The organism is Micromonospora sp. NPDC049204 (genome assembly GCF_040647935.1).
Taxonomy (GTDB): Bacteria; Actinomycetota; Actinomycetes; order Mycobacteriales; family Micromonosporaceae; genus Micromonospora.
On record NZ_JBEZDC010000012.1, the window covers coordinates 57344 to 113792 of the forward strand.

Sequence of the window (56449 nt, forward strand, 5' to 3'; positions counted from 1 at the left end):
CCGGGGCGGCGGCCGGGGCCTGTGTGGGCTTCCTCTGGTGGAACACGTCCCCGGCGCGGATCTTCATGGGCGACACCGGGGCGTTGGGGCTGGGCGGTCTGATCGCCGGCATGGCGATGTCGACCCGCACCATCCTGCTGCTGCCGATCATCGGTGGGCTCTTCGTGATCATCACGATGTCCGTGGTGATCCAGATCATCTCTTTCAAGACCACGGGTAAACGGGTGTTCCGGATGTCACCGCTACAGCACCACTTCGAACTGGCCGGCTGGAGTGAGGTCAACATCGTGGTGCGCTTCTGGATCATCGCCGGCATCGGCGTGGCCATCGCCCTGGGCCTGTTCTACAGCGAGTTCCTCGCCAACATGACCTGATCTCCACCCCGTTCGAGCGGGTCACCGTCCGAGTAGTCGATCGTGCGTAGCCGAGGCGGCGGGGTGTGCGGCATGCGCGGGTGCCGCCCCCCGGATCCGACACGCCCGGTGTGTCGTTGTGGGCCGCTCGGGCGCGCCCAGCGGTGATGATGTCGGGGTGGGGGAGGATTCAGGCACCGACGACAGGACAGCCGGCCGCCCGCGGCGGTCACCCGGCGCGGCGCGAACCGCGGAGGCCGTCGCGCAGCCGGACGACACGCGCGGCCCGGAACCGCCCGCGACACCGCGCACGGCGCAGCCGGCGCAGCCCGTGCCGCTGCGCGGGCTGGACGCGGCCGGCGGGCTCGCCGCGCTGCGCGGCCTGCTGGACCGGCCGCTGGCCTCCTACTACCTGCTGTTGTCCAGCGCCGGCCTGCTGCTGCTGATCGGGCTGACCATGGTCTTCTCGGCGACCAGCGTGAAGGACTACGCCCAGGACGGCAACGCCTCAGCCTCGGTGACCAAGCAGGCGATCTTCGCGGTGATCGGCATCGGGGTGTTCTGGGCCTGCCAGCGCCTGCCCGCCAGCACCTACCGGTCGCTGGGCCGGCCGCTGCTGTTCACCGCGATCGGGCTGCTGCTGGTGCTCAACCTGCTGCTCGCCTATGCGCGCCTGACCCAACAGGACTCCGCTCGGATCGGCCCGATCGAGGCGCGGCTGCTCTGGCTGTTCATCGGCGGGATCCAGGTGCAACCCTCCGAGCTGGCCAAGATCGCGTTGGTGCTCTGGGGGGCGCACGTGATCGCCCGCAAGGGCGCCGCGCTGGGCTGGTGGCGGGAGTTGGCCACCCCGCTCTTCCCGGTGATGGGCCTGCTCTTCGTGCTGGTCGGCTACAACGACGTGGGCACCATGCTCTGCCTGCTGGCCCTGGTGGTCGGTCTGCTCTGGGCCGCCGGTGTACGGATGCGCGTCTTCGGCGCCCTGACCGTGGTCGGTCTGCTCGGTGTCGGCCTGCTCATCGCGGTGGCCTCACTGGGCGCCGGCTCCGGCGAGAAGGGCGCGGACAACTACCGCCTGGCGCGACTGACGCTCTTCCTCAACCCACCGCCGCCGGACAAGTGCGGAGACCCGTGTTACCAGGTCTACCAGGGTCGGCTGGCCATCGAGCACGGCGGCTGGTTCGGTGTCGGGCTGGGCAAGGGCAGTCTGAAGTGGGACTGGCTGCCCGAGGCACACAACGACTTCATCTTCGCGATCATCGCCGAGGAACTGGGCGTGATCGGGTGCGTCGTCATCCTCAGCCTGTTCGCGGTCCTCGCGTACACCGGGTTGCGGATCGCCCGGCGGGTCGACGATCCGTTCCGCCGGCTCGCCGCCGCCGCCGTGACCACCTGGCTGGTCAGCCAGGCGGTGATCAACATCGGTGGGGTGGTCGGGCTGCTGCCGATCACCGGCCTGCCGCTGCCGTTCATCTCCGACGGCGGAAGCGCCCTGGTGGTGACGTTGGCCGGCATCGGCATGCTGGCCTCCTTCGCCCGCGCCGAACCCGATGCGGCCAGAGCCCTGCATGCCCGTCCGCCGGCCCGGTGGGTCCGACTACTCTGGGCCCCGTTGCCGCCGCTTCCCGGCCGGCGTCGCCGACCGGCGACGCCGCCCGCTGGCCGAGGGTCCGTGCCCCGGTCCCGCGAGCGGCGCCATGACGACCAGGCCGCACCGCGCGGGGTCCGACAGGACCGCACCCGCGGCGGTACGGCGAGCGAGAGGAGACGCTGATGGGTCCGCTGCGTTCGGTGGTGCTCGCGGGAGGTGGCACCGGGGGGCACATCTACCCGCTGCTCGCCTTCGCCGACTGCCTGCGCCGACACGACCCGGGCGTCCGGATCACCTGCCTCGGCACACCCAAGGGCATGGAGAACGACCTGATTCCGCCGCAGGGCTACGACCTGCGGCAGATCCCGGCGTACCAACTGCCCCGGTCGGTCAACATGAACCTGGTCCGTACCCCGGGCCGGATGTGGACCGCGGCCCGCGCCGCGGGCAAGGTGATCGACGAGGTCAAGGCCGACGTGGTCGTCGGCTTCGGCGGGTACGTCTCGGTGCCGGCCTACCTCGCCGCCTGGCGCAGGGAACTGCCCATGGTGATCCACGAGGTGAACGTGCCACCGGGCGTGGCCAACCGCCTGGGCATGAAGTTCACCAAGAACATCGCCGTCGGCTTCCCGCACCAGCCGAGCCAGGCCGAGTCGCTGCGCGACGCCACGATCGTGGGGGTGCCGCTGCGCCGCACCATCGCCGGGCTGGACCGGTACGCGCTGCGCAACGCCGCCCGCGCCCACTTCGGGCTCCGCCCGGACCTGCCGGTGCTCTTCGTCTCCGGCGGCTCGTCGGGCGCCCGCTCGATCAACCTGGCGGTCTCCGGGGCGGCCAAGGAGTTGGCCCGCAACGGCGTGCAGGTGCTGCACGTGATGGGCGCGCGCAACGAGCCGGTGCCGATCCCCACCGATCTGCCGGTGCCGTACGTGACGTTGCCCTACCTGTCCGAGATGGAGCTGGGCTACGCCGCCGCCGACCTGATGCTGGCCCGGGGCGGGGCGATGACCGTCGCCGAGGTGGCCGCGATCGGGCAGCCCACGATCTACGTGCCGTACCCGCACAGCAACCAGGAGCAGCGGCGCAACGCGTTGCCCGTGGTGGAGGCCGGCGGTGGGCTGCTCGTCGACGACGCGGAGCTCACCCCGGACTGGCTGGAGCGCACCGTCATCCCGCTCATCCGCGACCCGCAGCGGCTGGCCGCGATGGGCGCGGCCGCGGCGGCGTACGGGCGGCGGGACGGTGACGAGGCACTGCGCTCCTTCGTCCTCGCGGCGGTGGCCCGATGACCGCGCAGTTCACCCCGGCCGGCACGCTCACCGCGGAGGACCTGGGGGCCGTCCACCTGATCGGGGTGGGTGGGGTCGGCATGCTCGGCGTGGCCCGGCTGCTGCTCACCCGGGGCATCCGGGTCTCCGGCAGCGACCTGCGGGAGTGGCCCTCGCTGGAGGGGCTGCGGGCGCTCGGCGGCACCATCCACCTCAGCCACGAGGCGAGCAACCTCGACGGTGTGGACACCGTCGTCTACTCGTCGGCCATTCCGCAGGACCACCTGGAGCTGGTCGAAGCGCGTCGGCGCGGCCTGCGGGTGCTGCACCGCTCGGAGGCCCTCGCCGCGGCGATGACCGGACGTCGGGCGGTGGCGGTGGCCGGCACACACGGCAAGACCACCACCACCTCGATGGTGACCATGGTGCTCCAGCAGGCGGGTGTGGACCCGTCCTTCGTGATCGGCGGGGAGATCTCCGAGGTCGGCTCGGGCGCCCACCACGGCACCGGCGAGCACTTCGTGGTCGAGGCCGACGAGAGTGACCGCTCGTTCCTCATCTACCGCCCGTACGTCTCGATCATCACCAACGTCGAGGCCGACCACCTGAACACCTACGGCGACTACGCGACGCTGGAGGCGGCGTTCGTGGAGTTCGCCCGCCTGACCGACCCGGACGGGTTCATCATCACCTGCGCCGACGACCCGGGCGGCCGGCGGCTGGCCGAGAGCCTGCGCGCCGAGGGGCGGCGGGTGTTCACCTACGGCGAGGCCGCCGACGCCGACCTGCGGTTGACCGACATCGTCTCCTCCGCGCGCGGGGTGCGCTACCTGGCCGCGATCGACGGCCGGTCGCTCGGCGAGTTCCGTCTGCCGGTGCCGGGGCGGCACATGGGTCTGAACAGCGCCGCCGCGGTGCTGGCCGCGTACCTGCTGGAGTTGCCGCTGGAGGCGGCCGAGGCCGCGCTCGCGGTCTTCCCCGGCGTGCGGCGGCGCTTCGAGCGCAAGGGTGTCGCGGACGGCGTGCTGGTCTACGACGAGTACGCCTACCACCCGACCTCGATGACGCTCGCCATGCAGACGCTGCGCGAGGTGGCCGGGGACGGCCGGTTGATCGTCGTCTTCCAGCCGTACCGGCTGTACCGCACCCGCGACAACCAGGCGGAGATCGCCGACGCGCTGGCCATCGCCGACGAGGTGGTGCTGCTGGAGGTCTTCGGGCCGGGCGAGCTGCGGCAGCCCGGCGAGGGTTCGGCGGCGCTGATCGCGGCCGTGGACCTGCCCGCCGACCGCAAGGTCTTCGTGGAGTCGTGGGAGCAGGCCCCGGTCGAGGTGGCCCGTCGCGCGCGTACCGGGGACGTGGTGGTCACCATGGGCGCCCCGCCGATCTCGCTGATGGGTGACGAGTTGCTGGTGGCCCTGGGTGAGCGTACGGCCGGCCCGGCGCCGACCGCGACCGTCGACCCGGCGGCCACGTCCCCGGCGATCGCTGACGCGGTGCCGGGTGGGACCACTGCCGGCGGCGACGGAGCGGCTCTCGGTGGCACCGCCGCGCCCGGCGGCGCGGCGCCCCTGGCCGGATGAGTCCCGGCCCGGCCCGGGGGCGGACCAGCGCCGCCGACGGTGGCGCCCCGCGTCGTGGTCCGGCGCGGCGGTGGCAGTTGGTCCGGGCGGGGCGCGACGCGGTACCGCCCTCGACGCGCCGGTTCATGGCTCGTGCCCGGCAGCGTCGGATGCGCGCGGCGCTGCCGTGGGCGGTGACGGCCGGGGTGCTCGCGCTGGCCGGGCTGGTCGCCTGGACGGTGCTCGGCACCGGGCTGTTCGGGGTCCGGGAGGTGCGGGTGGAGGGCGCCGGCCTGGTCACCCCGGTGCAGGTGCACGAGGCGGTCGGGGTGCCGGACGGGGTGCCGCTGGCCCGGGTGGACCTGGCCGCCGCCGCCCGCCGGGTCGGTGCGCTGCCGGCGGTGGAGCGGGCCAGGGTCTCCCGGGACTGGCCCGGCGCGCTCGTGGTGCGGGTGACCGAGCGGACTCCGGTGGCGGCGGTGCCGCAGGGGGCGGCGTTCGCCCTGATCGACCGGAGTGGGGTGGCGTTCCGGACGGTGGACCGGCGTCCGGCCGATCTGCCGCAGGTGACGGTGGGCCGTCCGGCCGCCGACGACCCGGGCACCCGGGCCGCGCTGGAGGTCCTCTCCGCCCTGACCCCGCAGCTCCGCGCGGAGTTGGTGGACCTGCGGGTGGAGGGGTTGGCGCGGATCAGCCTGCGGTTGCGGGGGGACCGGACGGTGGTCTGGGGCGACGCGACCCGGGGCACGGACAAGGCGACGGTGGCCACCGCCCTGCTGGACGAGGACGCCGCCCGGATCGACGTGAGCGCTCCCGATGTGGTGACCTTTCGCTGACCGGTGAGCGCCCGCGGAGGTGACCCGTCGCGCTCGGCTCGGCGACACGCCGGTCGGGTCCTTGGCTCCTGGCGCGGTGGCGCTTACGTTGCCCGGAAGAGGAACAGTGGTTGACATAACTGTAAGCCTCTAGTAGAGGGTGAGGGTTCACCTCTGAGCCTCGCTGGTGACAGCTGTCGTCGGCCGCTGGTCTGGCCACGCCGTAACCGGTCGGCCGAAGCCAATCTCGAAGGAAAGGACCGGAGATGACACCTCCGCACAACTACCTGGCGGTCATCAAGGTCGTCGGCATCGGGGGCGGCGGGGTCAACGCCGTCAACCGGATGATCGAGGTTGGGCTCAAGGGCGTCGAGTTCATCGCGATCAACACGGATGCCCAGGCACTGCTGATGAGTGACGCCGACGTCAAGCTCGACGTGGGCCGGGAGTTGACCCGCGGCCTGGGCGCCGGCGCCAACCCCGACGTCGGCAAGAACGCCGCCGAGGACCACCGCGACGAGATCGAGGAGGTGCTCAAGGGCGCCGACATGGTCTTCGTGACCTGCGGTGAGGGCGGTGGCACCGGCACCGGCGGCGCGCCCGTGGTGGCCAACATCGCCCGCAAGCTCGGCGCGCTGACCATCGGCGTGGTGACCCGGCCGTTCTCCTTCGAGGGCAAGCGCCGCCAGGTGCAGGCCGAGACGGGAATAGACGAGCTGCGTAACCAGTGCGACACGCTGATCGTGATCCCGAACGACCGGCTGCTGGCCCTGGGTGACCGCAACATCAGCATGATGGACGCGTTCCGGACGGCGGACCAGGTGCTGCTCTCCGGTGTGCAGGGCATCACCGACCTGATCACCACCCCGGGTCTGATCAACCTGGACTTCGCCGACGTCAAGAGCGTGATGAGCGGCGCCGGCAGCGCGTTGATGGGCATCGGCAGCGCCCGTGGGGAGAACCGCGCGGTCGAGGCGGCCGAGGCGGCCATCTCCAGCCCACTGCTGGAGCAGAGCATGGACGGTGCGCGGGGCGTGCTGCTCTCCATCGCCGGTGGTTCCGACCTGGGTCTGTTCGAGATCAACGACGCGGCCCAGCTGGTCACCGACGCGGCCCACCCGGACGCCAACATCATCTTCGGCGCGGTCATCGACGACGCGCTCGGCGACGAGGTGCGGGTGACTGTCATCGCGGCGGGCTTCGACGGCGGCACTCCCGCGTACAAGGCGGCCGAGCCGACCCGCAAGACCAACACCAACCAGCCGGCGCCGCAGAGCACCCCGGTGCCGGCGCCGGTCAGCAACCCGACACCGGCCCAGTCGCCGCGGCGCGTGCTCTTCGACGACGTCGACGTCCCCGACTTCCTCAAGAACGGGTCCTGAGCACCGCCGATGACCGACAGCTCAGCCACGGTACGACCGGACCGGCACGCCGAACTGGCGGCCGGCCTGGCCCACATCAGGTCCCGCATCGCCGACGCCTGCGCGCAGGCCGGTCGGGACCGTGCCGAGGTCACGATGATCGCCGTGACGAAGACCTACCCGGCCAGCGACGTGGTGGCGCTGGCCGGGCTCGGGGTGACCGACGTGGGGGAGAACCGCGACCAGGAGGCGGCCGCCAAGGCCGCCGAGGTGGCCGCGGCCGGGGTACGTCCCCGCTGGCACTTCATCGGTCAGCTGCAACGCAACAAGGCCCGCTCGGTGGTCCGCTACGCCGACGCGGTGCACTCCGTCGACAGTGTCCGGCTGGCCCGGGCGTTGGCCACCGCGACCGCCGACCGGCAGACGCCGCTCGACGCCCTGATCCAGGTGAGCATCGACGGCGACGCGGCCCGGGGCGGGGCCCTGCCCGACTCGGCGGATCCTGGCTCCGGACTGGAGCCGGTGGCCGAGGCGATCGCCGACGCCCCAGGGCTGCGTCTGGTCGGGCTGATGGCGGTCGCTCCGCTGGGGTGGGAGCCGGAACGGGCGTTCGCCCGGCTCGCGGAGGTTACCGACGCGTTTCGGGCTGTCCATCCGGGAGCCACCGCGCTGTCCGCGGGAATGAGCGGAGATTTCGAAATCGCGATCCGATACGGCGCGACACATGTCCGCGTCGGTAGCGCGTTGCTCGGAATGCGTCCCACGCTGCGGTAGCCTGACCGCGAGACAAGCAAATTACATCAGTGTTGTTTCAGGGGCGGCGTCTCCTGTCGGGGGTCGTGCGCGCGACGCGAATCGCGCGCTGGGGGGATTGCGGTTCCGGTCCGATGGGCATGGTTGTCCACTCGCGACGGGCGACATGGCACGGGGGCGCGTGCCGCACGGCGGACGGAAGGGCGCGGGATGGGTGCACTGCGCAAGGCGGGGGTCTGGCTCGGTCTGGTCGAAGAAGACGACGAGCGGGCCTACGACGACGGTGGCTACGACAAGGGTGGCTACCGTGACTCGCGGTACCGGCAGAGCCGGTACGCCGAGGAGTTCGCCGACGAGGACGAGGACGACACCGAGGAGCCGCCGGCTCCCCGGCCGCGCGCCACTGAGCGGGGTCGACTCTCCGAGCGGACGAGCGGGCGGTTGAGTGAGTCCGAGCGTGGTGACGGCGAGCGCGCGGAACGGGCCGAGCGGTCCAGCGTGCGGTCGATCACCCGGTCGTCGGCGGGCGAGACGTCCGGCGCGCTGACGTACCACACCCGGGACAATCTGGCCCTCGCGCCGCAGGTCACGTCGCGGGAGCGGGCGCTGCCCGAGGAGGAGCAGCGGTACCAGATCACCACGCTGCACCCGACCACCTACCGGGAGGCGCGCACCATCGGTGAGCACTTCCGCGACGGCGTTCCGGTGATCATCAATCTCACCGAAATGGATGAGGCGGATGCCCGCCGTCTGGTTGACTTTGCGGCCGGGCTGGCGTTCGGCCTGCGCGGTACGATCGAGCGCGTGACCAATCGGGTGTTCCTGCTCTCACCGGCTAACGTCCAGGTCACCGCTGAGGACAAGGCCAAGATCGCTGAGGGCGGCTTTTTCAGTTTGAGTTGACCCCCGCCCGACCCGAGGGACGTCGCTGACCGTGTTGTCGATCTTACTGCAAGTGTTGTACCTGATCCTTTATGTCTTCCTGCTTCTTCTTCTGTCCCGGTTCGTGTTGAGCGCCGTCCTGCAGTACGGCCGGCGCTGGCAACCGGGCCGCGGCGCATCGGCAGGATTGGAATCCGTGTGGAGCGTCACTGATCCCCCTCTCAACGCGTTGAGGCGTGTGATCCCTCCGCTGCGAATTGGTACCGTGAGCATCGACCTGGCCTCCCTTGTGCTCCTGGTTATCCTGTTCGTGCTGATGGAGTTCGTGTTAGGGCCGTCGATCAGGGCATCTGCCTGATGACCGACGCGCTTTCGCGGCCGCAACTGACCCGAGGAGTTTCGATGCCGCTGACCCCGGCCGACGTCCACAACGTCGCCTTCAAAAAGCCGCCGATCGGCAAGCGGGGGTATGACGAGGAGGAGGTCGACGCCTTCCTGGACGAGGTCGAGCGCGAGCTCGCCCGTCTCATCGAGGAAAACAACGAGCTGCGCGCCCAGGTGGAGCGCGGCGGCCGTGGCGGTGCCCCCGCAGGCCCCGGCGGCGACGCCCGACTGGCGGCGGAGCTCAACGACGTCAAGGCCCAACTGGACCGGGTGCAGCGCGACAAGTCGGCGGCCGAGCAGGCTGCCCGCGCGATGCAGGCCGAGCTGGAGCAGGTCCGCGCGACCGGCGGCCCGGCCGGCGGCGTCACCGGTGACGGTGAGCAGCAGGCCCTGCGCGTGCTGATGATGGCCCAGCGCACCGCCGACGACCACGTGTCCGACGCGCGCCGCGAAGCCGACCAGCTGCTGTCCGAGGCCCGTGGCAAGGCCGAGGAGGTGACCCGCGAGGCTCGCGCGAAGGCCGACGCCCTGGAGCGGGACGCCCGCCAGCGGCACCAGGAGGCCATGGGCGGCCTGGACGCCAAGCGCACGGCCCTGCAGAAGCACATCGAGGAGCTCAAGCAGTTCGAGCGCGAGTACCGCACCCGGCTCAAGGCGTACCTGGAGAGCCAGCTGCGTGACCTCGACGGTCGTGGCCAGGGCCTGGAGGCCGAGATGACCCGCTCCGAGGCAGGCCGGGTCGCCGGCGGCAACGGGCTGGCCGCTGCGGGTCTCGCCGGTTCGTACGGCAGCGGGCGTTCCGGCGCCCTCGAAGCCGGACGCTGAGCGCCGGCCGGCGATCGTTCTCCGCCAATGGTGACGGTCGCCGGCCCTGTCTGGACGGTACGACGCGGCGGGGGTGAGCCGTGATAGTCGCAAGTCTCCTGCTCATCCTCGTCGCGGTGGTGCTCCTGGTGCTCGGCCTGGCCGGTGGCTCCAGCATCATGTTGATCATCTCTATCGCGGCCAGTCTGCTGGCCGCCGTGGCGTTGGTGGTGGGTGCCCGTCAGGCAGCCGCCAACCGCGCCACGGCGGATCCCGGTCGGACCGGCCGGCGGCAACCCGACGCACCCCGTACGGCCAGCCAGGCCACGCCGGGTGTCGCGTACGGGCCGCCGCTGGTCGGCCCGGAAGTGCCGGTCCAGCATGTGCCCACGACGGTTGGTACCGGCGGCACCGGGTGGCGGCAACCACCCGCGCCGCCGGTCGACCACGAGGCACCCGCCGACGCGCCGCTCGACGACGTGCCCCCGTTCGACGGGCGGGTCGACGACGCGCCGGGCTTCGACGGGCGGGTCGACGACGCGCCGGGCTTCGACCCGCGGGCCGACGACGCGCCCCCGTTCGGAGCGTGGCCCCCGTTCGGGCCGCCGGCCGACCACACGTCCTCGCCGGTCCGCCCGGTCAGCCCGGCGACGTCGACCGACGACGATCTCCGCCATGGCGCCCCGACCACCGACGAGCCCGGCGAGCAACTGATCACCCCCGCCGAGGCGGCCCGGGTGGCGCGGCTTGCCGACGACGTCGAGGTGGTGGACGGCCACCCCCGCTACCACCTCGCCAGTTGCCCGCATCTCGTCGGCCGGGTGCCCGAGACGCTGCCGGTCGCCGAGGCCGCCGAGCTCGGTTTCACCCCGTGCGCCGACTGCGCGCCAGCCACCGCCCTGCTCGCCGACGCCCGGCCGATCTGAAGCGGCCCCGGTGCCCGCGCAGGACACGCTCACCGTGGCGGTACGCGTGAAACCCGGCGCCTCGTCCGCCCGGGTGGGCGGCTGCTTCGACGGCCCGCACGGTCCCGCCCTCGTGATCGCGGTGCACGAGCCGGCCGTCGACGGTCGGGCAACCGAGGCGGCTCGCCGGGCACTGGCCGCTGCTCTGGGTGTCCGGCGGTCCGAGGTCGCCCTGCGCGCCGGCGCGGCCAGTCGGGACAAGCTCTTCCTCGTCGATCGGCCCAGCCCGGACCTGTCCGAGGTGCTGTGCCGACTGCGCGACGGATCCGCCGAGTGAGGAACGCCCAGGCCGGGCAGCCGTGACGCCCGGGTTTGATATCGCGCTGCTGCTGGGAGCGGCCGTGCTGCTGGTCGCCGTCGGCGCGGTGCGACTCTCCACCCGGCTGGGTGTGCCAAGCCTGCTGGTCTACCTGGCGCTGGGCGTGGCGATCGGTGAGAGTGGTCTGGGCATCCGCTTCGACGACGTCGAGTTGACCCGTACCCTCGGCTTCTGCGCACTGATCGTGATCATCGCGGAGGGCGGTCTGACCGCCCGGTGGTCCACGCTGCGACCGGTGCTCGGGCTGGCGTCCGCGCTCTCCACGGTCGGCGTGATCGTGAGCATCGTGGTGGTCGGCGTCGCCGTGCACCTGCTGCTGGGGCTGGACTGGCGCTTGGCGCTGCTCTACGGCGCGGTGCTGTCGTCCACCGACGCGGCGGCCGTCTTCGCCACCCTGCGCCGGCTGCGGTTGCCGCCCCGCCTGGTGGCGACGCTGGAGGCCGAGTCGGGCATGAACGACGCCCCGGTGGTGCTGCTGGTGGTGCTGCTGTCGCACCAGGGCTGGTCGCACCCGTGGTGGTACGAGGTCCTGCTGGTCTGTTACGAGCTGGGCGCCGGCGCGGCGGTGGGCGTGGGCGCGGGCATCGCCGGCACCTGGGCGCTGCGGCGGGCCGCGCTGCCCTCGGCCGGGCTCTACCCGATCGCCGCGGTGGGCATCACCGTGCTGGCGTACGCGGCGGGGGCGGTGCTGCACGCCTCGGGGTTCCTCGCCGTCTACGTGGCCGGGGTGCTGCTGGGCAATGCCCGGCTGTCCCACCGGCAGGCGATCCTCGGCTTCGCGGACGGGCTGGCGTGGCTCGCCCAGATCGGGTTGTTCGTGCTGCTCGGGTTGCTGGCCTCGCCGGGCCGGCTGGACGCGGCGGTGGTGCCGGCGGTGGTCGCGGGGCTGGCCCTGGTGCTGCTGGCCCGCCCGCTGTCGGTGGCCGTCTCGGCGCTGCCGTTCCGGGTCGGCCTCCGCGAACAGGCGTTCCTGTCCTGGGCCGGGCTGCGCGGGGCGGTGCCGATCGTGCTGTCGACCATCCCGCTCTCCGAACGGGTGCCCGGGGCGGAGCGCCTCTTCGACGTGGTCTTCGTCCTGGTGGTGATCTTCACGCTGGTGCAGACCGGCACGCTGGGGCCGTTCGCCCGCCGGTTGCGGGTGACCGCGCCGGCGGAGGCCACCGAGATCCACCTGGAGACCGCGCCGCTGGAGCGGATGCGGGCGGACCTACTCCAGTTGGAGGTGCCGCCGGGCTCGCGGTTGGCGGGCGTGCACGTCGACGAGTTGCGGCTTCCGTTGGGCGCGTCGGTCACGCTGGTGCTGCGCGACGGGGTGGGTTTCGTGCCCACTCCGGGCACCCGGCTGAAGACCGGCGACAGTTTGCTGATCGTGGCGACGGCCGGGGTGCGCGACGCCGCCGAACGGCGGTTGCGGGCGGTCAGTCGGCGCGGTCGGCTGGCCCGATGGTTTGGCGAGTACGGGGATGAGGCGGTCGGTTGACCTGCTAGCGTTCCCTTTGCCCCAGTTAGGCAGGGCTAGGGGTAGTTAAGCGGGGCGACGGTGCGGCACATTGTCGGACGCCTGTACGCACCGTATTCTTGCCAACCTCCGGAGTGCGCGGCGATCGTCGCCGTGCGCCCCTTTTCGTACATCTAGGGGACGTCGTCATGATTGGCGCCCCCTGACCAGGTGCCGCGGACAACGCGGCTCCCCGGCCGAGGGAGCGACCCATGGCGAAGCCAGCCGACACCAGGACCGCCGGGCGCAAGCCGGTGGTCAAGGCCACCCGCAGCACCGCGGAGACCGAGAAGATCCGGGCGGCGCTGGCGGCGCGGCGGGACGAGCTTCGCGCCGAGTACGATCAGACGCTGAGTGAGATCACCGAGCTGCAGCGCGATCGGCTGACCGACTCGGCCGGGGACGACCAGGCCGACACGGGCACCAAGACGCTCGAGCGGGAGCAGGAGATCTCTCTCGCCAACAGCATTCTGGAACGGATCACACAGGTCGAGCGCGCTCTGGAGCGTCTCGACGAGGGTGGTTACGGCTGGTGCGAGCGGTGCGGCAACCCGATCCCGGTCGAGCGCCTCGCCGCCTTCCCGTCGGCCACCCAGTGTGTGACGTGCAAGCAGCTGGAGGAGCGGCGCTGAGGTCCGCTCCCCGGCGGCGATGAGACGGTGAGCGATCACCGCCGAGACACCTCGATGGGGAGCGCATGACCGCAGCACCGTCCGCCGAACCCGGCCGTACCGGCCCGGATGCCGGCATACGCCGGCCCCGGGCCGTCGCGATTCTCGCCGGAGTCGCCCTGGTGGCCCTGCTGGCCGACCTGGTCACCAAGCACCTCGCGCTGGCCGCGTTGACCGACCGGGAGCCGGTCCGGCTGCTCGGCGGGGCCGTCTACCTGAGTCTGACCCGCAACAGCGGTGCCGCCTGGAGCATCGGCGCGGACCACACCTGGATCTTCCCGCTGATCACCATCGGCGTGGTCGGCTGGATCGTCTGGATGGCGCTGCGTCTGCGTTCGCTGCCGTGGGCGATCTGCCTCGGCCTGGTGCTGGGCGGCGCGCTGGGCAACCTCGTCGATCGGATCTTCCGGGCCCCCGCGCCCTTCCACGGGCACGTGGTCGACATGATCAGCCTGTTCGACCCGTACGGCCAGGTCTGGCCGGTGTTCAACCTGGCGGACAGCTCGCTGGTCTGCGGCGTGCTGCTGGCCATGCTGTTGGAGTTGACCGGCCGCCAGCGGGACGGCCGGCGGGCCGGACGCGACGGCGCCCCGGTCGAGACGGACGCCACCCAGGGCGCGGACCAGCGGGAGCGGGCATGACCTCCGCGTTCGCCGCGGGCGGCGACCACCGTTCCCTCCCGGTCCCGGACGGCCTGGACGGCATGCGCCTGGACCAGGCGGTGTCCCGGCTGTTCGGGCTCTCCCGCACCGCCGCCGCGGCCCTGGTCGATGCCGGGGACGCGCTCGTCGACGGCACCTCCCGCGCCAACTCGCACAAGGTCAAGGCCGGCTCGTGGCTGGACGTCACGCTGCCCGCCCCGGTCGCCCCGCCGACCGTGGTGCCGCAGGCGGTGCCCGGCCTGCGGGTGGTCTACGCCGACGACGACATCGTGGTGGTCGACAAGCCGGTGGGGGTGGCCGCGCACCCCAGCCCCGGGTGGACCGGCCCGACCGTGATCGGCGCCCTCGCCGCGATCGGGCACCGCATCTCCACGAGCGGTGCCGCCGAGCGGCAGGGCGTGGTGCACCGGCTCGACGTGGGCACCACCGGGATCATGGTGGTGGCAAAGAGCGAACAGGCCTACACGGCGTTGAAGCGGGCCTTCAAGTACCGCGAGGTGGACAAGGGCTACCACGCGGTGGTGCAGGGTCACCTGGACCCGCTGCGCGGCACGGTCGACGCGCCGATCGACAGGCACCCCACCCACGACTACCGCTGGGCGGTGGTCTCCGGCGGTAAGCCGAGCATCACCCACTACGACACCCTGGAGGCGTTCCCGGCGGCCAGCCTGGTCGACGTCCGCCTGGAGACGGGTCGGACCCACCAGATCCGGGTGCACTTCTCCACCATGCGGCACCCGTGCGTGGGTGACCTGACCTACGGTGCCGACCCCACCCTCTCGGCCCGTCTCGGCCTGGCCCGACAGTGGCTGCACGCCCGCGAACTGAGCTTCCTGCACCCCCGAACGGGGGACGAGGTCCGGTTCGTCAGCGACTACCCTGACGACCTGGACCGCGCGCTCCAGATCCTGCGTGACTGAGCGGCGACCGCCCGACACCGACCCGACGAGGGGATCCCGCCCGTGCGCGCCGGCAACCTGCTGCGGCAGCTGGACCAACGGTTGCTGCCGCAGCTGACCCGGGCCGTGGCCCGGCTGGGCGACCGGCCGAGCCGGTCCGGGGTGCTCACCTGGGCGGCCGCGCTGTCCGCGGTGGCGGTGCTGGGCACCGCGCTCTGGGCCGCCGACGAGACTCCGCTCGGCGACCGGACGGTGGGCGAGGTGACCCGGGTGGGCGTCTCCGACGGCGACTCCGTGCCCGGCTACCTGCGGTCCGCCGCCGCCGACCTGGCCGCGCTCACCCAGTCCGCCCCGGCCGCCGAGGACGGGACCTACGCGCTCGTCACACTCGTCGCGTACCTGCCGCCGCAGCGTCTGGCGACGGTGCTCGGCGACGTCGGAGTCTCGACGGTCTTCGGGCGGGTCCCGCTGCCGGGGCGGCAGACCGAGATCGTCAGGATCCCCGCGATGCGGGTGCCGGACGACGTGGTCGCCGGAATGGGTCAGGTGGCGGCCCGCAAGGAGACCGAAGCCGCCGACTACCGGGCCCGGGCCGCCGCGGTCGACGGCGACGGCGACGGCGAGCGGGAGTTGCGGGCGCGCTACGCCAGCGGCGCCGAGGTGGCGACCGCCGAGGCGGCCGCGTACCGCTCCGGCTGCTCCTGCGTCTATGCGGCGGTGGTACGAGCGGCGCCGGGGGTGTTGCGCGGCATGGCGGCCCGGCCGGACGTGCGGGCGGTCGACCCCGCCCCGGAGGTGTACCGGCTGGACCGCACGGTCTTCACGCCGCCCCTGCCCGAGCAGGATGACGTGGTGCGCCCGCCGGCCGACACCGGGCCGAGCCCCGAGCCGACGCCGGCGCAACCGTCGGAGCCGACACCTGGCACCCCGGAGCCCGTGGCGTCGGTGGGCGAATCGTCGGAACCCGCACCGGTCGTGACGATTCCGTTACCAACGCCGTCCTCGGCGGAACCCACCGAGCCGCCCCCGCCGAGCATCACCACCTCGCCGGACGTCACCACCGCCGTCGAACCGCCGACGCCCACGTCGTCGTGATCTGCGTCGGCTGGTGTGCGTTCTGAGGTGTGGTCCGAATAGGGTTTGCTTCGTAGCCTGTCAGACGGAGATCGATGGTGCTGGGAGGGCGGGCCGTGGAGGGCAGTGAGACCGGCTGGGGCCGGCCGGCCGAACCAGCGCCGCGGTGGCGCGCGTTGTTGGACCGCGCCCGGTTGGGCGGTCGTGGCGCGGAGCAGACCGAGCCGGAGCGGCGGGCCGACGAGGCGCCGCCGGACCCGCTGCCACGGCGTGCGGCCCCGAACGGGTACGCCGGGCGGGCACCGGCCGTCGGACAACCGGCGGCGTCGCCGTACGGCACGGACCCCGCCTACCGGGCCGAGGCGACCTACCGCGTCGACCCCGCCTATCGGGCCGAGCCGGCGTACCGGGCGGATCCCGCCTACGGGGCCGAGCCGGACTACCGCTCGGAGCCGGCGTACCGGAGCGAGCCGACCTATCGCGCCGAGCCTGACTATCGCGCCGAGCCTGACTATCGCGCCGAGCCTGGCTACCGCGCGGAGCCTGGCTACCGCGCGGAGCCGGAATTCCGCGCCGAGCCGACCTATCGGGCCGAGCCGGATTACCGGGCCGAGCCGGGTTATCGCCCCGAGCCGGGGTACCGGGCGGAGCCGGATTACCGCGCCGAGCCGGGTTACCGCCCCGAGCCGGGCTACCGGGCCGAGCCGGACTACCGCGCCGAGCCGGGTTATCGCCCCGAGCCGGACTACCGGGCCGAGCCGGCGTACCGGACCGAGCCGGGCTACCAGGCGGAACCGGCGTACCGGGCCGAGCCCGAGTCGCCGCCTCCCGCGCCCGACCCCGCCCAGTCCCGCTACGCGCTGCTGGACAACGGCTATCGGCAGGGTGACCCGCCGGCGGAGTCGCGGTACGCGCTGTTGGAGACCGGCTACCAGCCGGAGACCGGTTACCCGGTGGCCGCGCCGCCATCCGCACCTGTCACGCCCCCGCCTGCCCCGCCGGTCGTGCCGCCGCCCAGCCCGTCGGTCGGCTCGGCGGTCGCCGAACGCGCCTACCCGGCTCGGGTCGAGTGGCGTCCGCAGGGTGCCGACCCGGAGCAGGAGCGGGCCAACGGGGTGCTCCGCCGCGACCTGGGCACGCCCCGGGTGTTCGCCTTCGCCAACCCCAAGGGCGGGGTGCACAAGACCACCGCCACCGTGCTCGCCGCCGCCACCGTCGGCAGCGTGCGCGGGCAGGGCGTACTGGCCTGGGACGACAACGAGTTGCGCGGCACCCTCGGACTGCGCGCCGGCAGCGCCCGGCACGCCCGCACGATCCGGCACCTGGTGGCCGACCTGGCCCAGATCGAGATCCTGGAGGGCTCGACCCTGCTGGGTCGGCTCGACGACTACCTGCGGCACGCCTCCGACAGCTCGTACGACGTGCTGGCCGGCGAGGAGAGCCCGCGCTTCGCCCAGCGACTCGACCAGTTCACCGTCCGGCGGGTGTTGGAGCTGCTGCGGCGTACCCACGACGTGGTGTGCGTGGACACCGGCAACAACGTGGAGAGCCCCAACTGGCGCACGGTGATGCAGGCCGCGGACCAGCTGGTGGTGACCACGGTGCCCCGCGAGGACGCGGCGTTCAGCGCGGACTGGATGCTCGACCTGCTGCACGAGGAGGGCATGGGCGAGCTGGCGGACAACGCGATCACGCTCATCTCCTGCCCGACCCCGGGTCGCTCGCCACTTCAGGACGACCTGGAGCGGCACTTCGCCACCCGTACCCGGGGGGTTGCGGTGGTGCCGTACGACCCGGCGTTGGAGACCGGGTCGTCGATCGAGTACCACCAGCTCCAGCCGGAGACCCGCCAGGCGTGGCTGCGCGCCGCGGCGATGATGGTGGAGCCGTTCGCCCGGTGAGCTGGTCTGCCGCCACCGGGGCTCCGGCCCGACACCGGGCCTGAGAGGATCATCGGGTGAGCCCGGACAACCCCGACCGTGAGCGGCCCGCCGACGAGCCCGACCGACCCACGCCGCCCCGAGCGTCGGGCCCGACACCGTCGGTCGGTGAGTCGCCGTCAGCGGGCGAGCCGCCGCCGGTCGCCGAGCCACCGTCAGCGGGCGAGTCGAGGTCAGCGGGCGAACCACCGTCGGTCACCGAGCCACCGTCAGCGGGCGAGTCGCCGCTGGTGGGTGAGCAGTCGGCCGGCGCTGGCCCTTGGGGGGCGTACCAGAGCTCTCTGGAGCTCAGCTTCGACGAGCCGCGCCGCCCGCTGCGCGCCGCCGTGACGGTGCTGGGCACCGTGTTCGCGCTGGCCGTGCTGGGTGTGCCGTTCGGGCTGCTCTGGGCCGTGCTCGCGCCGGACACGCCGGTGGTCAAGACCGTCGAGGGGGCGATCTACGCCGATCCGCAACCGGAGCAGCCGATCGCCGCGGACGGGTGGTTCAGTCTGCTGGGGCTCGGCTTCGGGCTGCTGGTCGCGCTCGCCCTGTGGTTCGTGCTGCGGCGTCGGCGCGGTCCGGTGGGGCTGCTCGCCGCGGTGCTCGGCGCGTTGGTCGCCGCACCGGTGGCCTGGCAGGTGGGTCGGCGCGTCGGCCTGGCCACCTTCGACCGGCTGCTGGCCACCGCCCCGGCCGGGCAGGCCTTCACCAAACCCGCGGACCTGCGGGCCGGTGGGGTCGACTGGCTGCTCGGCGTGCTGCCGGTGCCGCACGGCAACCTGCTGCTGCCGGCGTTCGGTGCCGCGATCATGTACACCCTGCTGGCCGGCTGGTCGCGGTGGCCGGGGCTGCGCCCGGAGCCCGAGCCGGCCGATCTCAGTTGGGTGTCGGCGGGGACGCCAGCTCCGACAGCGGCACCGGCACCGCCCGCACCTGACGAAGCAGAGCCGCCTCGCGGTTGAGCAGCCGCAGCTCGGCGCGGAGCCGGGCGGCGGTGTCGTCGATGGCCAGCAGGCGCTGCCGGTCGTCGACGGTGAGCGCCGCGGTCGCCGCCACCAGGTGGGAGAGCACCGTGGGGTCCTCCGGCAGTTGCTCGGAGATCTCCTCCGGGTCGGAGCGGATCAGGCCGAGGTACTGCCGGAACACCGCGATCACCCGGGCGGCCAGCAGCTCGGCCACCTCGTCCGGCCCGGCCGGGTCGGGCAACCACTCCACGTCGGCGGTCAGGTAGGGCGCGGCGCTGTCGTCGACCTCGGCGATCCGGAAGCGACGCCGGCCGACCGTGACGATGTCGAAGCCCCCGTCGGCCAGCTCGGTCACCTGGCGCAGTTCGGCGGTGCAGCCCACCTCGTGCAGGGTGACGGCGCCGGCGCTCGGCGTGGCGTGGGCGCCGGGACCGGCGGGCGCGACCTCCCACCCGGCCTGGATGGCCACCACGCCGAACTCACGTGGCGCACCCTCGGGCAGGTCGACCAGGTGTCGCACCAGCGCCCGGTAGCGCTCCTCGAAGATGTGCAGCGGCAGCACCAAGCCGGGAAAGAGCACTGTTGCGAGCGGAAACACCGGCAGCCGTGCGGTCACATCGTCGAGCCTAACCAATCTCGCCCCCGGAGGCGTGGCCCGGCTCACCGTCCCGGCGGACGGGCGGCTCGGGTGCGCTCCGCGCCGGCCGCCTAGACTCGCAAGGGTGCTGAATCGGATCGACCTGCGCAACGGTCTCGGTGACCCGCGCCGCCTGCTGCCCCGTGCCCAGCTCGACGTCTCGGTTGCCGTCGAGCGGATCCGCCCTCTGGTGGAGGCGGTCCGCGAGCATGGATACCCGGCGATCCGGGAGGCCAGTGAGCGGTTCGACGGCATCTCCCCGGAGGTGCTGCGGGTGCCGGTCGAGGCGATCACCGAGGCCGAGGGGGTGCTCGACCCGGCCGTGCGCGCCGCGCTGCTGGAGTCGATCACCCGGGCCCGCCGGGTGCACGACGACCAGCGGCGCACCGACCACGTCACGCAGGTGGTGCCCGGCGGCACGGTCACCGAGCGCTGGCTGCCGGTCGACCGGGTCGGCCTCTACGTGCCCGGCGGCCTGGCGATGTACCCGTCGACGGTGGTGATGAACGTGGTGCCCGCCCAGGCGGCCGGGGTGCGGTCGCTGGTGGTGGTCAGCCCGCCGCAGAAGGACAACGGCGGCCTGCCCGACGCCCGGGTGCTCGCCGCGTGCGCGCTGCTCGGCGTCGACGAGGTGTACGCCGTGGGCGGAGCCCAGGCGGTGGCGATGCTGGCGTACGGCGCGGCGGTCGACCCGTTGGGTGAGCTGCGGTGCGACCCGGTCGACCTGATCACCGGCCCCGGCAACATCTGGGTGACCGCCGCCAAGCGGCTGCTGCGCGGCGTGGTCGGCATCGACGCCGAGGCCGGGCCGACCGAGATCGCCATCCTGGCCGACGACACGGCCGATCCGGCGCACGTCGCCGCCGACCTGATCAGTCAGGCCGAGCACGACCCGCTCGCCGCGAGTGTGCTGGTCACCCCGTCGCTGACGCTCGTCGAGTCGGTCGAGCGGGAGTTGGCCCGGCAGGTGCCGGCGACCAAGCACGCCGACCGGGTCACCACCGCGTTGACAGGTGAGCAGAGCGGCGTGGTCCTGGTCGACGACCTGGAGGCGGGGCTGCGGGTGGTCGACGCGTACGCGGCCGAGCACCTGGAGATCCAGACGGTCGACGCCCGGGAGTGGGCGCTGCGGGTCCGCAACGCGGGAGCGATCTTCGTAGGGGCCTGGTCGCCGGTGTCGCTCGGCGACTACTGCGCCGGGTCCAACCACGTGCTGCCCACCGGCGGCTGCGCCCGGCACTCCTCCGGGTTGTCGGTGCAGTCGTTCCTGCGCGGGGTGCACCTGATCGAATACACCGAGACCGCTCTACGGGAGGTGGCCCCACACGTGGTCACCCTGGCCAACGTGGAGGACCTGCCGGCGCACGGCCAGGCCGTCCAGGCGCGTTTCCCGGGAGGGACGGCGTGAGCGAGCGAAGCGAGCGAACCAGGTGGCTCAGTCGCCTGGTGCCTCACGCCGCCTCCTCGCGAAGCGGGGAGGCGGCGTGAGCAGCCTGGGGGAGCTGCCGATCCGCGACGACCTGCGGGGGCTGTCGCCGTACGGGGCGCCGCAGCTGGACGTGCCGGTGCGGCTGAACACCAACGAGAACTCCCACCCGGTGCCGGAGCCGGTGGTCGAGGCGATCGGCAAGGCCCTCGCGGCCGAGCTGCGCGAGTTGAACCGCTATCCGGACCGGGACGCGGTGGCGCTCCGCGCCGACCTGGCCGCATATCTCGGGCACGGGCTCACCGTCGAGCAGGTGTGGGCGGCCAACGGCTCCAACGAGATCCAGCAGCAGCTGTTGCAGGCGTTCGGTGGGCCGGGGCGCAGCGCGCTCGGGTTCGTTCCGGCGTACTCGATGCACCCGCTGCTGGCCCTCGGCACCGGCACCCGGTGGGTGCCCGCGCGGCGCGGCGTCGACTTCGGTCTGACCGTCGGGGAGGCGGTCGCCCAGGTCCGGGAGCACCGCCCCGACGTGGTGTTCCTCTGCTCGCCGAACAACCCCACCGGCACGGCACTGGACCCGGCGGTGATCGCCGGGGTGCTCGACGTCGCGCCGGGGATGGTGGTCGTCGACGAGGCGTACGCCGAGTTCGCCCGGCCCGGGACGGTCAGCGCCCTCGCGGTGCTGCCCGGCCACCCCCGGTTGGTGGTCACCCGGACGATGAGCAAGGCGTTCGGCTTCGCCGGCGGGCGGCTGGGTTACCTGGCCGCCGACCCCGCGGTGGTGCAGGCGGTGCAGCTCGTTCGACTGCCGTATCATCTGTCCACGCTGACCCAGGCCGCCGCCCGCGCTGCGGTGACCCACCGCGACACCCTCCTCGGTACGGTGAGCGCGATCATGGTGCAGCGGGATCGGATCGTGGCGACGCTGCGCGAGCGTGGGTTGCGGGTCGCCGACAGCGACGCCAACTTCGTGCTCTTCGAGGTGGGCGGCGACCAGACCACCGTCTGGCACGCCCTGCTGGCGCAGGGGGTGCTGGTCCGCGACGTGGGCCTGCCCGGCTGGCTGCGGGTGACCGCGGGCACCTCGGCCGAGACCGACGCCTTCCTTTCTGCAATGGAGACTGTGACGTGGGAGCGCGAGGAGTGAGCTTGCGAGCCCCGCAGTCGCGACCGAGAGGTAAGCAATGAGCCGGACCGCCCGGGTGGAGCGGATCACCAAGGAGACCAAGGTCCTCGTCGAGATCGACCTCGACGGCAACGGCGCCGCCGAGATCAGCACCGGGGTCGGCTTCTACGACCACATGCTGCACCAGATCGCCCGGCACGGCGGCTTCGACCTGACCGTACGCACGGTGGGTGACCTGGAGATCGACGCGCACCACACGATCGAGGACACCGCCCTGGCCCTGGGTGCCGCGTTCGACCAGGCGCTGGGCGACAAGGCCGGCATCCGGCGGTACGGTTCGGCGACCGTGCCGATGGACGAGGTGCTGGTCCGGGCCGCGGTGGACCTGTCCGGTCGGCCGTACGTGGTGCACGACGAGCCGGCGCTGGCCCCGTACATCGGGCCGGTCTACGCGACGAGCATGACCCGGCACATCTGGGAGTCCTTCGGCCAGGCGGCCCGGGTCACGTTGCACGTCGACGTGCTGCGGGCGGCGCGGCCGGGTGGTCACCCGGACGCGCACCACGTGGTGGAGGCGCAGTTCAAGGCGGTCTCCCGCGCGTTGCGCGAGGCCACCTCGATCGACCCACGGTCGGCGGGCGCGATCCCCAGCACGAAGGGCGCGCTCTGATGAGCGCGAGGAGTGCAGCGAAGCGGAGCCCCGCGGTCGCGATTCGAGGGTGGCTCTGATGGGTGCCGCGTTGCCGACGTTGCTGCTGATCCTGGCCGGGGTGCTGGTCGGTGGCACCTGGTCGCTTCACCGCCAGGGTGCGCCGAAGGTGGCGGTGCTGGTCACCGGGGTGCTCGCGGTGCTCGCCACGGTCGCCGGGGTGCTGCGGCTGCTGCCGGGGGGCGACGCGTGAGCGACGTGGTGGTGCTCGACTACGGCTCGGGCAACCTGCGCTCGGCGGAGCGGGCGTTGGTCGCCGCCGGCGCGGACGTCCGGGTGACCGACGATCTGGCTGCCGCGGCCGCCGCCGATGGTCTGGTGGTGCCGGGGGTGGGGGCGTACGCGGCGTGCATGGCCGGGATCGAGGCGCTCGGCGCCGGTCCGGTGATTGCCGAGCGGGTCGCCGCCGGCCGTCCGGTGCTCGGCATCTGTGTGGGTATGCAGGTGCTCTTCGAGCACGGCGACGAGCACGGCGTGGTGACCAAGGGGCTCGGGTTGCTGCCCGGCGGGGTGACCCGGCTGGCCGCCACCAGGCTGCCGCACATGGGCTGGAACACGGTCCGGGCGCCTGCGGAGTCGGTGCTGTTCGCCGGACTGACCGAGCAGAGCAGGTTCTACTTCGTCCACTCGTACGCGATGGGCGACCCGGCGGCGTTGGCCGCTGCCGGCGCCGTGGTGACCACCGCCCACCACGACACGGACTTCGTCGCCGCGGTGGAGCGGGGTCCGCTCTCGGCGGCCCAGTTCCATCCGGAGAAGTCCGCCGACACCGGTGCCGCGCTGCTGCGCAACTGGCTCGCCACGCTGCCCACCGGTGGCTGAGCGTCGGTGTCCGACGCCCGACTCGGGGGCGTCGCGGTGAGCCGGGAACGGGCCCGCCGGCGGGCGGAGCGGGAGGCGGAGCAGGCCCGGGAGCGGGCGGTACGGCAGCGTCGGGTGGCGCGCCGGCAGCGCCGTCGCGCGGTGGTCCGCCGGTTGACCCCTCGGCTGCGCCGGGGCCGCTCCGGGCGGCTGGCCCGGCACACCCGGGGTGAGCGGGCCGCCATCGTGCTGCTCACCGGTGCGGCGCTGATTCTGATCTGGTCGTTCGTCGACAACCTGGCGTTGCGGATCGCGCTGATCGTGTTGTTGCTGCTCGTACTGCCGGCGATCGTCGTGATCGCCCTGGACCGTCGTACCTGATCGAGGAGAAGACGTTGAGCCTCACCCTGTTACCCGCTGTGGATGTCGCCGACGGCCGGGCCGTCCGGCTCGTGCAGGGCGCCGTCGGAAGCGAGAGCATCTATGGCGAGCCGTTGGACGCGGCGCTGGCCTGGCAGCAGGACGGCGCGGAGTGGATCCACCTGGTCGACCTGGACGCGGCCTTCGGCCGGGGCACGAACGCGCACCTGCTCGCCGAGGTGGTGCGGCAGTTGGACGTGAAGGTGGAGCTCTCCGGCGGCATCCGGGACGACGAGTCGTTGCGGGCGGCGCTGGGCACCGGGGCGGCCCGGGTGAACATCGGCACCGCGGCGCTGGAGGACCCGGTGTGGTGTGACCGGGTGGTGGGGGAGTACGGCGACCGGGTCGCCATCGGGTTGGACGTGCGGGGTCACACCCTCTCCGCGCGGGGCTGGACGCGTGACGGCGGTGACCTGTACGAGGTGCTGGAGCGGCTGGACAAGGCCGGCGCGAGTCGGTACGTGGTCACCGACATCACCAAGGACGGCACCATGCGCGGTCCGAACCTGGACCTGTTGCGTGAGGTGTGTGCCCGCACCGACCGGCCGGTGATCGCTTCCGGCGGGGTGTCCACGCTTGACGACCTGCGGGCGTTGGCGAGCCTGGAGGCGATCGGGGTGGAGGGCGTGATCGCCGGTAAGGCGCTCTACGCGGGTGCCTTCACGGTGGCCGAGGCGCTGCGGACCCTGGCCGAGGTGTGACGGTCACCCGGCTCTCCTCGGGCGGCCCGTGGGAGCGGCACTACGGCTACTCGCGGGTGGTCCGGGCCGGCGATCGGGCCTTCACGGCCGGCTGCACGGCGACGGTGGACGGTCGGGTGGTGCACGTCGGTGACGCCGCCGCGCAGACCGCGCAGGCGCTGCGGATCGGGCTGGACGCGCTCGCCGAGGTGGGTGCGGAGCCGGGCGACGTGGTCCGGACCAGGATGTACGTGACCGACCGGCTGCACGCCGACGAGGTGGGCCGGGCGCACAACGCGGTCTTCGGCGCGGTGCGGCCGGCGGCGACGCTTGTGGTGGTGGCCGGTCTGTTGGACCCGGAGCACCTGGTCGAGGTGGAGTTGGAGGCGTACCTCGGCGATCGCTGAGGTACGCGCCCGGCCGGCCTACTGGCTGACCTGTGGCCCGATAGGTTGTGCACAACTTAATTGTGGGCTACGTTTCAGCGGTGACCGATGACCTGGTGTTGCGCCGGCAGGTGTGCTTCGCGCTCTACGCCGCGTCGCGCGCCCTGACCGACGTCTACCGGCCGATCCTCGACGAGGTCGGGCTGACCTACCCGCAGTACCTGGTGCTGTTGGTGCTCTGGGAGCGCCCCGACGACGCCCCCGCGGTGTCCGAGCTGGGCGCCGAGCTGCGACTGGACTCCGGCACGCTCTCTCCGCTGCTCAAGCGACTGGAGGGGGCGGGGCTGGTGGTGCGACAGCGGTCGGCTCGCGACGAGCGGCGGGTCGAGGTCGTCCTCACCGAGCAGGGGCGGGCGCTGCGCGAGCAGCTCTGCGAGGTCCCGCTGCGCATCGCGCAGGCCACCGGGCTGGGCCTCGGCGAGCTGGTCGCGTTGCGCGACACCCTCACCCGGGTCACCGAGACCATCCACCGACAGAAGGAGCAGTGACTCTCATGCAGGTTCTCTACACCGCGTCCGCGACCGCCAGCGGCGATGGCCGCGACGGCCACGTCGAGACCTCCGACGGCACTCTCGCGCTCGACCTGGCCGTGCCGAAGGAGATGGGTGGCGCCGGTGGGGCCGCCAACCCCGAGCAGCTCTTCGCCGCCGGCTACGCGGCCTGCTTCCACAGCGCCCTGCGCCTGGTGGGCCGCCGCGCCAAGGCCGACGTGAGCGACTCCGTCGTCGCCGCCGAGGTCGGCATCGGCCCGAACGGCAGTGGCGGGTTCGGGCTCACCGTACGGCTCGTCGTCGACCTGCCCGCCGTCTCCCGCGAGACCGCCGAGCAGATCGTCGAGCAGGCCCACCAGGTCTGCCCGTACTCCAACGCCACCCGCGGCAACATCGACGTCGCGCTGACCGTCCGGGAGACCCTGGCCGCGTGAGCTCGCGACCCAGGCCCCCATCCGCGGACGAGAGGACGACCACCCCGTGACCGGCAATCGTGAGATCCACCTGGCCAGCCGCCCGCAGGGCTGGCCCACCGAGGACACCTTCCGGCTCGTCGAGACCGACGTCCCGACGCCCGGACCGGGCCAGATCGTGGTCCGCAACCAGTTCCTGTCCGTCGACCCGTACATGCGTGGACGGATGAACGACGTCAAGTCGTACGTGCCGCCGTTCGCCCTCGACGCCCCGCTCGACGGTGCGGCGATCGGCGAGGTGGTGGCCAGCGAGTCGGCCGACGTCGCCGTCGGCACCACGGTCCTGCACGGGCTGGGCTGGCGGGAGTACGCGCTGCTCGACGCCAGCGCCGCCCGGCCGGTCGACCCGAGCCTGGCGCCGGTCAGCGCGTACCTCAGCGTGCTCGGCATGCCCGGGCTGACCGCGTACGCCGGTCTGCTGGAGGTCGCCGCGATGAAGCCCGGCGAGACGGTCTTCGTCTCCGCCGCGGCCGGCTCGGTCGGCAGCCTGGTGGGCCAGATCGCCAAGCTCAAGGGCGCGGGCCGGGTCATCGGCAGCGCCGGCTCGGCCGCGAAGGTCGAGCGGCTGCGGGCCCTGGGCTTCGACGCCGCCTTCGACTACCACGACGGGCCGGTCCGTGAGTCGTTGCGGGCGGCCGCCCCGGACGGCGTCGACGTCTACTTCGACAACGTCGGCGGCGACCACCTGGAGGCGGCGATCTCGGCCATGAACCTGCACGGCCGGGCCGCGATCTGCGGCATGATCTCGCAGTACAACGCCACCGAACCGCCGGCCGCGCCGCGCAACCTGGCGCTGGTCATCGGCAAGCGGCTCACCCTGCGCGGCTTCCTGGTCAACGACCACAACAACGTGCGGGCGGAGTTCGTCCGTGACGTCGCCGGCTGGCTGCGCGAGGGCACGCTGTCCTACGACGAGACGGTCGTCGACGGCATCGAGAACGCCCCGGCGGCGTTCCTCGGCCTGCTGCGCGGCGAGAACCTGGGCAAGATGCTCGTTCGTGTCTGATCGGCACGGGGTGCGCGGCGGTCGGCCCGGTCGGGTCGGCCGCCGCGCCTCGCGCGGAGGATAGGGTGGCGGCATGACGGTGGCGGTACGGGTGATCCCCTGTCTCGACGTGGACGCCGGGCGGGTGGTCAAGGGCGTCAACTTCCTCGACCTGCGCGACGCCGGTGACCCGGTGGAGTTGGCCGCCGCGTACGACCGGGCCGGTGCGGACGAGCTGACCTTCCTCGACGTCACCGCGTCCTCCAGCGACCGGGGCACCATGCTCGACGTGGTGCGCCGCACCGCCGAGTCGGTCTTCATCCCGCTGACCGTCGGGGGTGGGGTCCGGCAGGTCGCCGACGTCGACACGCTGCTGCGCGCGGGCGCGGACAAGGTCGGCGTGAACACCGCCGCCATCGCCCGGCCGGAGTTGATCGCCGAGATCGCCGACCGGTTCGGCCGGCAGGTGCTCGTGCTCTCCCTCGACGTGCGCCGGGCGCCGACCGACGTCACCCCCAGCGGGTTCGAGGTCACCACGCACGGCGGCCGGCGGGGCACGGGCATCGACGCGGTGTGGTGGGCGCAGCGGGGGGCCGAGCTGGGCGCGGGGGAGATCCTGCTCAACTCGATGGACGCCGACGGCACCAAGGCCGGGTTCGACCTGGAGCTGATCGCCGCGGTACGGGCGATCGTGGACGTGCCGGTGGTGGCCAGCGGGGGTGCCGGCGAGGTGGCCCACTTTCCGCCCGCGATCGGCGCGGGCGCGGACGCGGTGCTCGCCGCCAGTGTCTTCCACTTCGGCGAGCTGACCGTGGCCGAGGTCAAGGACGCGCTGCGGGACAGCGGTCACCCGGTGCGCTGAGCCGGTCAGTGCCCCCCGGAGTGCCCCTCGGGTGACCGGCGCGGCGTGGGGATCGAGCGGACGGCGTACTCCTGGACGGCCGCGGCGTGGTCGGCCTCGTCCAGGCTCCAGTCGGCACTGCCGGGCGCGTGTCGGCGGGTCAGCACGCCCTGCACGGTGTCCACCATGGTCGCCACGCCGGCGCGCGGGCGGCTGCGCCAGAGCTGCTCACCCTCGGCGGTGATCCGGAACCAGCCGTCGACGACACTTACCAACCCGGCCCCGACCAGCCGCTGGACGGCGGCCTCCACCTCGTGCCGCTGCGGAATCGCGTGGTTGAGGTGGTCGGCGGTGGAGAGCACATCGGTGAGGCGGACACCCTCCGGCCGGCGACTCGTCGCCGACCGACGGTGCCGGCCGGCTCCGCTCGCGATCACCAGCGACACGAAGATCCAGGCGTCCGTCCAGCGCCAACCGTTCTCCCCCATGCAGAGATGATGACGGCGCGCGTCGCGGAAGGGAACACCCACCCTCCCATCCGGTACGTGGCACCACCACCACGTACCGGTTCGCGGACGGTCGGTGAGGATTCAGCCGGCGGGGGTGGCCGGCGCGGCGTTACCGGGCGGGGGCGCGGCGCTGTCCGGCGCGGTGCCCTCCGGCACGGCGAACAGCGGGATGAAGAACTGGGCCAACGGCCCGATGGCCAGCGCGTACGCGACGGTGCCCACACCGACCGTGCCGCCGAGGAGCCAGCCGAGCGCCAGCACGGTGACCTCGATGACGGTGCGCACCAGCCGGACCGAGCGGCCGGGGCGGCGGGCCACGTACCCGGTCATCAGGCCGTCGCGGGGGCCGGGCCCCAGCCGGGCGCCGAGGTAGAGGGCGGTGGCGGCGCCGTTGGCGACGATCCCGGTGACCAGCATCGCGATCCGGACGCCGAGCGGGCCACCCGCGGGCAGCAGGGCCAGGGTGGCGTCGACGACCAGGCCGATCACCACGACGTTGCTGACCGTGCCGAGGCCGGGCCGCTGCCGCAGGGGGATCCAGAGCAGCAGCACCAGCGCGCCGACGGCGATGGTGACGGTGCCGAAGGAGAGGCCGGTCAGTTTGGACAGCCCCTGGTGGAACACGTCCCAGGGGTCGAGGCCCAGGTGGGAGCGGATCATCAGGGCCATGCTGGCGCCGTAGAGGGCGAGCCCGAGGTAGAGCTGGACCAGCCGCCGGACCGGCCGCTGCCGCAGATTGCCAATCAGTGCCATGCATGCCACTGTAGGTGCCAATCCTCGTCGAGGAAGAAGCCAATATTCGAGGAGTGGTCATGACTGGGCAGGTGCGCGGTGTCCAATTGGCCCGTCTGCTCGGTCAGTGGCATGCCCTGCCGGGCCGACGGCGCAGCCCCGACTACGCGGCTCTGGCCGGCGCGGTGCGCGGCCTGCTCGCCGACGGCCGGTTGCCGCTGGGCGTCCGGCTTCCGGCCGAACGGGAGCTGGCCGAGGCGCTGCGGATCAGCCGGACCACGGTCACCGCCGCGTACCGGCAACTGCGGGAGACCGGGCACCTGGCCAGCCGCCGCGGCGCCGGCAGTTGGACGATGCTGCCCGGCAACCACCGGGTCGCCAGCACCGGCCTGTGGACCCCGCTCGACGACCGGGACATGCTCGACCTCGGCGTCGCCGCGCTGGCCGCCCCGCCGCAACTCCTCACGGCCGCCCGGGCGGCCACCGAGGATCTGCCCCGATACCTGGGCGGGGCCGGTTACCACCCGACCGGCATCATCGAGCTGCGCGAGGCGGTGGCCGGCGCGTACACGGCTCGGGGTCTGCCGACGTCGGCCGACCAGATCATGGTCACCAGCGGCACCCAGCACGCCCTGGACCTGGTGTTGCGACTCGCGCTGGCCCCCGGCGGCAACGTCCTGGTCGAGTCCCCGACCTATCCCAACGCCCTCGCCGCGCTGGCCGGGCGACGCGCCCGGATCACCACCCACGGCCTGGCCACCGACGGCGGTGGTTGGGAGCCCGACCTGCTGCTGGGCAGTCTCCGGCAGACCCGGCCCATGCTGGCCTACCTGATCCCGGAGTTCCAGAATCCGACGGGGCACCTGATGCCCGCCGGACTTCGTGAGCGGGTGGTGGCCGCCGCCCACGCGGTCGGCACCGACCTGATCGTCGACGAGTCCTTCGTGGACCTCGCGCTGGACGGCACCGAGGTGCCGCCCCCGGTCGCCGTCTACGACCGGCACAGTCGGGTGATCAGCATCGGGGGGATGAGCAAGTCCTACTGGGGTGGCCTGCGGATCGGTTGGGTGCGCGCCTCCGCGCCCCAGGTGCAGCGGCTGGCCGCCGTCCGGGTCGGGGTGGACATGGCCAGTCCGGTGCTGGACCAACTGGTCGCGGTGCACCTGCTCGCCGACGCCGACGCGATCGTCGCCGACCGCCGCGTCCAGTTGACCGGCCAGCGCGACGCCCTGCTCGGCGCGTTGGCGCACCGGCTGCCGGACTGGCGGGTCACCGTGCCACGGGGTGGCGTGACGCTCTGGGCCGAGCTGGACGGCCCGGTCTCCAGCGCGCTGGCGCGGGCCGCCGAGGAGGTCGGCGTGCGGCTGGCGCCCGGCCCCCGGTTCGGCCTGGACGGCACGCTGGAACGCTTCCTGCGGCTGCCGTTCACCCTGCCCGCCGCTGACCTGGTGGAGGCCGTCGGGCGGATCGCCGCGGTCCGCTACGACCTGGACCGGACCGGACCGCAGCGGTGGCGGGAGCCGGCCGTCATCGCCTGAGCGCCGCGCTGCCACGAACGCCGGTGGCCCCGCACCCGAGCGTGGGTGCGGGGCCACCGGCGACGCGTCACAGCTCGGCGAGGGTGCCGGCGTACATCTTGTCGATCTCGCCCGCGAAGTTGCTCTCCACGCTACGCCGCTTGATCTTCAACGACGGGGTGATCTCGCCGTCCTCGATCGTCAGGTCGCGCGGCAGGATGGCCACCTTCTTGATCGTCTCCCAGCGGTTGAGCTTGGCGTTGAGCTGGGCGACGTACTCCTCGACCATCGTCTGGGCCTCGGCCGACGTGACGATCTCGGTGTAGCTGCGCCCTTCGAGCGGGCCGCCGGCGACCCAGCCGCGGATCGCATCCGGGTCCAGGGTGACAAGCATCGTGCAGAAGTTGCGCGCCTGACCGACGACGACCGCCTGCGAGGTGTACGGGCAGATGGCCTTGAACATCCCCTCGATGTGCGAGGGCGCGATGTACTTGCCGCCCGAGGTCTTGACCAGTTCCTTCTTGCGGTCGGTGATCCGTAGGTAGCCCTGCTCGTCGAGCATGCCGATGTCACCGGTACGGAAGAAGCCGTCCTCGGTGAACGCGGCGGCGGTCTCCTCCGGCAGGTTGTGGTAGCCGCGCATCACCGGCCGACCCCGCACCAGGATCTCCCCGTCGGTCTCGATCCGGCACTCCAGGTCGCCCATCGCCCGGCCCACGGTGCCGATCCGCAGACCCGTCGGCGTGTTGACGAAGCTGCCGGCGCTGGTCTCGGTCAGCCCGTAGCCCTCGGAGATCGGCAGGTTCGCCGCGGCGAAGAAGGTCGCGATCTCCGGGCTGAGCGGAGCGGCGCCGGACACCAGCACCCGTATCCGGCCGCCCAGACGGGCCTGGAGCTTGCTGAACACCAGCTTGTCGGCGATCCCGTAGCGCAGCTTCAGCCCACCCGGCACCGGCTTGCCGGCCTGCTCCAGGGTCACTTTCTCCTTGCCGACGCCGACGGCCCAGGCGAAGATCTTCGCCTTCGCGCCGCCGGCGCCCTGCGCGGTGGTCACGGCCTTGTTGTAGACCTTCTCGAACACGCGGGGAGCGCCGCACATCAGCGTCGGACGGATCACCGAGAGCAGATCGACGAGCCGGTCCACCCGCCCGTCGACGTAGGTGGGCAGGCCGACGTGGATGGCGCCGCAGAGCAGGGTCTTGCCGAACGAGTGGGCGAGCGGCAGCCACAGGTACTGCAGGTCGTCGTCGCGTATCAGCTCGCCCGCGGTCTGCGCCACGGCTTGCCAGCACCAGCCGCCGTGCAGCAGCTCGACGCCCTTGGGTTGGCCGGTGGTGCCGGAGGTGTAGATCAGCGTGGCCAGGTGGTCCGGGCCGATGCCGGCCACCAACATGTCGATCAGCTCCGGCTCGGCGGCCAGCGCCTGGGTGCCGCGCTCCTCCAGGTCGGCGAGCGTCAACTGCGCGATCGGGGCGTTCGGATCGACGGCGCCGTCGAGGAGCACCACGTGGGTGAGCGCGGGCAGGGTCGCCCCGGCGATCTTCGCCGCCTGGGCCGGGTTCTCCGCGAACAGCACCTTCGACCCGGAGTCGGCGACGATGTACGTCGCGTCGGCCGGCTCGGTGGTCGGGTAGACGGTGGTGGTCGCGCCGCCGGCACACATGATGCCGAGGTCGGCGATCACCCATTCCAGCCGGGTGTTGGCGAGGATCGCGACCGGGTCCTCCTGGCCGACGCCCAGGCCGTGCAGACCGGCGGCGACCGCCTTGGCGCGCTGGCCGACCTGCGCCCAGGTCAACCAGACCGGCCCCGAGTCGTCGGCGTTCGGGGACGCGAACGCGTGCCGGTCGGGGGTGGCCGCCACGCGCTTGAGAAACATGTCCGGGATGGAACGGTACGGTACATCGAGAGCCATCGCTGTAGCCGCCTTCGGGGGTGGTGACGTGACGGTCGTCACGTCATGATGGTTACCGAAGAGTATTGCCTGGCGCGGTGCGGCGGCTAGTCCGGGTGATCGTCCGGCCGAACTGGTACGGGCGAATCAGGCGTACCGGTCGGCGACGACTGACCAGTCGTAGGTGGCGCGGACCCAGTTTCGCCGTGCCGCGAGCGCGTGGCGCATGCCGTCGTCCCCGTCGGCCAGCAGCGCCTTCTCGACATCCAGGTACGCGGCCAGCCCCTGGTTGAACTGGTCCGCCGCGGCCCGCAGCGCGCTCGCCTCATCCGCGCCGCTGGCGCGGGCGAGCACCGTCACCAGGTTGTGCGCGTCCGGGTCGACCTGACTCTCCTTGCCGTAGGAGAAGAGGTCGTTGCACCAGCACACCAGGTCGACCGCCAGCAGATCCAGGGTGACCAGCGCCGGATGGGCGTGCTGGGCCGACCCGAGTGGCTGGGCCGCCGCCAGGTCGGTGAGTGTGAGGCACGGGCGTACGCCACCGATGTGCCGCCGCAGTTGGACGTACTCCGCCGCCTCGGGTACCCGCCGACGCTCCCGGTTGGCAGCCTCCCAGAGCAACGCCAGCAGGTACTCCCGCATCTGGCTGACGAACCGCAACAGCAGGGCCGGATTGTCGTGCAGCCGGGTGCGGCGGCACAGGTCGTGCAGCGCGTCACCGAGCGGCCCGACGGCGGGCGGTACGACGTCCGGGTCTCCGCAGCGGTCCAGCACGTCGATCAGGGTGCTGATCGCCGGCCCCAGCCGGGCCGGGTCGGCGCCGAGGCCGTCCTCGTCGCAGGCGTCATCCATCACGAAGAGCCAGCTGATCAGGTCGGTGAGCAGGCGCAACCCGTCCACCGACCCGTCCGGGCAGGCTCGGCCGGACAGGCCGGCGGCGTCGGCCCGTTGCAGCCGACGCACGCGCTGGCCGGAATCGACCAGCCCGAACGTGCGCGCCCACTCGACGCTCTCGCTCCCCACCTGCTCGGCGGCCGCGTGGCGCCCCGCACGAAATGGAGGCTCCCGCAGCGCCGAAATCGCAAAATTCCGCACAGTGCGCCCCCACTTCGTACCGCCCGGCGCGGAGCGGCGCGGTGAAGAGTACGGGAGGGGACATCAGCGTGTTTCGCTGGGTGTGCGCAACGCCACACTTGACTTGTGACCGCTTCAGCTCAGGGAGTCACATGCCCAGCTTGGCGGCGCGTAGCCGACGCGCGGCGTCCGTCGGCCCGTCCAGTTGGACCTTCGCCACCCGCTGCCGGCCGGACAGGAACAGGACCAGTTCGGCGGGGGCGCCGACCAACCGCAGCGGCTCCCCACCCCGGCCGACGGAGATCTCGCCGTGGCCGGGCGCCTGCACGTACAGGTCCGCCGGGAAGCGGCGCAGGGCCAGCCGGGCCAGCGGGGCGGCACGTTTCCACAGGGCGCTCTGCAGGCCGGCGGGCAGGTCGCGCCGTTGCCATCCGGAGCTGGCCCGCCGCACGTCCTCGTGATGGATGAAGAACTCCATCGTGTTGGCCAACTCGTCGGTCAGGGGGTTGCTGACCGGGCTCCACAGCGGCGGCCGTCGTACCTGCGCCACCAGCTCCGGGTAGGGCCGCGCGGCGAGTCGGCGACGCACCCGTTCGGCGTAGCCGCGCAGCGGCGGCAGCATGATCCCACCGGCGGCGTCCGGGCGGCGTTCCCGTAGCACCAGGTGCGCGGCGAGGTCACGGGTCGCCCACCCCTCGTTGATCGTCGGGGCGTCCGGCCCGAGGGCCAGCAGGAGATCGGCCAGCGCCTCGCGCTCGGCTCGGGCGTACCGCGGCATGCGCCGATCGTAGGCCCGCTGGCTCGTCGGCGCGCGACACCGGCCGCCGGCCCGTCGCCGGCCGCTCGTCGTCACCCGGTACGTGACGGTCGACATATCCGGTCCGGGTCGGCGGCGCTGGCCCGGACCGGTAAGGATGAGGGAGATAATTGCGGCTTACGGCGGGGGAAAGCGTGGCGAGCAAGACAAGTCGGGATGTGCTCAGCCGAGGGCTGGGCGTCCTGCGGCAGGCGATCCGCGAGCAGCCCCGGATCTTCACGGTCGCGGTCGTCGGCAGCGTGCTGTTCGGCGGGATGATCATCGTCAGCGCGCGGGTCGTCGGGACGGTCATCGGTGAGGTGGCGCTTCCGGCCATCGAACGCGGCGAGGTGGGCGCCGGCACCCTGGCGCTGGCCGCGGCCGCGTTGTTCGGGATCAGTGTGCTGCGCGTGGCGGGCATCTTCGGCCGCCGGCTCGGCGCCGGCTACATGCAGTACCGCCTCCAGGCCTCCTACCGCCGCCGGGTCACCCGTCGCTACCTGGAGCTGCCGCTGTCCTGGCACCACCGCAACTCCACCGGCACCCTGCTGTCCAACGCCAACTCGGACGTGGAGGCGGCCTGGTACCCGATCGCGCCGCTGCCGTTCGCCGTCGGCACCTTGGTGATGCTCGTCGGCGCGATCGTGTCGCTCTTCGCCACCGACTGGGCGCTGGCCCTCGTCGGGCTCGCGGTCTTCCCCGCGCTGTTCGCCCTCAACGTCGTCTACTCCCGCCGGATGGCACCCCGCCAGGCCCGGGCGCAGCGGCTGCGCGCCGAGGTCAGCGGGATCGCCCACGAGAGCTTCGACGGCGCCCTGGTGGTCAAGACGATGGGCCGCGAGGCCCAGGAGACCGCCCGGTTCGCGGGCCGCGCCGGTGAGCTGCGCGACTCGCTGATCGCGGTCGGCCGGCTGCGCGGCATCTTCGACCCGCTGCTGGAGACGCTGCCCAGCCTCGGCACCCTCGCCGTCCTGGTGGTCGGGGCGTTCCGGCTGCGCCAGGGCGCCATCAGCGTCACCGAGCTGGTCAGCGTCGCCTTCCTCTTCACCGTGCTGGCCTTCCCGGTCCGGGCCATCGGGTGGGTCCTGGCCGAGCTGCCGCGCAGCGTCGCCGGCTGGGACCGGGTGCGCCGGGTACTCGACGCCACCGGCGAGATGCCGTACGGCCAGCGCGTGCTCGACCCGGCCAGCTCCGGCCCGGCCACCCTCACCTTCAGCGACGTGCACTTCTCCTACCCGCCGGCCGAGGCGCACGAGGTCGGCGCACAGGTCCTCGGTGAGGTCGGCTTCACGGTGCCGGCCGGTCGGACGGTGGCCCTGGTCGGGCCCACCGGCGCCGGCAAGTCCACGATCGCCTCGCTGGCGGTACGCCTCGTCGACCCGGACTCCGGCACCGTCGCCCTGGACGGGGTGGACGTGCGCGAGCTGACCGCCGCCTCGCTGGCCGGCACGGTGGCGCTGGTCGCCCAGGTGCCGTTCGTCTTCGACGACTCGGTACGCGCCAACATCGCCCTCGACCGGCCGGGCATCGACGACGAGGCGGTCTGGGCGGCGCTGCGGCTGGCCGAGGCGGACGGGTTCGTCGCCGCGCTGCCCGACGGTCTGGACACCATGGTCGGCGAGCGGGGCACGTCGCTCTCCGGCGGGCAGCGGCAGCGGCTCACCCTGGCCCGTGCGCTGGCCGGCCGGCCGCGCCTGCTGGTGCTCGACGACGCGACGAGCGCGGTCGATCCGCGGGTGGAGGCGGCCATCCTGGCCGGGCTGCGATCGTCGACCGCCGAGCCGGGGGTGCCGGTCGCGTCGATCCTCGTGGTGGCGTACCGCCGGGCGACCATCGCGCTCGCCGACGAGGTCATCTACGTGGAGCAGGGACGCGTGCTCGCCCGGGGCACGCACAGCGAGTTGCTGGCCACCGTGCCCGGCTACGTCGACCTGGTCACCGCCTACGAGCAGGCGGAGGTCGAGCGCGCGCAGGAGAGCGCGTACGGCGACGAGGTCGTGCCGCTGCCCTCGGGCCTGGAGATCGAGGTGGACCGGTGAGCGCGAGGAGTGCAGCGAAGCGGAGCCCCGCAGTCGCGAACGAAAGGCGGGTCCGGTGAGCGCGAGGAGTGCAGCGAAGCGGAGCCCCGCAGTCGCGAACGAAAGGCCAGCCCGGTGAGCGTAAAGACGTCTGAGACCGCTGAGAAGCAGGAGACGACCTGGCAGACCCTGCGCCGGGGTCTGGCGCTCTCTCCGGAGCTGCGGACCGGCCTGGCCGGCACCCTGGCCCTGGCGTTGGTCTACATGGTCGGTCGGGTGGCCGTGCCGGTCGCCGTGCAGCAGGGCATCGACCGCGGCCTCGTCGGTGGTCTGGACCTCGACGTGGTGTGGACGGTGGTGGCGGTCACCGCCGCGATCCTGGCGGTCACGACGGTCTGCGGTTATCTGATGATGCGCCGGCTGTTCACGGTCAGCGAGACGGCGCTGGCCAACGTCCGGACGCGGGCGTTCCGGCACGTGCACGACCTGTCGATGTTGCACCAGCAGTCGGAGCGGCGGGGCTCGTTGGTCTCGCGGGTCACCAGCGACGTCGACCAGATCACCCAGTTCCTCCAGTGGGGCGGGGTGATCCTGCTGGTCAACCTCGGTCAGCTGGTGGTCACCACCGCCGTGATGCTCGCGTACTCCTGGCAGTTGACCCTTGTGGTGCTGGCCGCGTTCCTGCCGGCGGTGTTCATCATCCGGCAGTTGCAGCAGCGGCTGGGCTCGGCGTACGCGACGGTGCGTCAGCGCACCGGCACGCTGCTCGGCACGATCGGCGAGAGCGTGGTGGGCGCGCCGGTGATCCGGGCGTACGGGATCGCGGGCCGCACCGAGCGGCGGTTGGACGAGGCGATCGACGCGCAGCGTCTGGCGCAGCAGCGGGCGATCCGGATCAGCATCGTGGGCAGCTCGGTCGGCGAGCTGGCGGCGGGGCTCGCGCTGGCGGGTGTGGTGGTGCTCGGGGTGACGCTGGGGGTGGACGGCACGCTGTCGATCGGCCAGTTGACCGCGTTCCTGTTCCTGGTGACGCTCTTCATCCAGCCGGTGCAGATCGCCACCGAGGTGCTCAACGAGGCGCAGAACGCGATCGCCGGCTGGCGTCGGGTGCTGGATGTGCTGGACGTCGCCCCCGACGTGGCCGACCCGGGGGAGCAGGGGCGCAAGCTGCCGGCCGGGCCGCTGGACATCCGGTTCGCCGGTGTGCGGTTCGCCTATCCGGGTGGCCCGCCGGTGCTGCACGACATCGACCTGGAGATCCCGGCGAAGAGCCGGGTGGCGGTGGTCGGCGAGACCGGCAGCGGCAAGACGACCTTCGCCAAGTTGCTGACCCGTCTGATGGACCCGTCGGCCGGGGCGGTGCTGCTGTCCGGGGTGCCGTTGGCGGAGGTGCGGTTCGACTCGCTGCGCTCCCGGGTGGTGATGGTGCCGCAGGACGGGTTCCTCTTCGACGCGACGGTGGGGGACAACGTCCGGTTCGCCCGGCCGGAGCTGACCGACGAGGAGCTGAGCGCGGCCTTCACCGAGCTGGGCCTGTCGGACTGGCTGGAGGGTCTCCCGGCGGGTCTGGACACACCGGTCGGGGAGCGCGGCGAGGCGCTCAGCGTCGGTGAGCGGCAGTTGGTCGCGTTGGCCCGCGCGTACGTGGCCGATCCGGACCTGTTGGTGCTGGACGAGGCGACGAGCGCGGTGGACCCGGCGACCGAGGTGCGTCTGCAACGCACCCTGGACGCGGTCACCCGGGGCCGGACGACCCTCGCGATCGCGCACCGGCTCTCCACGGCGCAGGCCGCCGACGAGGTCATCGTGGTGGACCGGGGGCGGGTGGTGCAGCGCGGCCCGCACGACGAGTTGGTCCGCGACGCCGACTCGGTATATGGCCTGCTCTATGCCTCGTGGTTGGAGCAGACCCGGTGAGCTGTCCCGGCTACGCGAGGGTGGTGGACGCCGACGGCCGGGTGCTCTAGGCTCCGGGTTAGGTAAGCCTAACCTTCGAAGGAGGTCGCGCCATGCGGCCCAAGCCCGCCGAGATCGTCCGTACCCTCGTCGCCGGCCGCCTGCCCGGTCTCGTCCATCTCGCGCACCGGCCGGGCCCGCACCACGCCCGGCACGTGACCGACCCGGACGGGCGGGTGCTGCTGCTGGTGCCGGTGGCCAGCCACCTGGCCGCCGCGCTCCAGCCGGTCGCCGGGGCCAGCGACATCGCGGTGGTGCTCGACGTGCTCGACCTGCCGCCCGCCGCCGGTGCGCCGGGTCTGGGTCGCGCCTGGGTCTCCGGCTGGGCGGGCGAGTTGCACGGCGACGAGGCTCGCCGGGCGGCGCTCGACTTCGCAGCGGTGGAGCCGACCGGCGACCTGCTCGACCTGGGCACCCGGTTCCGGCTGTTCCGCTTCGAGGTGGTCGAGGTCCGCTGGGAGCGCGCCGGCGCCGTGCGCCGGATCGACCCGGGGGAGTACGCCGAGGCCGAGCCGGACCCGGTGCACCCGGTCGAGGCGCGTCTGCTCGCCGACCTCGCCGAGCGCCACGGCGCCCAGGTGACCGCGTACCTGCGCCGGCAGCTCGGGTTGACCGAGCAGACCCTCGACGGGCCGCCCCGGGTGGTGCGCATCGACCGCTACGGGCTGGTGGTCGCCCTCGGCCACCCCGGCGCCCGACGTCGGATCCGGTTGGCCTTTCCCGGCCCGGTGGCCGACCCGGCCGACCTGCCGCGACTGCTCCCACCGCTGCGCCTGCCCGCCAGCGCTCAGCCGCCGCGCTGACGGTCAGGTCGGCAGGGGGCCGGTGAGGTAGCGCTGGATCGTCGGGCCGATCGCGGCGACGAGGGTCTCCGGGTCCGCCGAGGCGACCGGCTCCAGGCGCACCACGTACCGCATCATGGCCAGGCCGATCATCTGGGTGGCCACCAGGGAGCCGCGCAGCGGTAGCTCGGCCGGATCCACGTCGAGGTTCTCCAGCACCCGGCGCAGCACCTGGGTGGTGACGAACTCGCGCAGCAGTCGGGCGGTCCACTCGTTGCTCACCGCGGAGCGCAGCAGTGCCTGCGCGGCGCTGCCGGTCGGGGAGTCCCAGACGCCGAGGAAGATGCGCACCATCCGCTCACCGGCGCCGTCCCGGTCACCGGCGAGCACCTTCGGCACCAGCTGACCGGGATCGACCGGAAAATCCATCGCGGTCCGGAAGAGGTGGTCCTTGCTGCCGAAGTAGTGGTGCACCAGCGCCGGGTCGACCTCCGCCGCGCCGGCGATGGCCCGGATCGAGGCGGCGTCGAAGCCCCGTTCGGCGAACGCCGTCCGCGCCGCGTCGAGAATCGCCTCCCGGGTGCCCGGTTTGCCGGGTCGCCGGCCGGTTCGCCGCGTCATCGCCGCCCTTCGTTCGTCCGCCTGGCCCGTCGTGGGCCGGCCCTGCCCGCGCCGGGGTCGGCCGCCGCGCCGGCCGCCGCCCCCGGCGCCGGCCGTCAGCCGCTGCGTCGGCGCAGGGTGGCCGCCGCGAGCACCAGCGCCAGCACCACCGCACCGAGCACCACCGCCACGTCCCGCCACATCGTGCCGGTCGGCTCGGCGTGGGCGCCGACCTCCTGCAACGCCTCGATGGCGTACGAGAGGGGGAAGGCGTCACTGAGTGCCTGGAGCCAGCCGGCCATCTGGTCACGGGCCACGAACAGCCCGCAGAGCAGCAGTTGGGGGACCACCACGACTGGCAGGAACTGTACTGCCTGGAACTCGGTCCGCGCGAAGGCGCTGCACAGCAGCCCGAGGGCGACACCGAGCACGGCGTCGACGACGGCGATCCCGATCACCAGTCCGATGCTGCCGGCGGTCTCCAGGTCGAAGACCCAGTACGCGACGGCGGCGGCGACGGCCGCCTGCACGGCGGCGGCCAGCCCGAACGCGATGCCGTACCCGAAGAGCAGGTCGAGCTTGCCCAGCGGTGTGGTGAGCAGACGTTCCAGGGTGCCGGAGGTGCGTTCGCGGAGCATGGCGATGCTGGTCACCAGGAACATGATCACGAAGGGGAAGATGCCCAGCATCACCAACGCGACCCGGTCGAACGTCGTCGGCTGGCCGGGTGGGGTCGGCTGGTCGGCGTACATGAAGTAGACCAGGGTGAGCAGGACGGCCGGCACCACCACGAGCAGCGCGATCGTCCGCCGATCGTGCCGGAGCTGACGCAGGATGCGGCCGGTGGTGGCCGCCAGGATCCGGGGGTTCATGACTGCTCCTGTGCGGCGTTCGAAACGGTGGTGGTGGGACCCGCCTCGCCGGCCCGGATCAGGCGCAGGAACGCCTCGTCGAGATCGTCCACACCGGCGGCGGCGCGGATGGCGGCCGGGCTGTCGTCGGCGATCAACCGTCCCTGGCGGATCAGCAGCAACCGGTCGCAGCGGGCCGCCTCGTCCATCACGTGACTGGACACCAGCAGGGTGGTGCCCGCGGCGGCCATCGCGTGGAACCGGGCCCACAGGTCGGCCCGCAGCACCGGATCCTGACCGACTGTCGGCTCGTCGAGAATGACCAGCTCCGGCTCCCCGACCAGGGCGCAGGCCAGCGAGGCCCGGCTGCGTTGACCGCCGGAGAGGGTGGCGACCAGTTGACCGGCGGCCTCGGCCAGGCCGACATCGCTGATCGCCCGGTCGGCCTCGACCCGTCCGCGCCCGTAGAGGGCCGCGAAGTAGCGGGCGTTCTCCCGGACGGTCAGGTCGGCGTAGACGCTCGGCGCCTGGGTCAGGTAACCCACCCGGTGCCGCAGCGCCGGGGTGCCCGCCGGTTGGCCCAGCACGGTGACCGTGCCGCCGCTGACCACCTGCACCCCGACCACGGCGCGCATGAACGTGGTCTTGCCACTGCCGCTGGGGCCGAGCAGCCCGGTGACGGCCCCACGGGGGACCTGGCAGCTGATGCGGTCCAGCACCCGCCGCCCGCCCCGGTCGACGACCAGGTCGCGGACGCCTATCGCGTCGTCCATCACGTGCCTCCCAAGAAACTCATCATCTGTTGAACTCAACGCTAGATGAAATACTGCCTTCGGTGCAACGGCGGGACCGGCGATCGGCCAGCTACCGTGCATCGAGCATGAGAACGGGCAGTAGGCTTCGGACCGGACAGCGAGTCCGCCAACGGGCATTGCGCGCTGATCGGACGTACGGCACGATGGCGCCGTGGGTCACGCTCCGTTACCGAATAGCGGTTTTTTCGAGGACTGGGCCGCGCGGTTGCGGCAGACCGTCGAGCGGCCGGTCGTCGGCATCCTGCTGCGCGGCAGCCACGCCCGCCGAGCGGCCACCGCGCACAGCGACGTCGACCTCGACGTGCTGGTCGGCGGCGCGCCGTACGCGGCGCGGCAGGCGTACCTGGCCGAATCCGCAGGTCGGGTCACCCACGTCTCGGTCGCCGCCCGCGACGTCCGCTCCTGGGTGCACCGGCTCGGCGAACCGGCCGACTGGGCGTTCGGGCTGCCGGTCACCGCGCCGGCGCGGCTGCTCTGGGCCGACCCGCACTGGCGGCCCCGGATCGACCTGCCGGTGCTCTGCCAGCCCGCCGAACCACCCCGACTCGAGGAGCTGATCGCCACGCTCGGTAAGGCAGCGGCCGCCCGGTCCGCCCACGACCGCCTCGGGGTCCGGCTCGCCGTCGCCGACCTGGCCCGACTCTGCCCGTCGGTGCTGCGCCCCGCGAACCCGTCGGTGCGGGTCCACTCCCGCCGGGCGGCCTTCGCGGCGGCCCTGGACCTGCCGGTGGCCCCACCGGGCTACCGGGCGGACATGCTGCTCTGCCTCGGGCTCCGACCGGGCGCCACCGGCCAACTGTGGGCCGCCGCCGTCCGGCTCGTCGCCGGCACCCTGCCGTTGATCCGACCGTACGCCGAGGAGATCGCCGAGGCGGCCGGGGCGGACCTGGCCGCCGCCCTGCTCGACGGCCGGCTGGACCGTTACGTGGCCCAGTTGGCCCGGCCGGACGGACCCGCGCCGCAGCCCTGCCGGGAGCGGTCACCGGTGCCCGCGCCACGTGCGGGACACTTGGACACTGTGTCCGTACCTGACTCGCCGGCGACCGGCGTCCCCAGCGCTCCGAGCGACCCGGTGGCCTCCGGGTCGGCCCGCCCGTCCCGACTCGACGCGGCCATCGCCGCCCGACTGCGCCGTACCGCCGACGGTCTGGTCGCCGCGGTGGTCCGCGCGCACGACTCGGGCGAGGTGCTGATGGTCGCCTGGATGGACGACGAGGCGCTGCACCGCACCCTCACCACCGGTCGGGCCACCTACTGGTCGCGCAGCCGACGCGAATACTGGGTCAAGGGGGCCACCTCCGGGCACCACCAGTACGTCCGATCGGTCGCGCTGGACTGCGACGGAGACGCGCTGCTGGTCAGCGTGGACCAGGTCGGCGCGGCCTGCCACACCGGCCAGCGGACCTGCTTCTTCACCGAGTTGCCCGTCACCTCCCCGGAGGCACGGTGAGCGCGCGCGGCGCAGCCCGGCGCAGTCCCGCAGCCGCGAACGAAAGGCAGACCCAGCCATGACCGACGGCACCGTCAGCCCCGACCTGGGCACATTCACGGAGCTGGCCGCCGACTGGCGGGTGGTGCCGGTGACCCGGCGGCTCCTGGCCGACGCGGAGACGCCGGTCGGGGTCTACCGGAAGCTGGCCGGTGGACCGGGCACGTTCCTGCTGGAGTCGGCCGAGCAGGGCGTCGGCTCGGCCGGCCTGGCCTGGTCGCGGTACTCGTTCATCGGCGTCCGCAGCAGCGCCACCCTCGTCGAGCGCGACGGCGTGGCGACCTGGCTCGGCACGCCGCCGGCGGGGCTGCCCACCGGCGGTGACCCGGTGCGGGTGCTGCGGGAGACGGTGGCGGCGCTCGCCGGCCCGGTCGGGGACCCGTCCGACGGTCTGCCGCCGCTGACCGGGGGCATGGTCGGCTACCTCGGGTACGACCTGGTCCGCCGGTTCGAGCGGCTGCCCGAGCTGACCGAGGACGACCTCGGCGTGCCGGAGTTGGGCATGATGCTCGCCACCGACCTGGTGGTGCTCGACCACTACGACGGCTCGGCGATCCTGGTCGCCAACGCGGTGCTGCCGCCGCTGGACGCCCCGGACCGCGCCCCGCAGGTCGCCGCCGCGTACCACCACGCGGTGGGCCGACTCGACGCGATGACCACGGCGCTGTCCCGGCCCATCCCGCCGATGATCTCCACCGTCGAGCGTCCGACGGCCGGGGAGGTGCTCTGCCGTACGCCCGACGGCGGCTACCCGAAGGCGGTGGAGGCCGCCAAGGAGGCGATCCGGGCCGGTGAGTGCTTCCAGATCGTGCTCTCCCAGCGCTTCGAGCGCTCGACGCACGCCGACCCGCTGGACGTCTACCGGGTGCTGCGCACCAGCAACCCCAGCCCGTACATGTACCTGCTGCGCTTCGACGGGTTCGACATCGTCGGCTCGTCCCCGGAGGCGCACCTGAAGGTCACCGGCGGCGCGGACGGGCGGCGTCGGGCGTTGCTGCACCCGATCGCCGGCACCCGGCCGCGCGGTGGCACCCCGGCCGCCGACGCCGTGCTCGCCGCGGAGCTGCTCGCCGACCCCAAGGAACGCGCCGAGCACGTGATGCTCGTCGACCTCGGCCGCAACGACCTGGGCCGGGTGTGTCAGCCCGGCAGCGTGGAGGTGCCCGAGTTCGCCACCATCGAGCGGTACAGCCACGTCATGCACATCGTCTCCACCGTCACCGGCACGCTGCGTGACGACCAGAGCGCGTTCGACGCGCTCGCCGCGACCTTCCCGGCCGGGACCCTCTCCGGTGCGCCGAAGGTGCGGGCCATGGAGATCATCGAGGAGTTGGAGCCGGTCCGCCGGGGCCTCTACGGCGGCACGGTGGGCTACTTCGGCTTCGGTGGCGACCTGGACATGGCGATCGCCATCCGGACCGCGCTCATCCGTGACGGCCGCGCCTACGTGCAGGCCGGGGCCGGGGTGGTGGCCGACTCGGACCCGGCCGCCGAGGATCAGGAGACGCGGAACAAGGCCGCCGCCGTACTGGCGGCGATCGCCGCCGCCGAAACATTGCGGCCAGCCCGGTGAGCGCGAGGAGTGCAGCGCAGCGGAGCCCCGCAGTCGCGAACGAAAGGCCGGCACCGGTGAGCGCGAGGAGTGCAGCGCAGCGGAGCCCCGCAGTCGCGAACGAAAGGCCAGCCCGATGAGGGATGGTGAGCGGTCCGTCGGGGGCCGGCGTGAGTTGACGTACGCCGTACTTCTCTGTCTGGTCGGCGCGGCCCTGGCGCTGTGGGCCGCGACGCGGACCTGGTCGGTCGAGCTGACCGTGCGCCCGGCGCCGCTGCCGCCGGTCCGCGACACGCACAGCGGTGCCGGGCTGCTGCCCTGGCTGCCGGCGTTGGCCCTGGTGACGTTGGCCGGCGGTGGCGCGCTGCTGGCTACCCGGGGTCGGCTGCGGCAGGTGCTCGGTGCGCTGCTCGGTGTGCTCGCTCTGGCCGTGGCGGCCGGCGGTGGGTACGGGCTGGGTGTGGACGTCGACGGCTCGGTGAGCCGGCAGTGGCCGGTGCTCTGCCTGCTCGGCGGCCTGCTGGCCGCTGCGGGCGGTTTCTGGACGGCGGTGCGCGGTGGCGGCTGGCCCGCGATGGGTGCCCGCTACGAGCGGCCGGCCCGCACCGCCCCGCAGGCCGCGCCCGCGCCGACCGGCGCATCGGAGTCGCCCGCGCCGATGGCCGGGCGACGGACCACCGAGGCGTGGGACGCGCTGGATCGGGGTGAGGACCCGACGGCCGAGTGAGGGCGACGGCAGCTACGACAGGTGGGTGTCAGCCGACCGGTTGACGGTCCGGCCGCGGTCGCTGGCTGGCGGCGCGGGCGGCGGTCAGTTCGGCCACCAGGCGGTTCAGTTCGGCGCGCTGGTCGGCGCGGGCCCGGTCGGCGCAGACCGCCTCCCAGGCGTTGCCACGCGCCGTGCGCATCCGCCCCTCGCCCACCACGGCCCGTTCCACGGTGTGCACCACACCGACGGCGAGCGATGCCACCGTCCGCGAGATGGTCGTCAGGCCGATTGTCGCTTGCGGCTCGGACATGCTCATGGTCACCTCGCACGAGGAGTTGCGACGGTCGGGGCAGGCGCGTCATCGAGTCTGCCCGAGGACGATGCTGGCCGGCTGACGTTTCGCCGTCGTGACCGCCGGGTCAACTGTCCCGCCTCGGCCGTGACCAGGGGCCGTCCGTTCGGCCTTGAGATTGCTCACAACATCGACCGACGCCGTTGTCGTCGGGCGCGGGCGGGGAACTGGTGGCATGATCGATGCATCGGCACGGTCTGACCGCGGCCGCCAGGCTCCATACCGCGTTGCGATTGTCGATACGGGAGGTGGCGCTGCGTGACATACCGTTCACGGCAAGTCGGCCATTATGCCGCAGCCCTTTTCGTGAGCAGCGCCATACCCCCGGCATTCGGCGTCGGTCGGCTGCCCCTAGCATCGGCCCATGACGCCCGGAGAGGGGAGTCCGTTGGTGACTGCTGAGCATGCGCACGCGGAGGGGGACGAGGCCGGTCAGGCAGCGTCCGTAAGCGTGCTCGACGAGATTCTGGCTGGCGTGCGTGAGGACGTCGCCCGACGCCAGGAGCAGGTTCCGCTGGAGCGGATCCGTGAACTGGCAGCGGCGGCGCCGCCGCCGCTGGACGCGTACGCGGCGTTGCGTAAGCCCGGCGTCGCCGTGATCGCCGAGGTGAAGCGCTCGTCGCCGTCCAAGGGGCGGCTGGCCGAGATCGCCGATCCGGCCGACCTGGCGGTCGACTACGCCGCCGGTGGGGCGCGGGCGATCAGTGTGCTGACCGAGGGGCGCTGGTTCGGTGGCTCACTCGACGACCTGGCGGCCGTTCGGGCCGCGGTCAGCGTGCCCGTGCTGCGCAAGGACTTCGTGGTCTCCAGCTACCAGATCCACGAGGCGCGCGCGCACGGCGCCGACCTGGTGCTGCTGATCGTCGCCGCGCTCGAGCAGAACGTGCTGATGGGCCTGCTGGAGCGGATCGAGTCGCTGGGCATGACCGCTCTGGTCGAGGTGCACGACGAGGAAGAGGCCGACCGCGCGCTGGAGGCGGGCGCTCAGGTGATCGGGGTCAACGCCCGTGACCTGCGTACCCTGGAGGTCGACAGGTCGGTGTTCGAGCGGATCGCACCCGGCCTGCCCAGCAGCGTCGTCAAGATCGCCGAGTCCGGCGTTCGTGGTCCGCACGACCTGATCCGGTACGCCTCCGCGGGTGCTGACGCGGTCCTCGTGGGCGAGGGCCTGGTCACGCAGAAGAGTCCTCGCGAGGCGGTCGCCGAGCTGGTCAACGCGGGTAATCACCCGGCAACGCCCCGGCCGGTGCGCTGACCTCGCACCGGACGCCCCACCGAGAGGATTTCCGATGAGCGCCGACGCGCTGGCCCCGGTGGCCGGCCCGCAGCCCGACTCCGCCGGCCACTTCGGCCGCTTCGGCGGTCGGTTCGTTCCCGAGGCCCTGGTGGCCGCGCTCGACGAGCTCGACGGGGCGTGGCGCACGGCCATGGCGGACGAGTCCTTCCGGGCCGAGTTCGGCGCGCTGCTGCGCGACTACGCGGGCACGCCGTCGCTGCTCTACGAGGCCCGGCGGTTCTCCGCGAAGGTCGGGGCGCGGGTGTTGCTCAAGCGTGAGGACCTCAACCACACGGGCGCGCACAAGGTTCGTAACGTGCTCGGCCAGGCGCTGCTCACCAAGCGGATGGGCAAGACCCGGGTGATCGCCGAGACCGGCGCCGGCCAGCACGGCGTGGCCACCGCGACGGCCGCCGCCCTGTTCGACCTGGAGTGCGTGGTCTACATGGGCCAGGTCGACACCGAGCGGCAGGCGCTCAACGTGGCCCGGATGCGGATGCTCGGCGCCACCGTCGTGCCGGTCACCAACGGCTCGCGCACCCTCAAGGACGCGATGAACGAGGCGATGCGCGACTGGGTGGCGAACGTCGACGAGACGCACTACCTGATCGGCACCGCCGCCGGTCCGCACCCGTTCCCGGCGATGGTCCGCGACTTCGTCCGGGGCATCGGTGACGAGGCCCGTCAGCAGTGCCTCGACCTGACCGGCGCGCTGCCGGACGCGGTCACCGCCTGCGTCGGCGGCGGCTCCAACGCGCTGGGCATCTTCCACGCGTTCGTCGGCGACGACGACGTGCGGCTGTACGGGTTCGAGGCCGGCGGCGACGGCGTGGCCACCGGCCGGCACGCGGCCAGCATCACGGGTGGGTCGGCCGGTGTCCTGCACGGCACCCGCACCTACGTGTTGCAGGACGCCGACGGGCAGACGCTGGAGTCGCACTCGATCTCCGCCGGTCTGGACTACCCGGGCGTCGGGCCCGAGCACGCCTGGCTGCACGACACCGGCCGGGCGAGTTACCTCCCGGTCACCGACGTCGAGGCGATGGCCGCCTTCGAGCTGCTGTGCCGCACGGAGGGGATCATCCCGGCGATCGAGAGCGCCCACGCGCTCGCCGGCACCGTCGCGCTGGGTCCGAAGCTCGCCGCCGAGCTGGGTCGGGAGCCCACCATCGTGGTCAACCTCTCCGGTCGGGGCGACAAGGACGTGCACACCGCCGGCGACTACTTCGGCATCCTCGACAAGGAGCGGTGAGATGAGCCGGATCGGGGTGGCCTTCGACAAGGCCCGCGCCGACGGACGGGCCCTGCTGATCGGCTGCATGCCGGCCGGGTTCCCGAGCGTCGACGGCAGCATCGCCGCGATGACCGCAATGGTCGAGGCCGGTGTCGACGTCATCGAGGTGGAGATTCCCTACTCCGACCCGGTGATGGACGGGCCGGTGATCCAGAAGGCCAGCGACATCGCGCTGGCCGGCGGCGTCCGCACCAGGGACACCCTGCGCATCATCGAGGCGGTGGCGGCCACCGGCGCTCCGGTGGTCACCATGACCTACTGGAACCCGGTCGAACGGTACGGCGTGGACGTGTTCGCCCGTGACCTCGCCGCCGCCGGTGGCACCGGTCTGATCACTCCCGACCTCATTCCCGACGAGGCGGCCGAGTGGCTGGCCGCCTCGGACGCACATGGACTGGACCGCACGTTCCTGGTCTCCCCGTCGTCCACCGACGCGCGGCTGGCGATGACCGTGCAGCACTGCCGCGGTTTCGTCTACGCGACAGCGGTCATGGGTGTCACCGGCGCCCGGGCGCGTACCTCGGACGCCGCGCCGACGCTTGTCTCCCGGGTCCGGGAGGTCACCGACCTGCCGGTGGGTGTCGGTCTCGGCGTGGGCACGGGTGCGCAGGCCGGCACCGTCGCCGGTTACGCCGACGGGGTGATCGTCGGCAGTGCGCTGATCAGGTGTCTGCTCGACGCGCCCACCGAGGCGGAGGGGCTGGCTTCCCTGCGTGCCCTCAGTGCCGAACTCGCCGAGGGCGTCCGCAACCCCACCCGCTGACCCCACCCGCGGCGAGGGATTCGCGTCCCTGCGGCGGGCCTCGGGTCGCTGACGGATTCGTCAGTGGCGCCGGGACGGGTCCGCGGCCTCGCCGCGTTGCTCGGGTGGCTGCCCCACTCCCGACCGCCCGTCCGGGCTGGTCGCCGTTCGGTCCTGCTCGGCTGGGCGAGCGGCTGGCGGCGAGGCCTCGGTGGGGCCGGGCAGCGGCGGGACGTCGCGGAGCATGCCGGAGCGGCCGGCGGTCGCGTCGGCGACGGCGGCCCGGGTGAGCGGGGTGACCGCCTCGGGCAGCGCGTCGGGGGAGTGCCAGGACAACCGACAACCCGGCAGGGGGTCGGCGGGCGGGTGGCCGTCGGTGGCGCACGCCCGAAAGACGTGCACGAGTACGTCGGGCAGCGGCCCGACGCGCCCGGGCGACGTCTGCCCGGTGGGGCCGCTCAGGTGGTAGACGCCGACCAGGTCGACCAGCTCGATCTCCCAGCCGGTCTCCGCGCGGATGTCCCGTAGGGCCGCCCGCACCGGGCTCTCGGCCGGACGCAGCCGCCCACCGGGCAACGCGTAGCGGCGCTCTCCCCGGCCCTGCTGGCAGAGCAGCACCTGGCCGGTGTCGTCGGTGACGACCGCGGCGACCGCCCAGGTGAGCGCGCTCATGGACAAAGAGCGTACGGGGGCGCAAACCAGAAGTCACCGAGATGCGCGCTCCCGTGCCCGGGGTGCCGCTACGGGGGTGTGCAGCGGTAGCGTGTGCACCCGTGACCCTCGCCTCGCTGTCCCCCCAGGCGGCCCTGCCCAGTCCCAGCACCGCGGTCTGGCAACTCGGGCCGGTGCCGATCCGGGCGTACGCGCTCTGCATCATCGCCGGCATCGTGCTGGCCTGCTGGGTGACGGAGCGCCGGCTGCGGCAGCGCGGCGTCGCGCCCGGCGCGGTGCTCGACATCGCCGTCTGGGCGGTGCCGGCCGGCATCATCGGCGCCCGGATCTACCACGTCGTCACCTCACCGGAGAAATACTTCGGCACCGGTGGGGACCCGATGAAGGCCTTCGCCATCTGGGAGGGCGGTCTCGGCATCTGGGGCGCCGTCGCCGGTGGGGCGGTCGGTGCGTACATCGCCGCCCGGCAGCTCGGCATCCCGTTCGGCGTGGTGGCCGACGCGGTGGCACCCGGGCTGGCGCTGGCCCAGGCGGTCGGCCGGGTCGGCAACTGGTTCAACAACGAGCTGTTCGGTGGCCGCACCACGCTGCCGTGGGGCCTGCAGATCCACCGGATGGATCCGGACAACCCGGGGCACGCGCTGCGGGACGACGCCGGGCAGCCGATCCTCGAACCGGGCCTCTACCAGCCGACCTTCCTCTACGAGGCGCTGTGGAACCTCGGCGTCGTCGCCCTGGTCCTTCTCCTGGACCGCCGGCTGAAGCTGGGCCGTGGTCGCGCGTTCGCCCTCTACGTGATGGGCTACACCGTCGGCCGGTTCTGGATCGAGATGATGCGCACCGACGAGGCCAACCAGATTCTGGGCGTACGACTGAACGTCTGGACCGCCGGCCTGGTCTTCCTCGGCGCGTTGATCTACTTCGTCCGGGTGCGCGGCCCGCGGGACTACCTGATCCCGCTCGGCGCGGTGGCGACGCCGACCCCGCCTCCCACCTCCGACCTGTCCCAGATCGACCTCTCGGAGCGGGAGACCCCCGCGCGGGCCACCGCCCCGGAGGGCTACCGGGTGGTCAGCGAGGAGCAGTACGCCGCCTGGCAGGACACCGGCGTCATCCCAGCGGAGCCGGCCACCGACCAGGGCGCCGAGCCGCTCGATGACGCGTCGTCGGTCGACGGCCCGTCGACCGACGACGAGCCGGTGGACGACCCGTCGGGTGTGCGTACCGACCGGGCCGACGCCGCAGGCGTGCGGCCCGCCGACCGGGACAGCTGAGCGGGGGCGGCACCGATGCGAAGCGCGGTGGTGGTCGGCGCGGGGGTCGGTGGCCTCGCGGTGGCCGGTGCGCTGGCCCGTTCGGGCTGGCAGGTCACCGTGCTGGAACGCGCCGAACGGATTCGCCCCGAGCCGACCGCCGTGGTGCTCTGGCCCAACGGCGTCCGCGCGTTGCAGGCCCTCGGCCTCGGCGCGGGTCTGACCGCCATCGCCACCCCGCTGTCCGACGGCGGGGTCCGTCGCCCGGACGGGCACTGGCTCGTGCAGCCCCGGCCCATCCCGGCCGACCGGATGCCGGTGGTGGTGCACCGCGAAGACCTGCACGACGCGCTGATCGCGGGCCTCGGTGAGCGGGTCGAGCTGCGTACCGGCGTGACCGTGCGCCACGTCCGCGTCGAGCCGGGCGAGCGACCGGGGGTCAGCGACGGGCGGCAGACCATCGAGGCCGACCTGGTGGTCGCCGCCGACGGCACCGACAGCGGCATCCGCCGCCAACTCGCGCCCGAGTCCCGGGTGGTCAGCTCCGGCTGCGCCGCGTGGCGGGCCGTCATTCCCTGGTACCAGGCGCCGCGGCTGCCCGACGACCAACCGCTGGTCGGTGAGATCCTCGGTGCCGGTTACCGGTTCGTGGCCGCGTCGTTGGGTGAGCGCGGCTCCTCGGGTGGGTCCACCCGGGGCGGGATCTACTGGGTGGCCACTGCCGCCGGCGCTCCTCGCCCGGAACCCCCGGAGACCCAGCTCGCCCTGCTGCGCCGCTGGTACGCGGGCTGGCCCGCCCCGATCGGCGCGCTGCTCGACGCCACCGACCCGGCCGACCTGGTCCAGCAGGAGGTCCGCGAGCTGCGTCCGCTGCCCCGTGCGTACGGCTTCCCCGTTGGGCCGGGCGGGGTGGTGCTGCTCGGCGACGCGGCGCACGCCATGCCGCCGCACCTCGGGCAGGGCGCCTGCCTCGCGTTCGAGGACGCCGCCACGCTCGCCTCGCTGCTGCGCGAGGCTCGACTGCCCGACGCGGTGCAGGCGTACGACCGGATTCGTCGCCCCCGGGCCACGACCGTGGTCCGGCAGACCCGGCGGATGTCGGCGGTGCTCCAGGCCCGGGGCCGGTTGGCGTTGCGCGCCCGCGACGCCGCACTCGGCACGATCAACACGCGGCTGCTCTCCAGCGCCGCCGCCTCGGCCGCCCAGTGGCGTCCCCCAGCCTGACCCACCCCACCCCACCCCACACCCGCACACCCGCGCCGATCTTGCACTTTCTGTCGCCGATACGCGTTAGATATCCGTTTTTGTCGCAACAGAAAGTGCAAGATCGCGCGGCGGGGCGCGTCGCGGCGGGGCGGGCGGCGGGAGCGGTCAGGCGATGAGCGCGGCGGGTTCGGCGATGCAGGCGGTGCCGATGCGGCGGAAGCCCACCCGCAGGTAGACCCGGGCGATGTCGTCGCTGCCCGCGGAGAGAAAGATCAGGTCGGTGCCGGCCGCGTGCAGCTCCCGGGCGAGGGTGGCGGTGACTGCGGCGCCCAGCCCGCGCCGCCGGGCGGCCGGCAACGTGGCCACGCCGGCGATCTCCGCGACGTCGCCGACGCGCATGGCCATGCCGCTGGCCAGCGCCCCGTCGGTCGCCGTCCCGGCGAGCGCGGAGATCCGTCGGCCGTCGGCGATCCGGGTCCGCTCCTCGTCGAGCGCGGCCAACTCCAGTTCGGTGACCGCGGCGTCCCGCTCGGCCGGACCGGCCGCACCGGGCGCGGTGCCGGCGGCGGCGAACGACACCGCTGCCACCGCGCGTCGGGCCGCGACGTCGGCGGCGAAGCCGGGGGAGTCGGCCGCCAGCACCCGCACCGCCGCGTCGGACAGGGTCGCCGGGTCGGGCAGCGCGGCCGGGTCGAGGACCATCAGCGGCGCCTCCAGCACGTGCAGCCCCGCGGAGCGGGCCACCGCCAGCAGCTCGGGAGTCGTCTCGTGCACCCACTCGAAGGCTTCCGGCAGACCCAGCTCGCGCTGCCGCCCGCGGACCGAGGTCACGTCGGCGAGCGACGGCGGCTCGCCGGCGCCGATCCGGGGGCGTGCGTAGAACGGCCAGCCGGCACCTTCGCGCACGAACAGCACCAGCCCGCCATGATCCTCCGCGGCGGCGACGTCGCGGGGCACCGCGTCGTAGAAGCGTTCCAACCGGTCGAAGACGTCCTTGTGTAGCGGATCCACCGCGCGAGACTACACGTCCCAGCCTGTGGACGGTGTGATCAATCTCAGGTGGCTGTGCGAGCCGGGCCCTAACGTAGACTCAATAGACCCACGGGCCGACGTCGTCCCCTGCATGATCAACCTGAGTGACGACAGGAGGCCCGGTGGCTCAGCCGTACGCGGAAATGACACAGCCGCACCCGCACAGCCCGCAGGCGTCCCCGATGCCCGGCACCCGCCCGTCCGCCCAGGGCCTCTACGACCCCGTGCAGGAGCACGACGCCTGCGGGGTGGCCTTCGTGGCGGACCTGCACGGTCGCCGTTCCCACGCGGTCGTCGCCAACGGGCTCGGCGCGCTCTGCCGTCTGGACCACAGGGGTGCCCGGGGCGCGGAGCCCAACACCGGCGACGGCGCGGGCATCATGATCCAGGTGCCGGACACGTTCCTGCGCGCGGCGGCCGACGTTGCGCTACCCCCGGCGGGCGAGTACGCCACCGGGCTGGTCTTCCTCCCCGACGACGACGCCGGCGAGGCGCGTGCCCGGCAGGTGGTCGAGAAGTACGCGCTGGTCGAGGGTGCCGAGGTGCTCGGCTGGCGGGAGGTGCCGATCGCCCCGGAAGGGCTCGGCGAGACCGCCCTGGCGGCGATGCCCCGGGTCCGGCAGGTCTTCGTGGCCGCGCGCCGGCTCACCGGCTCACCGGCCGGCCCGGCCGGTGACGCGCTGAGCGGCATCGAGCTGGACCGGGTGGCGTTCTGCCTGCGCAAGCAGGCCGAACGGGAGACCGCCGAGCGGGGCGTGCCGGCGTACTTCCCGTCGCTGTCCAGCCGGACGATGGTCTACAAGGGAATGCTCACCCCCGACCAGTTGCCGGCGTTCTACCCGGACCTGCGCGACGAGCGGGTGGACAGCGCCATCGCGCTCGTGCACTCCCGCTTCTCCACCAACACGTTCCCGTCCTGGCCGCTGGCGCACCCGTACCGGTTCATCGCCCACAACGGTGAGATCAACACCATCCGGGGCAACCGCAACTGGATGCAGGCCCGCGAGGCGCTCCTGCGCTCGCCGAACGTGCCGGGCAACATCCGGCGGGTCTTCCCGGTCTGCACCCCCGCCGCCTCCGACTCGGCGAACTTCGACGAGGTCCTGGAGTTGCTGCACCTGGCCGGGCGGAGTCTGCCGCACGCGGTGCTCATGATGATCCCCGAGGCCTGGGAGAACGACCCGGGCATGGAGCCGGCCAAGCGTGCCTTCTACCGCTTCCACGCCAGCCTCATGGAGCCGTGGGACGGGCCGGCCTCGGTGGCCTTCACCGACGGCGAGATCGTCGGCGCGGTGCTGGACCGCAACGGCTTGCGCCCGGGGCGCTGGTGGCAGACCGACGACGGGCTCGTGGTGCTCGGCTCCGAGGCGGGCGTGCTCGACCTCGACCCGGCGCACGTGGTCGCGAAGGGGCGGCTCCAGCCAGGCCGGATGTTCCTGGTCGACACCGTGGCCGGCCGGATCGTGCACGACGAGGAGATCAAGTCCGAGTTGGCCGCCGCCCAGCCGTACGGCGAGTGGCTGCACGCCGGGCTGATCGAGCTGGGTGACCTGCCTCCCCGCGCGCACACCGTCTACACCCACGACTCGGTGCGCCGCCGGCAGCAGACCTTCGGCTACACCGAGGAGGAGCTGAAGATCCTGCTCGCGCCGATGGCCCGTACCGGCGCCGAGCCGCTCGGCTCGATGGGCACGGACACCCCGATCTCGCCGTTGTCCACCCGGCCGCGGCTGCTCTACGACTACTTCCATCAGCTCTTCGCCCAGGTCACCAACCCGCCGCTGGACGCCATCCGCGAGGAGTTGGTGACCAGCCTGGCGTCGACGATCGGGCCGGAGGGCAACCTGCTCGACCCGGGCGCGGCGAGCTGTCGGCAGATCGTGCTGCCGCACCCGGTGATCGACAACGACGAGCTGGCCAAGATCCTCTCCATCGACGAGGACGGCGACCTGCCCGGCTTCAAGGCGGTCCGGGTGTCCGGCCTGTACCGCATCCGGGAGGGCGCCGCCGGGATCAAGGCACGGCTGACCGAGATCTGCCGGCACGTCTCCGAGGCCATCGAGGACGGCGTCCGCATCCTGGTGCTCTCCGACCGGGACTCCAACGCCGACCTGGCGCCGATCCCGTCGTTGCTGCTCACCGCCGCCGTGCACCAGCACCTGGTGCGGGAGCAGACCCGCACCCAGGCGGCGCTGATCGTGGAGTCCGGCGACTGCCGGGAGGTGCACCACGCGGCGGTCCTGATCGGCTACGGCGCGGCGGCGGTCAACCCGTACCTGGCGTTCGAGTCCGTCGAGGACATGATCGCCACCGGCGCGCTCGTCGGGGTGGAATTAGCCGCCGCGGTGCGCAACTACGCCAAGGCGCTCGGCAAGGGCGTTTTGAAGATCATGTCGAAGATGGGCATCTCGACGGTCTCGTCCTACTGCGGCGCGCAGGTCTTCGAGGCGGTCGGCCTGGAAACCCGGCTGGTCGAGCGCTATTTCCGGGGCACCCCCAGCCGGATCGGCGGGGTCGGCCTGGCGGGCGTACACACCGAGGTCGCGGCACGGCACGCGCTGGCCTGGCCCCCGGCCGGCACCGCGGCCTCCGCCCGACTGGAGGTCGGCGGCGAGTACCAGTGGCGCCGCGAGGGTGAGCTGCACCTGTTCAACCCGGAGACGGTCTTCCTGTTGCAGCACGCCACCCGCAGCCGGCAGTACGACGTCTTCCGGCAGTACACCGCGAAGGTCGACGCGCTCGCCGCGCAGGCCGGCTCGTTGCGGGGGTTGTTCACCCTGCGTACCGGGCTGCGCCCGGCGGTGCCGATCGAGGAGGTCGAGCCGGCCACCGAGATCGTCAAGCGCTTCGCCACCGGCGCCATGTCGTACGGGTCGATCTCGGCGGAGGCGCACGAGACGCTCGCCATCGCGATGAACCGCCTCGGCGGCAAGTCCAACACCGGTGAGGGCGGCGAGGACGTCGACCGACTGCACGACCCGAGGCGCCGCTCGGCGGTCAAGCAGATCGCCAGCGGCCGGTTCGGGGTGACCAGCGAATACCTGGTCAACGCGGACGACCTCCAGATCAAGATGGCCCAGGGCGCCAAGCCCGGTGAGGGCGGTCAGCTGCCCGGCAACAAGGTCTGGCCGTGGATCGCCCGCACCCGGCACGCCACGCCCGGCGTGGGTCTGATCTCCCCGCCGCCGCACCACGACATCTACTCCATCGAGGACCTCGCCCAGCTGGTGCACGACCTCAAGTGCGTCAACCCGTCGGCTCGGGTGCACGTCAAGCTGGTCAGCGAGTTCGGTGTCGGCACCGTCGCGGCCGGCGTGGCGAAGCTCAAGGCGGACGTCATCCTGATCTCCGGCCACGACGGCGGCACGGGCGCCTCCCCGATGAACTCGCTCAAGCACGCCGGCACCCCCTGGGAGTTGGGGTTGGCCGAGGCGCAGCAGACGTTGCTGCTCAACAAGCTGCGGGACCGGGTCACCGTGCAGGTCGACGGCCAGCTCAAGACCGGCCGGGACGTGCTGGTCGCGGCGCTGCTCGGCGCGGAGGAG

At 73.0% G+C, this 56449-nt stretch carries 55 protein-coding genes and 3 pseudogenes (2 of these 58 cut by a window edge); 46 read left to right on the forward strand and 12 right to left on the reverse strand.

Features of this window, described 5'->3' with window-relative positions; genetic code table 11:
• The 20 genes and pseudogenes from mraY to AB0A90_RS22465 form a co-directional block, all read left to right on the forward strand.
• On the forward strand, nt 1-374 hold the final stretch of the coding sequence (mraY, locus tag AB0A90_RS22370) for a phospho-N-acetylmuramoyl-pentapeptide-transferase (protein ID WP_357251051.1). 751 nt of this gene lie to the left of the window's left edge; only the last 374 of its 1125 coding nucleotides appear in the window; its start codon lies beyond the left edge, outside the window; its stop codon occupies nt 372-374.
• Between the two features lie 310 nt (nt 375-684).
• Nucleotides 685-2127 (forward strand): putative peptidoglycan glycosyltransferase FtsW, encoded by a 1443-nt coding sequence (locus tag AB0A90_RS22375; protein ID WP_357251428.1) that lies wholly within the window; start codon nt 685-687, stop codon nt 2125-2127.
• The gene (gene murG / locus AB0A90_RS22380; RefSeq protein WP_357251053.1) at nt 2127-3233 is read left to right on the forward strand and encodes an undecaprenyldiphospho-muramoylpentapeptide beta-N-acetylglucosaminyltransferase; all 1107 of its coding nucleotides are present in this window, start codon (nt 2127-2129) and stop codon (nt 3231-3233) included. The genes AB0A90_RS22375 and murG overlap by 1 nt, the downstream gene beginning before the upstream one ends.
• On the forward strand, nt 3230-4795 hold the full coding sequence (gene murC / locus AB0A90_RS22385) for a UDP-N-acetylmuramate--L-alanine ligase (protein ID WP_357251056.1): 1566 nt from the start codon (nt 3230-3232) through the stop codon (nt 4793-4795). Before murG ends, murC begins: the two co-directional genes overlap by 4 nt.
• On the forward strand, nt 4792-5610 hold the full coding sequence (locus AB0A90_RS22390; RefSeq protein ID WP_357251059.1) for an FtsQ-type POTRA domain-containing protein: 819 nt from the start codon (nt 4792-4794) through the stop codon (nt 5608-5610). Before murC ends, AB0A90_RS22390 begins: the two co-directional genes overlap by 4 nt.
• A gap of 245 nt (nt 5611-5855) precedes the next feature.
• Nucleotides 5856-6971, forward strand: coding sequence for a cell division protein FtsZ (gene ftsZ, locus AB0A90_RS22395; RefSeq protein ID WP_357251061.1), 1116 nt, complete (start codon nt 5856-5858; stop codon nt 6969-6971).
• Between the two features lie 9 nt (nt 6972-6980).
• Entirely contained in the window at nt 6981-7724 is a 744-nt protein-coding gene (locus AB0A90_RS22400; RefSeq protein ID WP_357251064.1) for a YggS family pyridoxal phosphate-dependent enzyme, read from the forward strand.
• A gap of 189 nt (nt 7725-7913) precedes the next feature.
• Entirely contained in the window at nt 7914-8606 is a 693-nt protein-coding gene (locus tag AB0A90_RS22405) for a cell division protein SepF (protein ID WP_357251067.1), read from the forward strand.
• A gap of 31 nt (nt 8607-8637) precedes the next feature.
• Nucleotides 8638-8943 (forward strand): YggT family protein, encoded by a 306-nt coding sequence (locus AB0A90_RS22410; protein WP_030334503.1) that lies wholly within the window; start codon nt 8638-8640, stop codon nt 8941-8943.
• A gap of 44 nt (nt 8944-8987) precedes the next feature.
• The gene (locus AB0A90_RS22415; protein WP_357251070.1) at nt 8988-9794 is read left to right on the forward strand and encodes a DivIVA domain-containing protein; all 807 of its coding nucleotides are present in this window, start codon (nt 8988-8990) and stop codon (nt 9792-9794) included.
• A 116-nt stretch (nt 9795-9910) separates the two neighbouring features.
• Nucleotides 9911-10216: pseudogene (locus tag AB0A90_RS22420) on the forward strand (hypothetical protein); the annotation flags it as partial.
• A gap of 249 nt (nt 10217-10465) precedes the next feature.
• Nucleotides 10466-10699 (forward strand): annotated as a pseudogene (locus AB0A90_RS22425) (hypothetical protein); the annotation flags it as partial.
• Between the two features lie 10 nt (nt 10700-10709).
• Nucleotides 10710-11015 (forward strand): DUF167 domain-containing protein, encoded by a 306-nt coding sequence (locus AB0A90_RS22430; protein WP_357251073.1) that lies wholly within the window; start codon nt 10710-10712, stop codon nt 11013-11015.
• 22 nt (nt 11016-11037) lie between these two features.
• Nucleotides 11038-12537, forward strand: coding sequence for a potassium/proton antiporter (locus AB0A90_RS22435; RefSeq protein ID WP_357251076.1), 1500 nt, complete (start codon nt 11038-11040; stop codon nt 12535-12537).
• 230 nt (nt 12538-12767) lie between these two features.
• Nucleotides 12768-13187, forward strand: a complete 420-nt coding sequence (locus AB0A90_RS22440) for a TraR/DksA C4-type zinc finger protein (protein WP_357251079.1) — start codon at nt 12768-12770, stop codon at nt 13185-13187.
• A gap of 65 nt (nt 13188-13252) precedes the next feature.
• Nucleotides 13253-13867, forward strand: coding sequence for a signal peptidase II (lspA, locus tag AB0A90_RS22445; protein ID WP_357251082.1), 615 nt, complete (start codon nt 13253-13255; stop codon nt 13865-13867).
• Nucleotides 13864-14808: an RluA family pseudouridine synthase gene (locus AB0A90_RS22450; protein ID WP_357251084.1), complete on the forward strand. Its 945-nt coding sequence runs from the start codon at nt 13864-13866 to the stop codon at nt 14806-14808. The genes lspA and AB0A90_RS22450 overlap by 4 nt, the downstream gene beginning before the upstream one ends.
• Nucleotides 14809-14850: 42 nt before the next feature.
• The gene (locus tag AB0A90_RS22455; protein WP_357251086.1) at nt 14851-15882 is read left to right on the forward strand and encodes a hypothetical protein; all 1032 of its coding nucleotides are present in this window, start codon (nt 14851-14853) and stop codon (nt 15880-15882) included.
• A gap of 74 nt (nt 15883-15956) precedes the next feature.
• Nucleotides 15957-17762 carry an AAA family ATPase gene (locus AB0A90_RS22460; protein WP_357251089.1) on the forward strand — a complete coding sequence of 602 codons (1806 nt, stop codon included), beginning with the start codon at nt 15957-15959 and terminating at the stop codon, nt 17760-17762.
• A gap of 56 nt (nt 17763-17818) precedes the next feature.
• Entirely contained in the window at nt 17819-18745 is a 927-nt protein-coding gene (locus AB0A90_RS22465; RefSeq protein WP_357251092.1) for a DUF2567 domain-containing protein, read from the forward strand.
• On the opposite strand, the gene AB0A90_RS22470 is transcribed toward AB0A90_RS22465, so the two are convergent.
• Nucleotides 18660-19364: an LON peptidase substrate-binding domain-containing protein gene (locus AB0A90_RS22470; RefSeq protein ID WP_357251095.1), complete on the reverse strand. Its 705-nt coding sequence runs from the start codon at nt 19362-19364 to the stop codon at nt 18660-18662. The two genes, AB0A90_RS22465 and AB0A90_RS22470, sit on opposite strands and share 86 nt — an antisense overlap.
• A gap of 106 nt (nt 19365-19470) precedes the next feature.
• Here AB0A90_RS22470 and hisD point away from each other — a divergent pair, with 106 nt between their 5' ends.
• The 12 genes from hisD to hisF all read left to right on the forward strand — a co-directional run bounded on the left by hisD (nt 19471) and on the right by hisF (nt 27804).
• Complete coding sequence (gene hisD / locus AB0A90_RS22475) at nt 19471-20793, forward strand: histidinol dehydrogenase (RefSeq protein ID WP_357251097.1); 1323 nt, start codon at nt 19471-19473, stop codon at nt 20791-20793.
• Nucleotides 20794-20869: 76 nt separating this feature from the next.
• Nucleotides 20870-21958: a histidinol-phosphate transaminase gene (locus AB0A90_RS22480; RefSeq protein WP_357251100.1), complete on the forward strand. Its 1089-nt coding sequence runs from the start codon at nt 20870-20872 to the stop codon at nt 21956-21958.
• A 37-nt stretch (nt 21959-21995) separates the two neighbouring features.
• Entirely contained in the window at nt 21996-22607 is a 612-nt protein-coding gene (hisB, locus tag AB0A90_RS22485; protein WP_357251103.1) for an imidazoleglycerol-phosphate dehydratase HisB, read from the forward strand.
• Between the two features lie 58 nt (nt 22608-22665).
• Nucleotides 22666-22839 carry a hypothetical protein gene (locus tag AB0A90_RS22490; protein ID WP_357251106.1) on the forward strand — a complete coding sequence of 58 codons (174 nt, stop codon included), beginning with the start codon at nt 22666-22668 and terminating at the stop codon, nt 22837-22839.
• Nucleotides 22836-23468, forward strand: coding sequence for an imidazole glycerol phosphate synthase subunit HisH (gene hisH / locus AB0A90_RS22495; protein ID WP_357251109.1), 633 nt, complete (start codon nt 22836-22838; stop codon nt 23466-23468). Before AB0A90_RS22490 ends, hisH begins: the two co-directional genes overlap by 4 nt.
• A 36-nt stretch (nt 23469-23504) precedes the next feature.
• On the forward strand, nt 23505-23828 hold the full coding sequence (locus AB0A90_RS22500; RefSeq protein ID WP_355032713.1) for a hypothetical protein: 324 nt from the start codon (nt 23505-23507) through the stop codon (nt 23826-23828).
• A 14-nt stretch (nt 23829-23842) separates the two neighbouring features.
• Nucleotides 23843-24568 (forward strand): bifunctional 1-(5-phosphoribosyl)-5-((5-phosphoribosylamino)methylideneamino)imidazole-4-carboxamide isomerase/phosphoribosylanthranilate isomerase PriA, encoded by a 726-nt coding sequence (gene priA / locus AB0A90_RS22505; protein WP_357251113.1) that lies wholly within the window; start codon nt 23843-23845, stop codon nt 24566-24568.
• Entirely contained in the window at nt 24565-24954 is a 390-nt protein-coding gene (locus AB0A90_RS22510; RefSeq protein WP_357251115.1) for a RidA family protein, read from the forward strand. Before priA ends, AB0A90_RS22510 begins: the two co-directional genes overlap by 4 nt.
• 80 nt (nt 24955-25034) lie before the next feature.
• On the forward strand, nt 25035-25481 hold the full coding sequence (locus AB0A90_RS22515; RefSeq protein ID WP_357251117.1) for a MarR family transcriptional regulator: 447 nt from the start codon (nt 25035-25037) through the stop codon (nt 25479-25481).
• 5 nt (nt 25482-25486) lie between these two features.
• On the forward strand, nt 25487-25918 hold the full coding sequence (locus AB0A90_RS22520; RefSeq protein ID WP_357251120.1) for an organic hydroperoxide resistance protein: 432 nt from the start codon (nt 25487-25489) through the stop codon (nt 25916-25918).
• A gap of 46 nt (nt 25919-25964) precedes the next feature.
• Nucleotides 25965-26963: an NADP-dependent oxidoreductase gene (locus AB0A90_RS22525; protein ID WP_357251123.1), complete on the forward strand. Its 999-nt coding sequence runs from the start codon at nt 25965-25967 to the stop codon at nt 26961-26963.
• A 73-nt stretch (nt 26964-27036) separates the two neighbouring features.
• Nucleotides 27037-27804, forward strand: a complete 768-nt coding sequence (hisF, locus tag AB0A90_RS22530) for an imidazole glycerol phosphate synthase subunit HisF (protein ID WP_357251126.1) — start codon at nt 27037-27039, stop codon at nt 27802-27804.
• Between the two features lie 5 nt (nt 27805-27809).
• Here the strand turns inward: hisF and AB0A90_RS22535 are convergent, their stop codons facing one another.
• Both AB0A90_RS22535 and AB0A90_RS22540 read right to left on the reverse strand, forming a co-directional pair.
• Nucleotides 27810-28271: a hypothetical protein gene (locus AB0A90_RS22535; RefSeq protein WP_357251129.1), complete on the reverse strand. Its 462-nt coding sequence runs from the start codon at nt 28269-28271 to the stop codon at nt 27810-27812.
• A 102-nt stretch (nt 28272-28373) separates the two neighbouring features.
• Nucleotides 28374-29045 carry a hypothetical protein gene (locus tag AB0A90_RS22540; RefSeq protein WP_357251132.1) on the reverse strand — a complete coding sequence of 224 codons (672 nt, stop codon included), beginning with the start codon at nt 29043-29045 and terminating at the stop codon, nt 28374-28376.
• Nucleotides 29046-29104: 59 nt separating this feature from the next.
• On the opposite strand from AB0A90_RS22540, the gene AB0A90_RS22545 reads away from it, so the two are divergent.
• Nucleotides 29105-30562, forward strand: coding sequence for a PLP-dependent aminotransferase family protein (locus AB0A90_RS22545; RefSeq protein WP_357251135.1), 1458 nt, complete (start codon nt 29105-29107; stop codon nt 30560-30562).
• A 67-nt stretch (nt 30563-30629) separates the two neighbouring features.
• Here the strand turns inward: AB0A90_RS22545 and AB0A90_RS22550 are convergent, their stop codons facing one another.
• The 3 genes from AB0A90_RS22550 to AB0A90_RS22560 form a co-directional block, all read right to left on the reverse strand.
• Complete coding sequence (locus tag AB0A90_RS22550; protein WP_357251137.1) at nt 30630-32456, reverse strand: long-chain fatty acid--CoA ligase; 1827 nt, start codon at nt 32454-32456, stop codon at nt 30630-30632.
• Between the two features lie 126 nt (nt 32457-32582).
• On the reverse strand, nt 32583-33458 hold the full coding sequence (locus AB0A90_RS22555) for a terpene synthase (RefSeq protein ID WP_357251140.1): 876 nt from the start codon (nt 33456-33458) through the stop codon (nt 32583-32585).
• 199 nt (nt 33459-33657) lie between these two features.
• Nucleotides 33658-34287 carry a TIGR03085 family metal-binding protein gene (locus tag AB0A90_RS22560; protein ID WP_357251143.1) on the reverse strand — a complete coding sequence of 210 codons (630 nt, stop codon included), beginning with the start codon at nt 34285-34287 and terminating at the stop codon, nt 33658-33660.
• Between the two features lie 173 nt (nt 34288-34460).
• Between AB0A90_RS22560 and AB0A90_RS22565 the strand changes: the two genes are divergently transcribed.
• The 3 genes from AB0A90_RS22565 (at nt 34461) to AB0A90_RS22575 (ending at nt 39082) form a co-directional block, all read left to right on the forward strand.
• Nucleotides 34461-36344, forward strand: a complete 1884-nt coding sequence (locus AB0A90_RS22565) for an ABC transporter ATP-binding protein (protein ID WP_357251146.1) — start codon at nt 34461-34463, stop codon at nt 36342-36344.
• 114 nt (nt 36345-36458) lie between these two features.
• Nucleotides 36459-38240 carry an ABC transporter ATP-binding protein gene (locus AB0A90_RS22570; protein WP_357251149.1) on the forward strand — a complete coding sequence of 594 codons (1782 nt, stop codon included), beginning with the start codon at nt 36459-36461 and terminating at the stop codon, nt 38238-38240.
• Nucleotides 38241-38332: 92 nt separating this feature from the next.
• Nucleotides 38333-39082, forward strand: coding sequence for a DUF2470 domain-containing protein (locus AB0A90_RS22575; RefSeq protein ID WP_357251152.1), 750 nt, complete (start codon nt 38333-38335; stop codon nt 39080-39082).
• A gap of 3 nt (nt 39083-39085) precedes the next feature.
• Here AB0A90_RS22575 and AB0A90_RS22580 read toward each other — a convergent pair whose 3' ends face one another.
• From AB0A90_RS22580 to AB0A90_RS22590, 3 genes are all read right to left on the reverse strand, one after another.
• Entirely contained in the window at nt 39086-39682 is a 597-nt protein-coding gene (locus AB0A90_RS22580; RefSeq protein ID WP_357251155.1) for a TetR family transcriptional regulator, read from the reverse strand.
• Nucleotides 39683-39777: 95 nt separating this feature from the next.
• The gene (locus AB0A90_RS22585; RefSeq protein WP_357251158.1) at nt 39778-40533 is read right to left on the reverse strand and encodes an ABC transporter permease; all 756 of its coding nucleotides are present in this window, start codon (nt 40531-40533) and stop codon (nt 39778-39780) included.
• Nucleotides 40530-41285 (reverse strand): ABC transporter ATP-binding protein, encoded by a 756-nt coding sequence (locus AB0A90_RS22590; protein ID WP_357251161.1) that lies wholly within the window; start codon nt 41283-41285, stop codon nt 40530-40532. The genes AB0A90_RS22585 and AB0A90_RS22590 overlap by 4 nt, the downstream gene beginning before the upstream one ends.
• A 556-nt stretch (nt 41286-41841) precedes the next feature.
• On the opposite strand from AB0A90_RS22590, the pseudogene AB0A90_RS22595 reads away from it, so the two are divergent.
• From AB0A90_RS22595 to AB0A90_RS22610, 4 genes and pseudogenes are all read left to right on the forward strand, one after another.
• Nucleotides 41842-42165, forward strand: a pseudogene (locus AB0A90_RS22595) (phosphoribosyl-AMP cyclohydrolase); the annotation flags it as partial.
• 180 nt (nt 42166-42345) lie between these two features.
• Nucleotides 42346-42777: a phosphoribosyl-AMP cyclohydrolase gene (hisI, locus tag AB0A90_RS22600; RefSeq protein WP_357251429.1), complete on the forward strand. Its 432-nt coding sequence runs from the start codon at nt 42346-42348 to the stop codon at nt 42775-42777.
• Between the two features lie 58 nt (nt 42778-42835).
• Complete coding sequence (locus AB0A90_RS22605; RefSeq protein WP_357251164.1) at nt 42836-44389, forward strand: anthranilate synthase component I; 1554 nt, start codon at nt 42836-42838, stop codon at nt 44387-44389.
• A gap of 115 nt (nt 44390-44504) precedes the next feature.
• Complete coding sequence (locus AB0A90_RS22610; protein WP_357251167.1) at nt 44505-45095, forward strand: Trp biosynthesis-associated membrane protein; 591 nt, start codon at nt 44505-44507, stop codon at nt 45093-45095.
• Nucleotides 45096-45123: 28 nt separating this feature from the next.
• Here the strand turns inward: AB0A90_RS22610 and AB0A90_RS22615 are convergent, their stop codons facing one another.
• On the reverse strand, nt 45124-45393 hold the full coding sequence (locus AB0A90_RS22615; protein WP_357251170.1) for a hypothetical protein: 270 nt from the start codon (nt 45391-45393) through the stop codon (nt 45124-45126).
• A 487-nt stretch (nt 45394-45880) separates the two neighbouring features.
• Between AB0A90_RS22615 and trpC the strand changes: the two genes are divergently transcribed.
• From trpC to trpA, 3 genes are read left to right on the forward strand one after another with little or no spacing between them, the layout of a single operon-like run.
• On the forward strand, nt 45881-46684 hold the full coding sequence (gene trpC / locus AB0A90_RS22620) for an indole-3-glycerol phosphate synthase TrpC (RefSeq protein WP_357251431.1): 804 nt from the start codon (nt 45881-45883) through the stop codon (nt 46682-46684).
• Nucleotides 46685-46718: 34 nt separating this feature from the next.
• Nucleotides 46719-47957 (forward strand): tryptophan synthase subunit beta, encoded by a 1239-nt coding sequence (gene trpB / locus AB0A90_RS22625; protein ID WP_357251173.1) that lies wholly within the window; start codon nt 46719-46721, stop codon nt 47955-47957.
• A gap of 1 nt (nt 47958) precedes the next feature.
• The gene (gene trpA / locus AB0A90_RS22630) at nt 47959-48762 is read left to right on the forward strand and encodes a tryptophan synthase subunit alpha (RefSeq protein ID WP_357251176.1); all 804 of its coding nucleotides are present in this window, start codon (nt 47959-47961) and stop codon (nt 48760-48762) included.
• A gap of 60 nt (nt 48763-48822) precedes the next feature.
• On the opposite strand, the gene AB0A90_RS22635 is transcribed toward trpA, so the two are convergent.
• Nucleotides 48823-49413 (reverse strand): NUDIX hydrolase, encoded by a 591-nt coding sequence (locus AB0A90_RS22635; protein ID WP_357251179.1) that lies wholly within the window; start codon nt 49411-49413, stop codon nt 48823-48825.
• Between the two features lie 101 nt (nt 49414-49514).
• Between AB0A90_RS22635 and lgt the strand changes: the two genes are divergently transcribed.
• Nucleotides 49515-50687 (forward strand): prolipoprotein diacylglyceryl transferase, encoded by a 1173-nt coding sequence (gene lgt / locus AB0A90_RS22640; RefSeq protein ID WP_357251181.1) that lies wholly within the window; start codon nt 49515-49517, stop codon nt 50685-50687.
• Between the two features lie 15 nt (nt 50688-50702).
• Nucleotides 50703-51890 (forward strand): NAD(P)/FAD-dependent oxidoreductase, encoded by a 1188-nt coding sequence (locus tag AB0A90_RS22645; RefSeq protein WP_357251183.1) that lies wholly within the window; start codon nt 50703-50705, stop codon nt 51888-51890.
• Nucleotides 51891-52037: 147 nt separating this feature from the next.
• Here the strand turns inward: AB0A90_RS22645 and AB0A90_RS22650 are convergent, their stop codons facing one another.
• Nucleotides 52038-52883: a GNAT family N-acetyltransferase gene (locus AB0A90_RS22650; protein ID WP_357251186.1), complete on the reverse strand. Its 846-nt coding sequence runs from the start codon at nt 52881-52883 to the stop codon at nt 52038-52040.
• A gap of 164 nt (nt 52884-53047) precedes the next feature.
• Between AB0A90_RS22650 and gltB the strand changes: the two genes are divergently transcribed.
• On the forward strand, nt 53048-56449 hold the 5' portion of the coding sequence (gltB, locus tag AB0A90_RS22655; RefSeq protein ID WP_357251434.1) for a glutamate synthase large subunit. It continues 1284 nt past the right edge of the window; the window shows 3402 of its 4686 coding nt (coding positions 1-3402); it begins with the start codon at nt 53048-53050; its stop codon lies beyond the right edge, outside the window.

Bases quoted from the DNA above. Each gene is read 5' to 3' on its own strand.
- murG (WP_357251053.1), top strand. From the start codon at position 2,127: ATGGGTCCGCTGCGTTCGGTGGTGCTCGCGGGAGGTGGCACCGGGGGG.
- murC (WP_357251056.1), top strand. From the start codon at position 3,230: ATGACCGCGCAGTTCACCCCGGCCGGCACGCTCACCGCGGAGGACCTG.
- AB0A90_RS22390 (WP_357251059.1), top strand. From the start codon at position 4,792: ATGAGTCCCGGCCCGGCCCGGGGGCGGACCAGCGCCGCCGACGGTGGC.
- ftsZ (WP_357251061.1), top strand. From the start codon at position 5,856: ATGACACCTCCGCACAACTACCTGGCGGTCATCAAGGTCGTCGGCATC.
- AB0A90_RS22400 (WP_357251064.1), top strand. From the start codon at position 6,981: ATGACCGACAGCTCAGCCACGGTACGACCGGACCGGCACGCCGAACTG.
- AB0A90_RS22405 (WP_357251067.1), top strand. From the start codon at position 7,914: ATGGGTGCACTGCGCAAGGCGGGGGTCTGGCTCGGTCTGGTCGAAGAA.
- AB0A90_RS22415 (WP_357251070.1), top strand. From the start codon at position 8,988: ATGCCGCTGACCCCGGCCGACGTCCACAACGTCGCCTTCAAAAAGCCG.
- AB0A90_RS22440 (WP_357251079.1), top strand. From the start codon at position 12,768: ATGGCGAAGCCAGCCGACACCAGGACCGCCGGGCGCAAGCCGGTGGTC.
- lspA (WP_357251082.1), top strand. From the start codon at position 13,253: ATGACCGCAGCACCGTCCGCCGAACCCGGCCGTACCGGCCCGGATGCC.
- AB0A90_RS22450 (WP_357251084.1), top strand. From the start codon at position 13,864: ATGACCTCCGCGTTCGCCGCGGGCGGCGACCACCGTTCCCTCCCGGTC.
- AB0A90_RS22460 (WP_357251089.1), top strand. From the start codon at position 15,957: ATGGTGCTGGGAGGGCGGGCCGTGGAGGGCAGTGAGACCGGCTGGGGC.
- hisB (WP_357251103.1), top strand. From the start codon at position 21,996: ATGAGCCGGACCGCCCGGGTGGAGCGGATCACCAAGGAGACCAAGGTC.
- AB0A90_RS22490 (WP_357251106.1), top strand. From the start codon at position 22,666: ATGGGTGCCGCGTTGCCGACGTTGCTGCTGATCCTGGCCGGGGTGCTG.
- AB0A90_RS22520 (WP_357251120.1), top strand. From the start codon at position 25,487: ATGCAGGTTCTCTACACCGCGTCCGCGACCGCCAGCGGCGATGGCCGC.
- hisF (WP_357251126.1), top strand. From the start codon at position 27,037: ATGACGGTGGCGGTACGGGTGATCCCCTGTCTCGACGTGGACGCCGGG.
- AB0A90_RS22535 (WP_357251129.1), bottom strand. From the start codon at position 28,271: ATGGGGGAGAACGGTTGGCGCTGGACGGACGCCTGGATCTTCGTGTCG.
- AB0A90_RS22540 (WP_357251132.1), bottom strand. From the start codon at position 29,045: ATGGCACTGATTGGCAATCTGCGGCAGCGGCCGGTCCGGCGGCTGGTC.
- AB0A90_RS22545 (WP_357251135.1), top strand. From the start codon at position 29,105: ATGACTGGGCAGGTGCGCGGTGTCCAATTGGCCCGTCTGCTCGGTCAG.
- AB0A90_RS22550 (WP_357251137.1), bottom strand. From the start codon at position 32,456: ATGGCTCTCGATGTACCGTACCGTTCCATCCCGGACATGTTTCTCAAG.
- AB0A90_RS22560 (WP_357251143.1), bottom strand. From the start codon at position 34,287: ATGCCGCGGTACGCCCGAGCCGAGCGCGAGGCGCTGGCCGATCTCCTG.
- AB0A90_RS22575 (WP_357251152.1), top strand. From the start codon at position 38,333: ATGCGGCCCAAGCCCGCCGAGATCGTCCGTACCCTCGTCGCCGGCCGC.
- AB0A90_RS22580 (WP_357251155.1), bottom strand. From the start codon at position 39,682: ATGACGCGGCGAACCGGCCGGCGACCCGGCAAACCGGGCACCCGGGAG.
- AB0A90_RS22585 (WP_357251158.1), bottom strand. From the start codon at position 40,533: ATGAACCCCCGGATCCTGGCGGCCACCACCGGCCGCATCCTGCGTCAG.
- AB0A90_RS22590 (WP_357251161.1), bottom strand. From the start codon at position 41,285: ATGGACGACGCGATAGGCGTCCGCGACCTGGTCGTCGACCGGGGCGGG.
- AB0A90_RS22605 (WP_357251164.1), top strand. From the start codon at position 42,836: ATGACCGACGGCACCGTCAGCCCCGACCTGGGCACATTCACGGAGCTG.
- AB0A90_RS22610 (WP_357251167.1), top strand. From the start codon at position 44,505: ATGAGGGATGGTGAGCGGTCCGTCGGGGGCCGGCGTGAGTTGACGTAC.
- AB0A90_RS22615 (WP_357251170.1), bottom strand. From the start codon at position 45,393: ATGAGCATGTCCGAGCCGCAAGCGACAATCGGCCTGACGACCATCTCG.
- trpB (WP_357251173.1), top strand. From the start codon at position 46,719: ATGAGCGCCGACGCGCTGGCCCCGGTGGCCGGCCCGCAGCCCGACTCC.
- trpA (WP_357251176.1), top strand. From the start codon at position 47,959: ATGAGCCGGATCGGGGTGGCCTTCGACAAGGCCCGCGCCGACGGACGG.
- AB0A90_RS22635 (WP_357251179.1), bottom strand. From the start codon at position 49,413: ATGAGCGCGCTCACCTGGGCGGTCGCCGCGGTCGTCACCGACGACACC.
- AB0A90_RS22645 (WP_357251183.1), top strand. From the start codon at position 50,703: ATGCGAAGCGCGGTGGTGGTCGGCGCGGGGGTCGGTGGCCTCGCGGTG.